30 protein-coding genes (1 of these 30 only partly in view) are annotated in these 44,015 nt (G+C 62.4%); 11 read left to right on the top strand and 19 right to left on the bottom strand.

The window, feature by feature from the left end; all coding sequences use genetic code 11:
- A partial coding sequence (locus MMG85_RS08855; RefSeq protein ID WP_241045714.1) for a carboxypeptidase-like regulatory domain-containing protein occupies window positions 1-696 on the bottom strand: 696 nt, incomplete at its 3' end.
- A gap of 463 nt (window positions 697-1,159) precedes the next feature.
- On the opposite strand from MMG85_RS08855, the gene MMG85_RS08850 reads away from it, so the two are divergent.
- The gene (locus tag MMG85_RS08850; protein WP_241045713.1) at window positions 1,160-1,942 is read left to right on the top strand and encodes a hypothetical protein; all 783 of its coding nucleotides are present in this window, start codon (window positions 1,160-1,162) and stop codon (window positions 1,940-1,942) included.
- Window positions 1,943-2,149: 207 nt separating this feature from the next.
- Here the strand turns inward: MMG85_RS08850 and MMG85_RS08845 are convergent, their stop codons facing one another.
- Entirely contained in the window at window positions 2,150-2,506 is a 357-nt protein-coding gene (locus tag MMG85_RS08845; protein ID WP_241045712.1) for a VOC family protein, read from the bottom strand.
- Window positions 2,503-3,090 (bottom strand): TetR/AcrR family transcriptional regulator, encoded by a 588-nt coding sequence (locus MMG85_RS08840; protein ID WP_241045711.1) that lies wholly within the window; start codon window positions 3,088-3,090, stop codon window positions 2,503-2,505. Before MMG85_RS08840 ends, MMG85_RS08845 begins: the two co-directional genes overlap by 4 nt.
- A gap of 105 nt (window positions 3,091-3,195) precedes the next feature.
- On the opposite strand from MMG85_RS08840, the gene MMG85_RS08835 reads away from it, so the two are divergent.
- Window positions 3,196-3,903, top strand: coding sequence for a hypothetical protein (locus MMG85_RS08835; RefSeq protein ID WP_241045710.1), 708 nt, complete (start codon window positions 3,196-3,198; stop codon window positions 3,901-3,903).
- A gap of 37 nt (window positions 3,904-3,940) precedes the next feature.
- Entirely contained in the window at window positions 3,941-4,438 is a 498-nt protein-coding gene (locus MMG85_RS08830; protein ID WP_241045709.1) for a GrpB family protein, read from the top strand.
- On the opposite strand, the gene MMG85_RS08825 is transcribed toward MMG85_RS08830, so the two are convergent.
- The 5 genes from MMG85_RS08825 to MMG85_RS08805 form a co-directional block, all read right to left on the bottom strand.
- Window positions 4,402-4,767, bottom strand: coding sequence for a hypothetical protein (locus tag MMG85_RS08825; protein ID WP_241045708.1), 366 nt, complete (start codon window positions 4,765-4,767; stop codon window positions 4,402-4,404). The genes MMG85_RS08830 and MMG85_RS08825 overlap by 37 nt on opposite strands.
- Window positions 4,764-13,469 carry a glycoside hydrolase family 94 protein gene (locus MMG85_RS08820; RefSeq protein WP_241045707.1) on the bottom strand — a complete coding sequence of 2,902 codons (8,706 nt, stop codon included), beginning with the start codon at window positions 13,467-13,469 and terminating at the stop codon, window positions 4,764-4,766. The genes MMG85_RS08825 and MMG85_RS08820 overlap by 4 nt, the downstream gene beginning before the upstream one ends.
- A gap of 99 nt (window positions 13,470-13,568) precedes the next feature.
- On the bottom strand, window positions 13,569-13,841 hold the full coding sequence (locus tag MMG85_RS08815) for a hypothetical protein (RefSeq protein WP_241045706.1): 273 nt from the start codon (window positions 13,839-13,841) through the stop codon (window positions 13,569-13,571).
- Between the two features lie 35 nt (window positions 13,842-13,876).
- Window positions 13,877-14,119: a hypothetical protein gene (locus MMG85_RS08810; protein ID WP_241045705.1), complete on the bottom strand. Its 243-nt coding sequence runs from the start codon at window positions 14,117-14,119 to the stop codon at window positions 13,877-13,879.
- Window positions 14,116-14,409, bottom strand: coding sequence for a hypothetical protein (locus MMG85_RS08805; RefSeq protein ID WP_241045704.1), 294 nt, complete (start codon window positions 14,407-14,409; stop codon window positions 14,116-14,118). The genes MMG85_RS08810 and MMG85_RS08805 overlap by 4 nt, the downstream gene beginning before the upstream one ends.
- A 245-nt stretch (window positions 14,410-14,654) precedes the next feature.
- Here MMG85_RS08805 and MMG85_RS08800 point away from each other — a divergent pair, with 245 nt between their 5' ends.
- The gene (locus MMG85_RS08800) at window positions 14,655-15,176 is read left to right on the top strand and encodes a fasciclin domain-containing protein (protein WP_241045703.1); all 522 of its coding nucleotides are present in this window, start codon (window positions 14,655-14,657) and stop codon (window positions 15,174-15,176) included.
- Between the two features lie 105 nt (window positions 15,177-15,281).
- On the opposite strand, the gene MMG85_RS08795 is transcribed toward MMG85_RS08800, so the two are convergent.
- The 3 genes from MMG85_RS08795 to MMG85_RS08785 all read right to left on the bottom strand — a co-directional run bounded on the left by MMG85_RS08795 (window position 15,282) and on the right by MMG85_RS08785 (window position 19,609).
- The gene (locus MMG85_RS08795) at window positions 15,282-16,664 is read right to left on the bottom strand and encodes an aldehyde dehydrogenase family protein (protein WP_241045702.1); all 1,383 of its coding nucleotides are present in this window, start codon (window positions 16,662-16,664) and stop codon (window positions 15,282-15,284) included.
- A 49-nt stretch (window positions 16,665-16,713) separates the two neighbouring features.
- The gene (locus MMG85_RS08790; protein WP_241045701.1) at window positions 16,714-18,369 is read right to left on the bottom strand and encodes an acetolactate synthase large subunit; all 1,656 of its coding nucleotides are present in this window, start codon (window positions 18,367-18,369) and stop codon (window positions 16,714-16,716) included.
- A gap of 292 nt (window positions 18,370-18,661) precedes the next feature.
- On the bottom strand, window positions 18,662-19,609 hold the full coding sequence (locus MMG85_RS08785; RefSeq protein WP_241045700.1) for an alpha/beta hydrolase: 948 nt from the start codon (window positions 19,607-19,609) through the stop codon (window positions 18,662-18,664).
- A gap of 151 nt (window positions 19,610-19,760) precedes the next feature.
- Between MMG85_RS08785 and MMG85_RS08780 the strand changes: the two genes are divergently transcribed.
- The 3 genes from MMG85_RS08780 (at window position 19,761) to MMG85_RS08770 (ending at window position 22,263) form a co-directional block, all read left to right on the top strand.
- Window positions 19,761-20,360: an ABATE domain-containing protein gene (locus MMG85_RS08780; protein WP_241045699.1), complete on the top strand. Its 600-nt coding sequence runs from the start codon at window positions 19,761-19,763 to the stop codon at window positions 20,358-20,360.
- A gap of 83 nt (window positions 20,361-20,443) precedes the next feature.
- The gene (locus tag MMG85_RS08775; protein WP_241045698.1) at window positions 20,444-21,313 is read left to right on the top strand and encodes an AraC family transcriptional regulator; all 870 of its coding nucleotides are present in this window, start codon (window positions 20,444-20,446) and stop codon (window positions 21,311-21,313) included.
- 209 nt (window positions 21,314-21,522) lie between these two features.
- Window positions 21,523-22,263, top strand: a complete 741-nt coding sequence (locus MMG85_RS08770) for an SDR family oxidoreductase (protein WP_241045697.1) — start codon at window positions 21,523-21,525, stop codon at window positions 22,261-22,263.
- A 34-nt stretch (window positions 22,264-22,297) separates the two neighbouring features.
- Here MMG85_RS08770 and MMG85_RS08765 read toward each other — a convergent pair whose 3' ends face one another.
- From MMG85_RS08765 to MMG85_RS08735, 7 genes are all read right to left on the bottom strand, one after another.
- The gene (locus MMG85_RS08765; protein WP_241045696.1) at window positions 22,298-22,702 is read right to left on the bottom strand and encodes an Arm DNA-binding domain-containing protein; all 405 of its coding nucleotides are present in this window, start codon (window positions 22,700-22,702) and stop codon (window positions 22,298-22,300) included.
- A gap of 194 nt (window positions 22,703-22,896) precedes the next feature.
- Window positions 22,897-25,434, bottom strand: coding sequence for a hypothetical protein (locus MMG85_RS08760; RefSeq protein ID WP_241045695.1), 2,538 nt, complete (start codon window positions 25,432-25,434; stop codon window positions 22,897-22,899).
- A complete protein-coding gene (locus tag MMG85_RS08755) occupies window positions 25,421-26,422 on the bottom strand; it encodes a hypothetical protein (RefSeq protein ID WP_241045694.1) in 1,002 nt (333 codons plus the stop codon). The genes MMG85_RS08760 and MMG85_RS08755 overlap by 14 nt, the downstream gene beginning before the upstream one ends.
- A gap of 466 nt (window positions 26,423-26,888) precedes the next feature.
- Window positions 26,889-28,100: a Druantia anti-phage system protein DruA gene (locus tag MMG85_RS08750; RefSeq protein WP_241045693.1), complete on the bottom strand. Its 1,212-nt coding sequence runs from the start codon at window positions 28,098-28,100 to the stop codon at window positions 26,889-26,891.
- Window positions 28,097-33,298, bottom strand: a complete 5,202-nt coding sequence (locus tag MMG85_RS08745; protein ID WP_241045692.1) for a DEAD/DEAH box helicase — start codon at window positions 33,296-33,298, stop codon at window positions 28,097-28,099. The genes MMG85_RS08750 and MMG85_RS08745 overlap by 4 nt, the downstream gene beginning before the upstream one ends.
- Entirely contained in the window at window positions 33,295-34,179 is an 885-nt protein-coding gene (locus MMG85_RS08740) for a hypothetical protein (protein WP_241045691.1), read from the bottom strand. Before MMG85_RS08740 ends, MMG85_RS08745 begins: the two co-directional genes overlap by 4 nt.
- Before the next feature lie 716 nt (window positions 34,180-34,895).
- Window positions 34,896-40,514 (bottom strand): DUF3320 domain-containing protein, encoded by a 5,619-nt coding sequence (locus MMG85_RS08735; RefSeq protein WP_241045690.1) that lies wholly within the window; start codon window positions 40,512-40,514, stop codon window positions 34,896-34,898.
- Between the two features lie 97 nt (window positions 40,515-40,611).
- Here MMG85_RS08735 and MMG85_RS08730 point away from each other — a divergent pair, with 97 nt between their 5' ends.
- From MMG85_RS08730 to MMG85_RS08720, 4 genes are all read left to right on the top strand, one after another.
- Window positions 40,612-41,388, top strand: coding sequence for an abortive infection family protein (locus MMG85_RS08730; protein WP_241045689.1), 777 nt, complete (start codon window positions 40,612-40,614; stop codon window positions 41,386-41,388).
- 697 nt (window positions 41,389-42,085) lie between these two features.
- The gene (locus tag MMG85_RS18460; RefSeq protein ID WP_277399804.1) at window positions 42,086-42,208 is read left to right on the top strand and encodes a hypothetical protein; all 123 of its coding nucleotides are present in this window, start codon (window positions 42,086-42,088) and stop codon (window positions 42,206-42,208) included.
- Window positions 42,209-42,294: 86 nt separating this feature from the next.
- Window positions 42,295-43,248 carry a DUF932 domain-containing protein gene (locus MMG85_RS08725; RefSeq protein WP_241045688.1) on the top strand — a complete coding sequence of 318 codons (954 nt, stop codon included), beginning with the start codon at window positions 42,295-42,297 and terminating at the stop codon, window positions 43,246-43,248.
- A gap of 41 nt (window positions 43,249-43,289) precedes the next feature.
- Window positions 43,290-43,757, top strand: coding sequence for a JAB domain-containing protein (locus MMG85_RS08720; RefSeq protein WP_241045687.1), 468 nt, complete (start codon window positions 43,290-43,292; stop codon window positions 43,755-43,757).
- Between the two features lie 48 nt (window positions 43,758-43,805).
- Here the strand turns inward: MMG85_RS08720 and MMG85_RS08715 are convergent, their stop codons facing one another.
- Window positions 43,806-44,015 carry the 3' portion of a helix-turn-helix transcriptional regulator gene (locus MMG85_RS08715; RefSeq protein WP_277399803.1) on the bottom strand. It continues 183 nt past the right edge of the window, so only the last 210 of its 393 coding nucleotides appear in the window; its start codon lies beyond the right edge, outside the window; its stop codon occupies window positions 43,806-43,808.

Below are 44,015 nucleotides of genomic sequence, written 5' to 3'. Positions count from 1 at the left end.
CCATCCGCCGGGTGAAAACTCGGCGCCCCCGATGACGTTCGGTGCGAAGATCGAGAAGCGGCCGCCACCGCCGATGTCCTCGTCTTCGCCCAGCGTTGCGTCGAAGTGCACCGCCTTGTCGAAGGGGAACTCGTCGACGAAGATCAGGTTGTCCCGGGGGCCGCGGCCGCGCACGCTGAAGGCCGCGAACTCGCTGGCGGACGCCAGGCCCGGCAGGCCATCCAGCGAGAGCAGCGGATCCGCGCCGCCGCCAACGGCATCCCGCAAGGCCTCGCGATCGAGATAGGTGCTGGAGGGCGATGCGAAGGCATCGAGTGCCCGTGCTTGCACCACCACTTCTTCCAGCGTCGGCGCTCCAAGTTCGAGTTCGATCATGGAATTCTTCCGCGTAATGACGCGCACGCTGGGTTCGTACACGGCGGCGAACCCAACCTTGTTCACGGTGACCGCATAGAGACCGGGATCGAGCTGTTCAACGACGATGCGACCTTGTGCATCCGTCTCCAGGGATCGCACTCGGGCGGTTTCCCGTTCCGTGATCGTGACCTGCACGCTGGGAAGAGGCCGTTCGGTGTACTGGTCCCTGACGACGATGGTCAGTGCGCCCGGCGCCTCCGCGGCGTGGGCGGACAGGGCGTATCCGCTCAAGTGCGCCGATAGCGCCAACCACAACGCCCGTCTGAAGTACTTTTTCATGTCGCGCTACCCCCAGGAAGTGGCCATGTTCAGTTGATGAAGCAGCGCGAAACTAGCAATGCAAATGTCGCCAAAAGGTCACCAGCGGGGCGCGAAAGTGCGGGATGTGCGCCTCGGGGTGAAAGCAGGCGCGCTGGCGTGTCGCATGGCCCTGCCCGGGCAAACCGCGTCTCCCTTCCTCACCGCCCAAGCACTGCTCCGTTTGCACGCCAGGTGGCGTCGTCCAGTGCGGACGCAAAGGCGATCCTGGGCAGGCGGCGCACCATCGACGCGCCTGCCATAGCCTGATCTTCCGGATCGGCTGCGGCAGCCGACGGCAAGCCCGTACAGCAATGTGGAGACGGCGTGAGGAGCGCTGAAAGGGCGCTTACGTCCCGCATCCCGTTGAATCCGTTTCCACCACTCTCGCGTAGATCACCTGCCTACATTGGGTAGGCGTTACCCGTTCCGAGGGGAGAGGACCATGCAGATCAAACTTCTTGGCGTTGCCTTGTTGATGGCGGCAGGGCCGGCATTCGCAGCAGGCCCCGAGCAGGGAAAATTCTCGATGTCGGTGTTGGGCGGCGTCGACTTTCCGGTCAGCGGCGACGTCCACGCCGGCGCCGTGGCGCCGGTGCCGGATCTCGGTCCGTTGAATCCCGCACTTGCGGGCGTCAGCGCGGAGTTGCGCATCCGCTCCCGCAGCCACGACCAGATCTACGGCAACGCCATGTCCTGGGGCCTGGAAGTGGGCTATGGACTGAGTGACCGGAGCGAAGTGTTCCTTCAGGCCAGGGAGACCAGCGCCGATGACGGTCGCGTGCGCGTCGGTGCCGCCTACGTGCCGGCGCTCGATACCGAGCTCGACGTCTTCGGCAGGTTCTCGGGCTATGACGCGTACACGTGGGAAGTGGGTTACCGGCACTTCTTCCGCGACGGTGGCCGGGTCAGGCCGTTCGTCGCTGCGCGACTGGGTGCCACCGAAACCGATGTCATCCGCGCCACCTTCGAGATTCCCGACGCCGCGATCACGATTCCCAATGCGCCGTTCTATGAGAAGGAATGGGCGCTGAGCGGCGGGATCGAGGCCGGCGTGCACGTCCCGTTCACCGAGCGCTTCAGCATGAAATTCGCCGCAGGGGTGAACTACATCGGCGATCTTGCCGACGACGATTCGGCGATCGCCGGACTCGGCCTGGCGTCCATCAACGACACCGGCAGCCGCGTCTCGGTTCCGCTGTCCATTACCGGCCGCTGGGACTTCTGAGCACTTGCAGCGGCGGGCACGGCAGCGTGCCCGCCGTTCGCGTCTGGCGCCGGCAGCTGGGATCAGGCTGTACGGGTTCGACGTAATGGAGGCGCCCGCCAAGCAGGTGCCTCTGTTTTGTTGGATCGATCTCTGTTATCGGCCACGAGCTGGCATTGCCTGGCCTGTGACTGTGTTTCGACGGGCGCGTTGTCCCGCAAGCGGACCTCAGCTTCCCGTCCGCTGCCCGATCCATAGCCGATTGCCATCGGGATCCTCGGTGCGGAACTCGCTCATGCCGTAGAAGGGATGGCTGATCGAAGGCACGTCCACACCGCGCCGTCGCACGTCGCGGTGGAAGGCGAAGATGTCGTCGGGGTACAGGTAGATCACCGACGTGCGTGGCGCATCCGGCGGCTGGTTGATCGATTCGTCCACCATCAGCCGGCACTCGTCCAGCACCAGCATTGCCCAACGCCATTCGTCGTTGCGCTTTTCCACCGCAAAGCCCAGTTTTGCGTAGAACTCGACGCTCGTCGGCATGTGGCGGACGGGCAGCATCGGAATCGCGCGCTGCATCTTCATTCTTTTCTCCTGGGCTGATCGTCGGCGGGAAGGCCGGTCTGCAGTGCGCGCGTGGCCGCTGCCGTGGACAGCTGCAACGCCACGGCCAGTTCCTGCGCACTGCACTTGGCCTCGCCCAGCAACCAGGCCACCACCGGCGAGAAAAGACCATCGGCAAGCCCGTGCGCGGCGAGGCGCGCGGGAATGCGCAGGCGACTGCGTTGCGCGGGAGACAGCGCGTTCTCCACGTGCACGACCAGCGTGCCGCGGACAATGCGTAGCGCAGCGCCCTGGAACAGGCTGCGTGCGAGTGCGCGGTTCTGCCAGAAGTGCTCGAGGATCGCGCACACCTTGTTGACGTCCGCCCGCTCGCCCACCAGATGGGCCAGCGTCTGGAACGGTCCTTCCAGGCTGGCGGCGAGCAGTTCGTCCTTGTTGCGGAAGTGCTCGTAGAACGTCGAGCGGCTGACGCCCGATCGCGCCAGCACATCGCCGACGCGGATCTCGTGATAGCGCTGACTGAGCACCAGCGAGAAGAACGCCGCCATCAGGTCCTGGCGCGTGCGCCGTCTACGGGGATCTTCGTTGGGCTCAAGCGGGGTCATGGGCCGGATCATCCCACGAACCCTGCCGGACATTGGGTCGCGATTGTCCGGAAACGGCGGTGATCGCACCGCTAGCCTGTGTGCTCTTCCTTGCAGGGGCATCGCATGAACACGACATCATCCCCCGCACCCCATGTCCTGCCCTGCGGCCTGCTGCTGATCGCCGCCGGCGTGCTGGCTCCGCTCATCATGATCTTCCATCCCACCGCGCAAGGCGCCGACATGGCGGCGCGGCTCATCAGCCTCACCGAGATATCGTCGCTCAGCCGGCACGTGCACCTGGCGATGATCGCCTGCATCGTCGCCCTCTGGTTGTCGCTGGCCCACCTCGCGCGCTGGTGGCCGAGGAGTGGCGCGGTAGGGGCTGCGGCGCGCCTGTACACGCTCGGCGCGGTCGCCATGCTGGGTGCAGCGCTGATCAGCGGCTTCCTCATCGGCGACTACCTGCAGCGGGTGCTGCCGCTGATCCCGCACGCCGAGGACGCACTGCCGTCGGTGCTGCTTGCCTTCTCCGCCAACCAGGTGCTGGCGGGATCCGGCACGCTCGGCATGTCGGCCGGCATCGTGCTGTGGTCTGCCGCCATGCTGCGCCAATCCGGGCCGCTGGCGATCGCATGCGGCGCGTACGGCGTGATCGCGGGCCTGCTGTGCCTGATCGGCTATGCCGCGGGATGGATCCGGCTCGACGTCACCGGCATGACCTTCGTGGTCGTCGCCCACAGTCTCTGGTACTGCCTGCTGGGCCTGTGGGTCGTGCGGGCTTCGCAGCACTCCGCGACCACGACATCCTCCGAAGACGGCCATCGCGATTGACGCCTGGCTCACCTTCGCTCCACCCCAGGAACACACCATGCTCGTTCCCTATTCTCCCACCTGGCCGCTGGTCTTCCAGGACCTCCGCCAGGAACTGCTGCCGGCTTTCGCCGGTGTGCCGATCGATATCCTGCACATCGGCAGCACCTCGGTCCCCGGCCTGGCAGCCAAGCCGGTCATCGACCTCCTGCTGGGTGCACCCACGCTCGCCACGATCGAAGCCCGCGTCGCGGACATCGTGAGGCTGGACTACACCTATCGGCCGCACTATGAAGCCGCGATCCCGCAGCGCCGCTACTTCGTCAAGGACATCGCCGGCGACCTGCGCATCCATCTGCATGGCGTCGAGCATGGTGGGCGGCTCTGGCGGGAACATCTCCGCTTCCGCGACCTGCTGCGCGCCGACGACGCACGCCGATCCGAGTACGAAGCCCTGAAGCGGCGACTCGCCATCGCGCATGCGGGCGACAAGGCGGCGTATACGGTGGAGAAGGGTGTCTACATTCGATCCCTGTTGTCCGCCATGGAGGAATGACCTTCCGACAATGCCGCGCCGAACGGAGACCGTTCGCGACACGCTGTCCGGATTCGATCCTGCACAAGCGCCATGCCCATGCCTGCTGACCGCGGAAGCGGACTGCGTTCTCCCATCCCGTGAAGCGCTTCCGCATGCACCCGAAGCATCGCCTCCAGCCTCGCCTGCACGTGCGCGAGATCATCCGCGCCCGCCTCCCGCAGGATGGCGTCCGCCAACGCATCGAACTGCGGCCAGAACTGGGCTTCGTGGCGGAGGTGCTGCAGCCAGGGCGGCAGCATGTCGGCCAGTCGATCCAGTTCCGCATCGAGCTGCGCGCGCGATTTCACGGCGCGGCACGGGGCCAGCGTGCGTCCACCCGGTGCACGCTGCCATCGTCCACCAGCGGGAAGCGCATGCCCGCCTGTTCCATGCCATCCAGTTGCAGCGTGGCCGCGCCGTCATCGCGCTGTTCCACCGCGATGACGTAGAGCGTGGAACCGAAGCGGTAGCGCAGTTCGTACTGTGTCCACTCGCGCGGCAGGCAGGGATGCAGGGCCAGCTCGTCGCCGAGGCGCTGCAGGCCGAGCAGTGATTCGGTCAGCAGGCGGTACATCCAGCCGGCCGAGCCGGTGTACCAGGTCCAGCCGCCGCGACCGACATGCGGCGCCACGCCATACACGTCGGCGGCCAGCACGTAGGGCTCCACCTTGTAGACGGCGGTCGCATCCGGATCCTGCGCGTGGTGGATCGGGTTGATCATGCGCGCCAGTTCCCACGCCCGCTCCGCATCGCCCTGGTGCGCGAAGGCCATCGCGGCCCAGACCGCGGCATGGGTGTACTGGCCGCCGTTCTCGCGCACGCCGGGCACGTAGCCGCGGATGTAGCCGGGGTCCTTCGGCGTGGTGTCGAACGGCGGGTCGAGCAGCTGGATCAGGCCCGCTTCGCGCTTCAGCAGATGGCGGTCCAGCGAGGCCATCGCCTGTCGTGCACGCGCGGGATCGGCGGCGCCCGACAGCACCGACCAGCTCTGCGAAATCGAATCGATCCTGCACTCGTCGCTGGTCGCCGATCCCAGCGGCGTGCCGTCGTCGAACCACGCGCGCCGGTACCACTGGCCATCCCAGGCGTGGGCTTCCAGGTTCGCGCGCAGGCGCTCGGCGTGCTCCACGCATTCGTCGGCGAACGCGTCATCGCCGCGCACGCGTGCGACCTCGATGAAGCGCTGCAGCGTGTCGTAGAGGAAGAAGCCCAGCCACACGCTCTCGCCACGGCCGGCTTCGCCGACGCGGTTCATGCCGTCGTTCCAGTCGCCGGTGCCGATCAGCGGCAGGCCGCGTTCGCCCAGCAGGCTGCAGCCACGCCGCAAGGCCAGCACGCAATGCTGGTAGAACGACTGCCGCAGGTGCGACATCGCGGGCATGTCGTAGTACGACTCCTCGTCGGCGTTGACCGGGCGCCCATCGACGAAGCCCACCTGTTCGTCCAGCACGCTGGCATCGCCGGTCACCTGCAGGTAGCGCGCGGCCGCCAGCGGCAGCCACAGGTAGTCGTCCGAGCAGCGCGTGCGCACGCCGCGCCCCTGCGGCGGATGCCACCAGTGCAGCACGTCGCCCTGCGGGAACTGATGCGCCGCGCACAGCAGCAGGTGCGAGCGGGTCAACGCCGGCCGGGCATGCAGGGTCGCCATGGTGTCCTGCAACTGGTCGCGGAAGCCGAACGCGCCGCCGGACTGGTAATAGCCGCTGCGCGCCACGTAGCGGCAGGCGAGGGTCTGGTACATCAGCCAGCCGTTCACCAGCGCGTCGACGGCGGGCTCGGGGGTGCTGACCTGCACGGAGGTCAGCAGTCCGCGCCAGTGGATGCGCACCGCATCCAGCGCGTCGTGCGCGCGCTGCGTGCCCTGCACGCGGCGGGCGAGGTACAGCGCGTCGTCTTCGTCCTTGCCCATGCCGAGCCGGAACACCGTCTCCGACGCCTCGCCATCGGTCAGCGACAGCGGTACCTGGATGGCCGCGCACGGATCCAGTCCCACGCCCACGCGACCGGACAGGCGTTCGCGTTGCAGCGCCGCCGGATCGGCCATGCTGCCGTTGCGGCCGAGGAACTCCGTGCGGTCGCCGGTGAAGCTGCAGCCGCTGGCATCGGTGTCGAAGAACGCGACCCGGCCGCCGAACTCGGTGTTGTACGGGTTGCGTGCGGTCAGCACGCCGCTGGCGGCATCCTGGGCGGTGACGATGTGCATCTGCGACCTGACGCGCAGGTCGCCCAGCACCCACTCCACGTAAGCGGTGGCCGTGAGGCGGCGTGCGCGCCCGGACAGGTTGCGCAGCTTCAACACCGAGTATTTGACCGCATCGTCGACGGCCACGTACACCCATAGTTCGCTGGCGATGCCGTCCTCGACGTGTTCGTACACGCTGTAGCCGAAGCCGTGTCGCGTGCGGTACGCGCCATGGCCGCGACGCGGCAACGGCAGCGGCGACCACACGTGACCACTGTCCTCGTCGCGCAGGTAGAAGGCTTCGCCGCCGCTGTCGGCGACCGGGTCGTTGTGCCAGGGCGTGAGGCGGAACTCGTGCGCGTTCTCGAACCAGGTGTAGCCGGCCATGCTTTCGCTGACTACCGTGCCCAGCCGGTCGTTGGCCATCACGTTGCACCAGGGCGCGGGCGTCGGGCCGCCCTCGCGGGTGACGATCACGTACTCGCGGCCATCGGCGGCGAACGCGCCGGTGCCGTTCTCGTGGACGAACGTGTCGGCCACCGGCTCGAACGGCCAGGTGTCGTCCTCTTCATCGATGACGACCGGCGCCGGCAGCCCGGTGGATGCCGTGGGTTCCGGACGTTCGGCATGTTCCTCGCGCGGCCCCTCCCCGAGCAGCGCCGGCATGATCCGCTCGGCGGGCTCGCGGCGGCCGATCTGCGCGGCCAACGAGCCCTGCTGGTCGCTGATGATCACCCGCGCCACCGACTGCAGCAGGATGCGGTCCTCCTGCGACATCTGCTGGCCGGGGCGCACGAAGATTCCGCCCGGCCGATCCAGCACGTTGGCCTCGGGATCGGCCGAGATCATGCCCAGGATCAGGTCCTGCAGCTGCTGCCGGTAGCCGGCCTGGCTCTCGTTCCAGATCACCAGGTCCGCACGCAGTCCCTTGAGGCGCCAGTACGCGTGCGCCTGCACCATCTGCCGCACCAGTTCGATGTTGTCGGCATCGGCGACCTGCAGCAGCACGATCGGCAGGTCGCCCGAAATCGCATGGCCCCACAGGCCCGACTGGCCGCGCTGGTTCTGCAGCAGCACGTCGGCGTCCGCGCGCAGCAGCGGGTGCGCATAGACGATCAGTCCGGCCAGCCGCTCGTAGAGTTGCGCATCCGCCTGCGAGGCGTTGATCTGCCGGCGCACGACCTGGCTGTGCGTCCAGGCGAGGTCGAACACGCGGTCGGCCAGCCGGCGGTCGCGGTACTTGTCGATCAGGCCGGCACAGGCGTCGCGGTCCAGGCCCACGCCATGCACCATGTCGATCATCGCCGTCTGCCCCGGCGCCAGTTCGATCCGGCAACGGATGGCGACGATCGGATCCAGCACCGAGCCCTCGCTGTCGGACAGCGTGTCCTGCGCCGACAGGGCCACCGGCGTGCGCGGAGTGTTGCCGCGGCCGAGGAAGCGGGCGCGGTCGGTCTCGTACGAGATCGCGGTGATGTCGGCATCGTGCACGGCCACCAGGTGGAACATCCACGGCGGCACTTCGTCGTGCGCGCGCGGCCGTCGCGTGCACAGCAGCGCCTGCTTCTCGCGCACGATCTCCGACTGCACGAACAGGTTGCTGAAGGCCGGGTGCAGTTCGTCCGCGATGGCGGGCGCCAGCACCACTTCGGCATACGTGGTGATCTCGACGGTGCGCGTGCGCCGGCTGCGGTTGCCCAGCCGCAGCCGGCGCAGTTCGATGTCGTCCTCGGCGGAGATGGCGATCTCCAGATGGCTTTCGTAGCCGCGCTTGCGGCCGCGGAACTCGGCCTTGGCATCGGAGAAGATCGCTTCGTACTGGTCCACCGGCACGCACGCCGGCTGCAGCGAGGTGGACCAGAACTCGCCGCTCTCCACGTCGCGCAGGTAGCAGAAGTTGCCCCAGTGGTCGCGCGTGCCGTCCTCGCGCCAGCGCGTGACCGCCATGTCGCGGTGACGGCTGTAGCCGCCGCCGGCGCTGGTGACCAGGCCGTGGTAGCGGCCGTTGGAGAGCAGCTGCACCGCCGGCCGCGACGTGCCCGGGTTGCGGAAGATGCGCAGCTGGGTTTCGGTTTCGGTGGGCGCGGCACGGGTGCCCAGCGTCTCGGCCTCGTGCGGGTGGAACACGCCGGTATGCGGAATGCGTTCCTGCAGCAACAGCAGGGTCGCCTGGAACTCGGCATCGGCCACGAAGCGCTGCTGCATCGGCTGCTGCCGCAGCAGGTGGACGAGCGCGAGGAAGCCCATGCCCTGGTGGTGGGCCATGAACGACCGCACCACCACGCAGTCCTGTCCGGGCGGCACCCGCGCCGGAGTGTAGTCGATGGCCTCGTACATGCCGAAATGCCCGCCGAAACCCAGCGCGGCCTGCCGCTGCAGGTTCTCGCAGGCGGCTTCCGGCGCCACCATCAAGGCCATCATGCTGGCGTAGGGCGCGATGACCAGGTCCTGGCCCAGGCCGCGCTTCAGGCCCAGTCCGGGCACGCCGAAGGCGCGGTACTGGTAGTTCATGCGGGCGTCGACGGTGTTGTAGCCCGACTCGGAAATGCCCCACGGCACGCCATGGTGTTCGCCGTGCTGGATCTGCGCTTCCACCGCATGCCGGGAGGTCTGGTCCAGCAGCGTGTCCGGATAGCTGGGCATGACCAGCGGCGGCATCAGGTACTCGAACATCGAGCCGCTCCACGACAGCAGCGTGGCATCGCCGTTGACCTCGGTGAGCAGGCGGCCCAGTGCGAACCAGCTCTCCTGCGGCAGCTGACCCTGCGCGATCGCCACGAAGCTGCACAGCCGCGCTTCCGACGCCAGCAGGTCGTACAGCCCGCTGTCCAGGCGGTGCTCGTCGACGTTGTAGCCGATCGCCAGCAGGTGGCGCGCGCGGTCGTAGAGGAATTCGTATTCCATCAGCGAGAACTGCCCGGCGATGTGCGCCAGCCGTTCGAGCTGGTGGACGCGTTCGCGCGCGCGCCGGGTGGCCAGCGGATGGGCGGAGCCGTCCTGCAGGTCGTGCAACGTGGGAATGCCTTCTCCCGTCCAGGCGCTGGCGTCGGGCAACAGGAACTGCAGCTCCGCATGCGCCGACCGGCAGCCCTCGACCAGCGCGGTCGGCCAGTGGTGCGGATGCAGAGGCACCGGTTCGGCGGCAGGCCACGCCGCCGCGATGGCGTCCGCGTGCACCACCAGGCGCGCCAGCATGCGTTCGGCGTCGATGACGGTCGCCGGCGGCTCCCGCAGCGCCTGCGCCAGCACCGCGCGGAACTCGCCCACCGCCAGCGACACCGCATCGCCGTCGGCCTTCACCTGCGTGGCGGCGTCTTCCAGCGCGGCCAGCGTATCGCCCAGTCCGCCGAAGGTGGCAGGCGCGAGCACCGGCGCGTCGGCCAGTGCCAGCAGACCTTGGCGCAGGGTCAGCAGGTGCCCGGCCAGGTTGCCGCTGTCCACGGTGGAGATGTAGGCCGGCGGCAGCGGCTGCAGGGTTTCGGTGTCGTACCAGTTGTAGAAGTGGCCACGATGGCGCGGCAGCGCTTCCAGCGTGTCGAACACCAGGCGGGTGCGTTCCATCACGCCACCGGCCTGCAGGTAACCGAAGTCGTACGCGGCCAGGTTGGCCAGCAGCGACAGGCCGATGTTGGTCGGCGACGTGCGTCGCGCCACTACCAGCGCCGGATGCTCCTGCACGTTGTCGGGCGGCAGCCAGTGATCCTCAGCGCGCACATAGGTCTCGAAGAACGCCCAGGTACGCCGCGACAGCGTGCCGAGGAAGGCGAGCTGCGGCGTGGACAGCTTCTCCGTGCGCTGGCCCGAAGGACGGCCCAGCCAGGCCATGACGGCAGGCGACACCAGCCACAGCAGCAGCAACGGCGCGGCCACCCACAGCGCGGCCGGTTGCCGCACCGCCAGCAGGGCGGCGATGGCGGTCGCGATCAGCGGTGCGGGTGCCATGCCGAGCAGTTCGGCGCGCATGCCGCCGCCGAGGCTGCGTTCCACTTCGCTGGAGGGATTCCATTGCAGCAGATGCCGGCGCGTGACCAGCAGGCGCCACAGCGTGCGCAGGATCGCGTCCACGCTGAAGAACGCCTCGTACGGCAGGCAGGCCACATTGACCACCGCGCGCTGGAGTTGCCGCAGGCTGGACCGGCCGACCTGCACCAGATGCGTTTCCAGCGGCATGTCGACCGGCCAGGCGAACACGTCGCGCAACGCCGGCAGCAGCACGGGCAGCGCCCACAGGCTCAGCAGCCAGGCGGTCCAGGCGAGCGGGGCCGGCGAGAACAGCCAGCCCAGCACCAGCAACGCAACCGTCGCCGCCGGCACCAGGCTGCGGCGCAGGTTGTCGAGCAGCTTGCCGCGCGAGAGCCAGGACAACGGATTGCGCTCGAACCCGCCATCGCGGCGCGGCACCCACGGCAGCAGCCAGGGCAGCAACTGCCAGTCGCCGCGGATCCAGCGGTAGCGGCGCTTCACGTCTGCCGCATAGCGCGCCGGATACTCCTCGAACAGGCGCACGTCGCTGACCAGGCCGGCGCGCGCGTAGCAGCCTTCCAGCAGGTCGTGGCTGAGGATGCGGTTGTCGGGAAAGCGGTCGGCCAGCGCATGCTCGAACGCATCCACATCGTAGATGCCCTTGCCGACGAACGAGCCTTCGCCGAACAGGTCCTGGTACACATCCGACACGGTGCGCGTATACGGATCGATGCCCGGTTCGCTGCCGAACATGCGCGCATAACGCGAGCTCGGCCGTCCGCTCAGGCTGGTGCCGACGCTGGGCTGCAGGATGCCGTAGCCGCGGACCACGCGGCGCCGGCGCGCATCGAACACGGCCTGGTTGAGCGGATGCGCCAGCGTCCCGGCGAACTCGCGTGCGGCGTCGCGCGGCAGGCGCGTATCGGTGTCCAGCGTGATCACGTAGCGCACCTGCGCCAGCACGCCGAGGTTGCCGGTCACCTGCAGGAAGTCGTCGCCGGTCCCGCCGCGCAACAACCGGTTCAGCGCCGCCAGCTTGCCGCGCTTGCGCTCGTACCCCATCCAGCGGCGCTCGCGCGGATTCCACAGGCGCGGGCGGTGGAACAGGAAGAACAGATCACCGCCGTCCTCGCCGGCGCGCTCCGGCGCATAGCGGCGGTTGAGCTGTTCGATCCGCTGCGCGGCGTGGGCGACCAGGGCGGCATCGCCCGGCATCGATGCCGCGTCGGCATCCAGAAAATCGGTGAGCAGGGCGAAGTGCAAGTGGCGGTCACGGTTGGCCAGGAAGCGCACTTCCAGCGCCTCGACCAGGGCGTCCACGCCTTCCGTGCTGCCCAGCATGCTGGGCACCGCCACCAGGGTGCGCGCCGTTGCCGGAATGCCCTTGGAGAAATCCATCCGCGGCAGCGGCCGCGGCGCCACCCACAAGGTCGCTACCCAGTTGACCAGGGCGATGCCCAGTTCGCTGAACGCCAGCAGCGCCAGCGCCGCCAGCAGCCAGAGGGGCACGCCTTGCGCAGGCGCAGCCGCGGTCAGCAGGCCATGGGTGAACAGGCCGATGATGGCGGCGATGGGAAGCAGATAACCCGCCAGCGGAACGCGATGCGGACGCAGGCGGACTGGACGCGCATCCGGCAGCGAGGCGACCGCCGCCTGCGTCTGGCCGACGCCGTCATCCACCAGGTAGAAGCCGACGTGCGCTTGCGGATGCGTCGGCGTCGCCGCGGCGGCGGCGGCGGCCTGTGCACGCTGCAGCGCGATCTCCGCCACGGTGTTTTCGTCGACACCGGACAGGCGCGCGATCTTTTCCACCACATGGCGGTAGTCATCGCGCGTGCTGAAGTCCATCAGCGCATAGGTGCGGTCCGGGTCGGCGCGCAGCGTGCGCTCGACCACGCTCATGTCCTCGACGAATTCCCGCCAGTCCATGTTGGCCAGGAAGCGCAGGCTGCCGATGCTGTTGCTGATCGACACCTGGTCCGCGGCCTGCTGCTGGCTTTCCAGGTGCACCAGTTCCTCGATGCGCAGGCCGCCGTCGGCGGCCCACTGTTCCAGCCAGGTGACCGGCATGGAGAACACGCCGCCGCGTCCCTGCAATCCACGCATCAGTTCGGACACGAAGGCGCCACTGAGCGGCGGGCCGGAGCGCGCCATGTCGGCGATGACCAGCACCACGTCCTTGGGATCTTCCGCCGCGGTGCGATTGAGCTGCGCGGCCCACTCGCTGGCCAGGCGGTGATCGTCGCCGTCGCGCATCACCCGCACCGCCATCCGGCGCAGGTTGTCGATCAGCGCCAGCCGCAACATGATCGGGATCGCCCACAGCTCGCCCAGTTTCAGTGGCGTGATGGACTGGTACGCGGCGAAGAAGCGGCGCAAGGTCTCCGCGTCGATGCGCCCGTCGCCGTGCGCGATGGCTTCCAGCGACAGGTCGTACACGCGCGGCAGGCCGGTGGATGCGCCCTGGCTCAACGAGGGCAGCTGGCGGCTGTAACCCTTAGGCAAGTGCCGGCGTGCGGTGACGATCTGCTCTTCCAGCAGGTACGAGTTGTCCAGCAACCACTCGCCGGCAGGCGTGATGCGCATGTCGTCCTGCACCATCCGCGTGAGCAGCGCGCAGACATCCTGTAGCAGGCCTTCGTTCTCGGCCAGGCGGTCCAGCAGGCGCTCCGGCCCCGCATGCGCGCGCACGCGGTGCGCGCGAGCCAGTGCACGCCCATGCCGTTCCATCTGTTCGACATTGAACAGCTGCGCGCGCAGCGGCGCTTCAGCGCTCAGCGGTTTCTGGATCGCGGCACGCCGCCAGCGCCACAGGCGACGACGCAGGCGCAACCAGCGGCTGAAGACCCTCCAGACCTGGGGCATCGGAAATCCTGTGAGGAGCGGCTGACCGACGTGGAACCCATCCTTGCACGCACCCCGGGAGGTGAGCGTGAAGGGGTGGGTGATGCGCGCGCGTCGCCGCTAGATGGGCATCGGCGTCAGCGTGAAGAGATAGCCACGCGCATCCAGCATCGCGCGCAGGCGCTCCTCGGCGGCGACCCGGTTGAAGGTGCGGCGCACCCACAGGCCGTAGCAGGGACGCGCGCCGTCCACGCTGCTCTGCTGCACGCGACGGCTCACGTGGACATCGCCGGATTCACAGGCGGTCGCCCAGATGACCCGCAGATCGTCCGGCCCGATCGACTGGCGGCTGCCCAGATGCAGCAGGAAGACCTGTTTCTGTTCGCGTCGCATGCGTGGGTGCCCGTCGATTCCTGCGAGGTGCCGGCCTAGTGCCTGAAGCCCGGCCAGTCCGGATGCCGCGAGGTCTCGTACCACTGCTGCGCGCGCGTCATCGCTTCGGGTTTCGACAGGTCGGCCTTGGCGAAGAAGAACCAGCGCACGTCGCTGCCGGGCCCTTGCTGTTCGTGGACCAGTCGATACGCGTTGACGCGCGTGTCCCGCTCCGGATCCAGACGCGCGTCGATGGACTCGACGCCGAACGGGGAGATGAGCAGCGAGATGCTGCTCATGGCAAGGCGCCCGCGGCAGGCAGCGGAACGAACGGGCGCACCCGGATGCGTCGCTGGATGTCGCGCTTGCCCGACCAGAAATGCCATTCCTTCCTGACATGCCGATGGAACAGCACCGCGACGCGTTGCACGAAGCCGGAACGCGCCACGACCCGCGGCGGTTCCCGCGCATCGGCCGGAATCGGCCAGCCCTCGTTCTCCGCACACTCCACGGCACGGTCTTCCAGCAGAAGGGCGATGCGGCGGAATGCGTGTGCGCCCAGAACGACGCGATGCGGCTTGCTGCTCATGGCGGCTCCCGATCTTGTGCGAGCCGGCACACTGCGGGCGCGGAAGTTAGCCAGCCTCGGAATTCCGCGTGGACCCACGGTAGCACGCCGCGGCGACGCGCCCTGTGTATTTCCGCGCGCGAAGCCTCACGCGGCAGTAACGGCAGCAGGCGCAGGGCGTGCGGAGTGCGGTGCAAGACCGCATCGGCGGCACAGCCGCGCTTCATCCACTATCCCCTCTCCGCATCGCGTGTGCCGCTGGCCTCATGCAGGTCGACGCTGCGGCCGCGACCGTTCGCCACGACCCGCACCGGGTCCCTCCCGCAGGAAACGCCATGGACATGCTGCAGAAGCCAGGTCTCTTCCAGCAGGATCTGCTGGGGACGTTGAGAAGCCGGCATTCGTTCCGGACTTTCATGCATGCGATCGACCGGGCCGGCCTGACCGCCTCGCTCAACGGTGCCGACCCGTACACGGTGTTCGCGCCCACGGACGAGGCATTCCGGCAGTTGCCGCACGGCACGCTGGATCGCCTGCTGAACCCCGGCAACCGCGACGAGCTCGCCGCGATGGTGAACTACCACGTGGTTGCCGGCCGCCAGACAGTCGCAGATGTCCGCACGTGGGACGCTGCCTCCACCGTACACGGCCAGGCGGCCGCCATCGGCACGTCGAGTGGCCGCCTGAGCATCGGCGGCGCGCAGATCACGCGTCCCGACATCATGGCCAGGAACGGCGTGATCCATGGCATCGACAAGGTCAACCTGCCCGAACCCAGGCCTCGCTGAGGTGAGGCAGCAAGGGAATGCACGCGGCAGGGCGTAATCCCTGCCGTTTTCTTTTGCATCGGCGATGGCCGGCGACGACATCGCGCCGGTGCGTACCTGCCCGCGTCAGCCCCTGCGCATCAGGATCATCTTTTCCTGCGTCATGTCGCGCATGGTGTACGGGATGCCGCCGGTGCCGTATCCGGATTCGCGGCGACCGGCGAACGGCATCCAGTCGGTGCGGAAGGCGGTGGGGTCGTTGATCATCACCGCCGATGCATCCAGGCGGTTGGCCGCGCGCAGGGCGATATCGATGTCCTGGGCGAAGATGCTGGCCTGGAAGGCGGTAGGCAGGGCGTTGGCGCGCGCGATCGCCTCGTCGAGATCGCCGTAGCGATAGACCGCGACCACCGGACCGAAGACCTCCTGCAGGGAGATCCGCGCGTCGGCCGCGGGGTCGAGCAGCACCGTCGGTTGCAGCGTGGTCTCCGACAGGCGTGCCCCGCCGGTGGCGAGCGTAGCGCCGCCGGCGACCGCGTCATCGATCCATGCCGCAACGCGGTCGGCCTCGCGTGGCAGGATCAGCGGACCGACTTCGGTGTCCTTCAGCGAGGGGTCGCCGGTACGCAGGCGTTCGACACGCGCGATCAGCCGCTGCGTGAAGTCGTCGGCGATGTCGCGGTGCACATAGATGCGCTGCGTCGACACGCAGACCTGGCCCGCATGGTAGTAGCCGCCCTTCACGATCGGCTCGATGATCCTGTCGAGGTCGACGCTGCGGTCGACGATGGCCGGCGCCGCGCCGCCATGTTCCAGCGCCGAGCGCGCCCCGTGGGCGAGCTTGGCATGCAGCGACCAGCCGACCCGGGCCGAGCCGATGAAACTGAGGAAGGCGACGCGCCGATCGGTGGCCAGCTGCTCGGCCAGCTCGTTGCCTTCCGGCAGGAAGCTCTGGCACCAGGGCTCGGGCAGGCCGGCCTCATGGACCAGCGCAACGAACTCAAGGCAGGAGAGCGGCGTCGTGGCCGCCGGCTTGACGATCACCGGGCAACCGACCGCGATGGCAGGCGCGACCTGGTGGACGATCAGGTTCAGCGGATGATTGAACGCCGAGATCGCGGCCACGATGCCGATCGGCTCCTTGGTGGTGAACGCCCAGCGGTTCTCCGCGGCGGCGGACAGGCCCATCGGGATTTCCCGGCCCGCGAAGGTGCGCAGTTCGTCGGCGGCATTGTGGACGCCGTCGATGGCGCGCGTGGTCTCGACGATGGCATCGGTCAGCGGCTTGCCGCCCTCGCGCGCGATCTGCAGGGCCAGGTGGTCGCGCCGGTCCTCCATCAGCGCGGCCAGCCTGCGCAGGATGGCCACGCGCTGATGCGGCTTGAGCCAGCCGTCGCGGTCCTTGAACACGCGTTCGGCAGCCTGCAGCTTGCGTTCCAGGGCCGCGGCATCGTCGACGCCGATCTCTGCGATGGGTGCGCGGTCGAAGGCCTGTACGACGGTCAACATCATGGGTTCCTTGCTTGGGTGCGGGAAGAACGCGCTCGACCGTGTCCGCCTACGAACATTCCACGTCGGGCGTCCGGTTACGCAACTCGTCGACCAGCACGCGGGTGTTCTCGGAATAGTCGATGGGCACATCGACCAGATGGACGCCGCCGCCGGTGAAGGCGGCTTCGAGCGTCGGCACGAGGTCCTCGACCGCGGTCACCCGCGATCCTTTCGCGCCATAGGCCTGGGCATAGCGCACGAAGTCCGGATTGCCGAAGCGCATGCCGAAATCCTCGAAGCCATCGACCGCCTGCTTCCAGCGGATCATGCCGTAGGCACCGTCATTGAGGATCACCACGACCAGGTTCAGTCCGAGCCGAACCGCCGTTTCCATCTCCTGCGAATTCATCATGAAGCCGCCATCGCCGCAGACGGCCATGACCCGGCGCTGCGGATGCAGCATCGCCGCCATCATCGCCGAGGGCAGGCCGGCGCCCATCGTGGCGAGCGCGTTGTCGAGCAGCAGCGTGTTGGCCACATGCGTGCGGTAGTTGCGGGCGAACCAGATCTTGTACATGCCATTGTCGAGGCAGACGATGCCGTCGTCCGGCATGACCTTGCGCACATCGTGGACCAGGCGCTGCGGCGTCACCGGGAAGCGATCCTCCTCGGCGCGATCGTTGAGGCGGGCGAGGATCTTCTGGCGCAGCACGATCATGCCCTCGTCGGCGGACAGTCTGCCGTCCAGCCGCTCGGCGAGCGCTTCGACGGAGCTGCCGATATCGCCGATCACCTCGATGTCCGGGTGGTAGACCTGTTCGACCGTGGCGGACTGGTAGCCGACGTGGATGACGTGCGGACCGCCGCTATGCTTCATCAGGAAGGGCGGCTTCTCGACCGTGTCATGGCCGATGGCGATGATCAGGTCGGCGCGCGCAACGGCTTCGTGGACATAGTCGCCTTCCGACAGCGCGGCGGTGCCCATGTAGAGGTTGGAACCGCCGGTGACCGCGCCCTTGCCCATCTGCGTGTTGAAGAAGGGCAGGCGGGTACGCGTGACGAAGGTGGACAGCGCCTCGGTCAGCCACGGCCGGCTGCCGGCCGCGCCGATCATCACCAGCGGTCGCTTCGCGGCGAGAATCGCTTGAGCAGCCCGGTCGAGCGCGGCAGGCGCGGCGAGCGGACGCTCGATCGGATGGACCGGAATCACCGGTGCGTGCTCGACCTCTTCGGCGGCAACGTCCTCCGGCAGTTCGAGATGCACCGGGCCCGGCCGCTCCTCCATGGCCACACGGAACGCATCACGCACGGTAGCGGGAATGGAGGCCGCGCTGACGATCTGGCGCGTCATCTTGGTCAGCGGCTTCATCGACGCGACGATGTCGACGATCTGGAAGCGCGCCTGCTTGGCGCTCATCACCGCCTTCTGGCCGGTGATCAGGATCAACGGCATGGCGCCCAGATGCGCGTACGCCGCGCCGGTGGAGAAGTTCAGCGCGCCTGGGCCCAGCGTGGCCAGACAGACACCGGGCCGACCCGTGAGCCGCCCATGCGTCGCAGCCATGAAAGCGGCGGCCTGCTCATGGCGTGTCAGCACCAGCTCGATGCGCGAGGTCCGCAGCGCTTCCAGGAAGTCGAGATTCTCCTCGCCCGGCACGCCGAAGATGCGGTCCACGCCCTCATTCTCCAGCGCGTCGACCAATAACGTGGCGCCATTGCGCATCGTGCGAATCCTCGTGGCAGTGGAAGGGACAGGGCTGCATGAATGCGTGCGTGGGCGAGTCTAGCAAGCGTTGCGTTAAACGCGCGGGGTGAGGCGCTGACGGAAGACAAGGGTCCGCGAGTCTCGCGATGCTCTTCGTTCTGGAGCGCAAGGTCTCCCTCCCAATTGACGCGCTCGGAGCGGAGTACGTACTTCGAGTCGTTACAGGTCGCTGCATGTCAGAAGTCGCTGCGCGCAGAGCGGCGAATGAGTGCCTGCGGCAATCTGGTCGGTCTTTCAGCGGTTCTTCCCGTCACCGCGATACGTTGCGGTCGAGGAACTCCATCATGCGGGCCGCGATCTCGTCGCCGTGGGTCTCGATGGCGAAGTGGCCGGCATCCAGGAATCGAACCTCTGCCCTGGGGTTGTCGCGCTTGAAGGCTTCCGCACCGGCAGGGAGGAAGAACGGATCGTTCTTGCCCCAGATCGCCAGCGTCGGCGGCTGGTACTGGCGCAAGAAGGCATGAAACTGCGGGTATTGCCGGACATTGCTGCCGTAATCCAGCAGCAGGTCCATCTGCGGCTCGACGCCGATGCGCGCGATCGCGGCGGATGCCAACTGATAGCTCTCGGGTGCGATCAGTGAGGTATCGCGGACGCCCTCGGTGTATTGCCACTTGATCATGTCGGGCGTGTTGAACCGACGCAGCGCTTCGCGGTTTTCCGCTGTGGGCTCGGCCCATGCCTTGCGCATGTCGGCCCAGCCAGCGCTCAGGCCTTCTTCGTAGGCATTGCCATTCTGGCTGACGATGGCGGTGATCTTCTTCGGGTTGGCCACCGCCAAACGCCAGCCGACCGGTGCGCCGTAGTCGAACACGTAGATCGCATAGCGATCCAGGCCCTTGTCGACCGTGAAGGCATCGATGACCGACGCCACGTTGTCGAACGTGTAGTCGAACGCGACGCCCGGCTTGACCGTGGTCTGGCCGAAGCCCGGCAGGTCGGGGGCGATCACGCGGTAGCGCTGCGCCAGAACCGGGATCAGGTCCCGGAACATATGGGAGGACGCACCAAACCCGTGGAGCAGGAGGACCGCAGGGGCGTCCGCCGGTCCGGCTTCGCGATAGAAGACGCTGACGCCCTGGATATCGGCGGTGCGGTAGTGGACCTGGGCGGCGGGCTGGGCCGCGACAGCTGGGGCCGTACTGCCCAGCGTAGCGGCAGCGAGCAGAAGGCTTTGGAGGTTCATGGCAGATCTCACAAGGGAAGGGAGGTTGAGTGGAGTAACCTTTAAAATGAAACTTTAAGGGTTTCTCGCGGCCGCAGTCTGCGCCGGTCGTGATAACCTGTCAACTATCATTTTTGAGGTTACCTCCATGGGTGCTGTCGAACCGCGTGCCGGCATCAGCGGGATGCCGGATGCCCCGCAGGTCGGGGACCACCTGGCACTGGATCTGCTGAACACCGAGGCGCTCAGCCAGGGACAGGCGATCGATCATTGGGAGAGCGGCGAGGATGTGCACCGCTGGCTGGTGCGGCAGGGCGTTGCTTCGGCAGGCGAGCACACGCCGTCAGACCTGCTGCAACGTGGCCGCGACCTGCGGAACGCGGTGCGGGAAGCAATTGCCGCGCGCAAGGCAGGCGAACCGTTCGATGTGCAGCCGCTCAACGTTCACCTGCAGGCGTATCTGACCGCGCCGCGGCTGCAGCGGGATACGGCAGGCGGATTGGCGATGACCCATGTACCCGCGAATGGGACGGCCGCATCGCTGCTCGGCCCGGTGGCCGAAGCCGCAGCGCACCTTCTCGTGGATGGCGACTTCGCCCTGGTCCGGCAGTGCGAGCACCCGGATTGCATCCTGTGGTTCTACGACCGCACCAAGTCGCACAAGCGGCGCTGGTGCAGCATGGCCCAGTGCGGTAACCGCCAGAAGGCGGCGCGCTTCAGGAATCGGAGCGCCACGCAATCGCCGAAGGTCTCGCCACGCCACAAGCTGCGCCAGGGTTCCTGACGGAATCGTGGGGGTGCGAAGGCGCCTTGGTATCAATGACAGCAGTCGTTGCATGCACCATGAAAGATCGAGCGAGCCCGTCCATGCAGAACGTCTCCCCCATTCTGGAAAACCTGGTGAGCGTCCACAGCATCGCTCGCAGCTGGAGCGGTGTGAATGCGCTCCTGACAGACTTCACCTGCTCGGGTCGCGTCATGTACGAGGTTCCTCACCAGGAGAATGCCCGGGTCGGCATGATCCTCGAGGAGGTGGGCGAGCATCGTTCAGAGCCCAGGTTGAAACGCTCCACGGCGTGCACGGTCGATTACAGGCCGAAGCAGTTGAACTTCGTCCCGGCGGGCATGGACATCTGGGGCTTCAGCAAGGACATCCGCTATGCAAGGGACATACGCGTCTCGTTCGACGCGAAACGACTCGCCGAACATTGCCATCTCAAGCACACGGATGCTGCGTCCGTACCAGATCTCCGATTCTCGGACGAGAAGCTGTCGACGTTGATGCAACTCATCGCAGACGCCGTATCTGATCAGGATGCCGGCGACCAGCTCTACGGCGATGGGCTGATCACCGCGTTCGCCGCGAGATTCTTCTCCCGCAGCAAGGTCGTGGCACGGGGACCGTCAAGACTCTCTCCCGTGCAGTTGCGAAACGCCATCCGCTATCTGGAGGCCCGTATGCCGCTCCGGGTCGAGCTCGCTACCCTGGCTTCTCATGCAGGGCTTTCGCCGTATCACTACAGCCGGGCATTCAAGGCGTCCACGGGGCTTGCGCCCTATCAATGGCAACTCCGATCCAGGATCCAGCACGCCCAACGCCTGCTCCTGACCACGAGCGCCTCACTGGAGAGCGTGGCCGAGGCGACAGGATTTGCGGACGCTGTGCATTTCGGCCGGACATTCCGAAAACTCACTGGCGCGACACCCGCAGCATGGCGCCGGGATCGACGCTCCTGACAATGCGGCATGGGACGCCCGCGCGGCGGCATGGCGCCCCCCTGAGATCCGACCGCAATTTCGAACTGTTCCCGGCAAGAACAGCCAGTGTCGAACACGTCCGCAGACGGGATACTGGTGACGGATCTTGGCATGGCCAAGCAGTCAACCTGGTTCCGAGTGTGCCTTTCGCACGGCGCGTCCCGGTGCCTCTCATCGACAGGATCGACATGATCAGCTTGATTGGAAAACGCGCACTGGTGACCGGCGGCGCGCGTGGCATCGGCGCGGCAATCGTGAGGGCTCTGGCAGAAGGTGGCGCCGACGTAGCGTTTACCTATCGCGCGTCGGCCGACAAGGCGCGGGCATTGGCCACTTCGATCCAAGGCACCGGACGGCGCGCCATCGCCATTCAGGCCGACAGCGCCGAGCCTGCCGCCATCTCGCGCTCGGTGAGCGAGGCTATCGAATTCCTGGGCGGACTCGACATTCTCGTGAACAGTGCGGCGATCGCCCACAACGGGACGATCGAAGATCTTGATATGGACGAATACCAGCGTCTCATGAATACGAATGTGCGAGGTCCCGTCCTCTTCTCCAAGGCGGTGATACCGCACCTGGCCGAGGGTGGGCGAATCATCACGATCGGCTCTGGCTTGTCCGAGCGCGTCCCGTTTCCTGGCGTGACCGCCTATGCGATGACTAAAGCGGCGCTGGTCGCGTTCACCCGCGGTCTGTCACGAGAACTCGGTCCCAAGGGCATCACCGTGAACCTGGTAAACCCTGGCTCCACCGACACGGATGCCAATCCGGCGGATGGTCCTGCGGGCGATTTCCAACGCAGCATGACGTCGCTCGGCCGTTTCGCGCGACCAGAGGAGATTGCCTATGCAGTCGCCTTCCTCGCGAGTCCCGCGGCAGGCGTGATCACCGGAGCGTCCCTCACGGCGGACGCGGGCGCGCTCGCGTAGCCCAGGCTCGCACCAGCCGCAACTTGTGTTGATGTCAGACATGGGCATGTCGACCGCGGCCCGGGAAGACCCGCTTCAGGCGACTGATGTACTTGTCGGCCCCTTTAAGTTCGCTGCGCGCCCAAGGGCCGTAGTGGTCGCGCAGGAACTCGGCGAAAGTGATCTTCGGCGCGGGGGGCTTGGCGATGCTAGGCAGCCCGGTCTGGATGTACTCCGCGATGATCTTGCGGGCAATCTCCCGAGCCTCGTCGAGCGTCAGGTGCCCAGCGGACCCCAGCGTACGACGCTTCCCGTGCTCCCAGGTGACGACCCAGGCCTTATGCCCGCTGGGCTGCACCCGGAGCAGGAGGCCGCGTACCTGCGTGTCCCTGAGCTCGTAGGCGCGTTCCTTGGGCTGGGCGGTGGCAACGAGACGCTTGGTGAGGGTGGTGACTGGCATCCGGGCTGCTTCCGTGGTTGGTGTAAGCCAACGATAGGAAGGGCCGAAGGTTCATGATTGGATGCGGACCATCCGTATTGGGGTACTAGACCCCAGGGCAGGGGCCATTAGCACGATGTGGTAACAGCGGCTAGAAGCCGCGCACCGAGGATCAATAGGGTTGCATGCGTCGACCAGCACGTCTGCGAACAGAGCTAACCATTGCGTGTAACAGCCGCGACAAAGGCATTCTCAACCTGGCGGCGAAGGTCTTCGTCCAGGTCTTTGATTGAGTTCATAGCTCGCTGTTGAAGGGGGTCCAGAAGTTCTATATCACTTGGATCAACATCCTCAAGTCTTCGAAGATCTGTGGGCCAATCCGACTCAAGATCGACTACAAGCGACACTCGTCGGAGGATGCTGGGGATGGACAGAGAAAGGTCCCCCCCACCGCACGAAAGGACGACGACGGGAGACCTTTTCGTCCCTGAGGTTGCATCATCAATAAGTGAGTCGATCAACGAAGCAGCATAGATCTCGATAGGCGAAAGGTCCGAATTGAGGATAGCAAGCCCGCCTGCACCAGCAAGCTCGGCTGCTTCGCTATGAACGAGATCACTTGATGTCAGTCCCATTGAGACTTCCATGAAAGCAGCGTTGTCTCGATCCTGGCGCGCAAGAATTCTGGCGCATTGCCTTGCCAAAGTTCCTACCAGAGCCAATGCTATCCCGCAGGACGCCGCCACAACTGCAAGCGACGACAAGATAGTGGCCTTCCGTCTATTCACTCCTAGCGCCAACATCCTCGAAATCGCATCTTCCGTTGAAATCGCGGTATGGCGAACGAACAAGCCTGGCGGCGCCTTCTCTGCAGGGGTATTACTCGAAAGGCTCGGAGCACGGTATGTGCTAGATAGCGTCTGAAACACCTCGGCATTTGCTAGCGCCACGGTGCCTTCGCGGATGGCTCTATCGAAGGCTTCTTTCACCTGCTTCGCCGCGGACTCGGCTTGTTGGCGGTTGCTGCGCTCTTTATCTCTTGCAGATCTATCAAGCTCAGAAATCCTACTCCTGAGAGCAGAGATCTCGGCTATCAGTCCGGCTCTATCGGACTGCCGCGCTTTCAGCTCCTCGGCTACAAGCTCCTCAACTCTATCGCGAACAGCGTTCTGTGAGCCAAGAAGAGAAAGCACTGCATCCAACTCATCGGAATTCATCGAGATCTGCTCAATGGATGAGGCAATCCTCTTGGCTCGATGAGATATTTCTCCTCCCGCCCTCTTGCGAAGAAGTTCTGAAATCTCGCGTCGCTGGGCTTTGGTGGACGTGAGCTTTGTCTCAGATTCAATGTCTCGAAGCAGTCTCCGGAAAGCGATCTCAAGGGGGGATAGATCTAGATTTGATGAGGGCCCAGTAGGAAGGCTCAAGCAATACTGTTCGCCTTCTATGAGGTGTGTTTCTAATGAGCTCCAGGCCTGCCATGGCTGCTCAAATGCGTCGTCTCGTGCATAAGAGATCCCCTTGGGAGAGACAATCGCAACGTGGTCAGATAGTAAGAAGACGACCTGCTGTCCCGCCTGGGCCCGGCCATGGATCGAGCAAGACTTAATGCGATCCCGGACTTCGTCAGCGTCACTGCTCGGGACTGAGAGCTTAACCACCCTGATAGGCGAATTCTGCTCGCTGCTCATGTGGAATCTTGTCTTGCCCTCCGCGCCATCTCGCTCAGACACGATCCAGCGAACAAGTGCGCCTCGTTTGAATGCAGATCGAAGCGCAGATCTGTGGCTCATCACGGAGCCGCTCTCTGGGAACATATGAAGTCTGTCTTCCCTGCTGAGATAGTAGGGATTGCCCTCCAAGATGATGAGGACAGGATCGACAAAAATTGCTCCGTTACTCAGTTCCGTTGTGTAGATTCCAACAATTTCAAACTGATCGCCCTCTGGTATGCGCGGCAGTGCTGATGGAGTTAGTGCGCGAATTCCCGTCGGAGAGGCGCCATCCGCCTGATGGTGACTGGCCTGCGCGAGTGCACGGCGAACAAGATCAGATTCAGGGCCGCTAGATGGAAGAAGCGACAACTGTTCTCGAGCAGAATCTTTGTCGCCGGCACGTAAGCGAACTAGCGCATTAACTAGCCCACGAGTGCTTTCGGAGAACGGAGCTAAGGCGTCATCGATCGCGTTCTCATCGTTCGCGACAATGGCGGCGATGAGCTCTGCTAGGTGAAAGTTCTGTATAGGACCAACGCTATCGTGCTCTTTTGACGCCGACTCAAAGTCCTGCTCATCTAGATCTGCCGAAACTTCATGGTCCTTTGCCGCAATTTCCTCAACCACCCGTGGACCAAATGGCCGTGCGAGAAGCTCAATCAGACGCTCGTCAGGGTTGTCAGAGAACAGCTGGCTGAGCGCTGAGCGGCATATGGCGAGTTCCTCTGCGGCTGGAAGCGGTTCGTTCTCGTCGAACAGCGTCTCCAGATACATAAGGACCTCTTCCATGGGGACCGGTGTCGCAATGGAAGCATTTGTCGTAAACCAGTTACGGAGGACTTCGTCCGTCTTTCTAGGGAGCCTTTCGCAAATGACCCGAACTCGCTCCTCTCGCCCGTGAGGAAGATTCTGAACCTTGGCGCCCCTCAGAAGTAATAGCTGCTTGGACTCCTGAAAGAATCTTCTTAGCTCGCCTTCGTGGGTCCCCTTCGATATCAGGACGTTGAGCTTTCTTGCATTGATGTTAAGAAACGCCATGGTTGCTCTCAGAAGACAGGGCGATTAGCACAAAGGGAAGGGCGTGCGAGGCATTGTTTTCTATGGCCCAACGGACAGCCTGTTCTTTCGAACAGACATCCGCCAGCTTGCCTGACGCTGCTGGGGATAAAGAACGGAGAATGTGCTGGCTCAATCTGTGGCGCCATGGTCGCGGCTGCTCGCTAACGACGATCGTATTTCTCGGGATATGAACCGACCCAAAGGAGCCAAGATCGAGAGCGCCGAAACTCCCCGAGAATGTATTCTCTAATCCATCCGGCACAGGTCGAACTGCCACGTTATCTATTCTTAGCTTTCTCCACAGCAGCTCCGATGGAACGACAAGGTCGGCATAGCCAGTTCTGGAGATATGCTCAGCCGCTTCAGTTGAGAACAGGTTGATGGCGTCGTGCGCTATGACCACTGCCCCACGTGGTCCAGTCAGGTCGAGTGGTAGAAAGCGGATAGTCCTAACAAATCCCGAATCTAACCAGATGGCGAGTTCACTAGGTCTCTCGCAGAAGTCCACCTGGTAAAAGGCGTCGGCAATCTTTTTCACCGTTACAGCAACATCGGTCTTTGTTGCAGCGGCATGGATGGTAGGTCCCCAGGATCGCACGATCAGCTGCGTGACCGTGTCGGCGAAGATAGGGGATCCATCAAGATCAAAGCGAATCGGCGGTGGCCAAACGATATCGACGCGTGGCTTGGAGGGTACGATAGCGCGCGCCAAGTAATACTTTAGGTCGATGATGTCGCCTGCTTGGTGCTCAGGTGAGTCGCGGAGACGTAGGCGATAGATAGTCCAGCTTCGATGCTGCTTCTGGGGCTCTGTATGAATCAACGCGGGTGGACAAGGCGAGCGCAATTGGCTCTGAGTAACAAGAACGTACTCTTCACCAAGTTGAAGTGGCGCATTCGCCTTCTCGAGCACTCCGCCGATGGCTGTTACTCGAAAGTAGTTTCCAGAGAGGCAGAACTGAGACAAAGCCGCCTCCACTCGCATTGCCAATCCAGGATCAACCGGACTAGTTTCAACTTTAGCAGGCGGGGTGCTCAGCGAAAGCTGTGCGAAAGAAGTTCGTGATAGCTCCTCTCCAGAAAACTCGGCTCTGCCCAATGATGAGCAGACTGCCAGGGTGGATCTATAGCCATCGGCAACTTTCGGAAGGCGAAGTTGTAAGCTAAGCGGAATGGGTCGCTGATCTACCCAGACAACTGCCGGACCTGCTGAGGTCGGCGGCTTAGAATGGGGCGACGCTGCCTTCGGTTTGACTGAGCCAGTGCCGGGCTGATAAAGCTCGCATGCGACACTAAAGTTCCGACTGTAATGTGCAAAGTGCGGTCGATTGTAGTTCCCGTGCCGATGATAGACGCTTGCCTCGCATACCGGGCATCTCAGTAGATGCTGATAGGCCGCAGGAGTTCCGGCCTTGACGTGATCTCTGGAAGAGTCAATTGCCCAGTCCATGCGCTTGCACACCGGCTAGATCGAGTCGAGTCGAATTTCCATGTATCGAGGCGAGGAGGTCGGTGACTAGCCAGTCTCTATAGCGAAGATCTCTTTCACTTCGAGGAATTACCCATCTCTCAAGCGCAGCCCGCGAAGCCTCGCGAACGGTAGGTAGACCGCCATACAAGACGCGTCTTCCCTCGCCTCGGAGCAAAACGTCCGCATTAGAGGCAATCTTACAAAGGAACACCTCTCTGACAAAGCCGTGCTTAGCGAGCTTAGTGTCCATCCCAAGTCGCTCAAGTGCTCGCCGAATAACGCGAATTCGCCAATTCGGACCTGAGCCGAACTCGAAGTTGGTTGCATAGTCATCTTTGACGTGCTCGAGGTACGAGCGAAGCTCGTCAAAGATACTGCCTGAGAAGTGGAAGTGACCCCATCCCGAAGTGAATCCAATTGGCTCGAAGATCTTTCGGCCATTCAACTGAAGCCGGTTGTATGTCGACGACCTCCCAAGTGCAGATGTAGTTGTCACTGCCAGAAGTCGCGCGCTCTTCTTCTTCTTTGAAATGAGGCCTCTTGACCCCCCATATCTTTCCTCGAAGGCGTTGACGACCTTCCGCGATCTGATCAGCGAGGCAACCAACTTGCCTCCGAGCAGGTGGCTGTATGGGGGTAGGGCTCCAAGTACGTAAGCATCCATCAGGTTCACCAGCGCTTCGGAGCGGCGATGGTGATCCCACCCTATGGCAGCGTCACGAGCTGCCTGATTGAAGACGGCATCCCCCAAGGCAAATATGCCAATCAGCTTGTCATTGCCCCGATCCCACACAAGAAACCTCATCCTTCTCCCATAGCCGTCGGACACAGGCACCTGCCAATAAAGGCTCGCCATGCGGAATAGGTCTGACTGCCAGGTGCGACCATCTACGAGCTCCAGTTCTGGACGGATCAAGTGAGGCTTAATGTCAGAACCTGATGCAAACCATCTAAGAAGAGAGCTCTGATGCTTGCCTAACCAAGCCTTGTTTGCAACGAGCTTCTCTTCGCGTTGGCCGCGATGGAACCGCCGATAGGCATCCTTATCCAAACTTGGGGGCTGCAAGCGACCTTCTGCATCGCGCTGAAAGCCGAGCTCCTGGAGATGATGCCGGATCAGATGCTTAAGCCTTGCTTCTCTTGATGCCAGCGGGATCACGTTTCCCTTACTCATACCAGTTCCGCGAACGCACTTGGAAGGTCCCTTGCTAGCTCATAAGGGGTGAAAGTCAGAAGTGTCTCTCCGTCTAGGCGAACCTTTGGGTCGCAGGCTCGTAAGGATGGGCATGCCGCTAAACGAAGCGCTCTGCCATTGTGAGCTACGGAAGTTCCCCGCGGCCCGTTTGTGATCTTCCATCCAGCTAACCTAACCATCTCTAGAAGAGGATGTAGAGCCGCTAATTGCGAATCCTCCGATAACTCTTCTGGTGCCAAGCCGAGTTCCACGTAGTTGGCAAGGTCGATTCCTAGGCTTCTGTCGAGATCTGCATGAAAAAAGCGGTTCGAGTAGTGGCGTAGGCACTTCTCACACGATGTGGTGCAATCGCAGTTGTATAACAGGGTTCTGGCTTCGGCAAATATCGATGCAAAAGACTCTCCGGCCTGCAGCGCGTAGCCAGCGCCGCCAGACAAAGTGTCATAGATAAAAATGTCCGCAAACGATGTCGACCCGTCATTGCCGAGGCGATAGCCCGCGCTGACTTCCTTCGTATCTATGTCAAGAATACGCCCCATTGAAAGAGTTAGCGCTTCGCACAGCGTCTGCAATGCGTCCTCTAGCGGCTTCCTGTCTCGGCGCTCAAGAATTCCGAACCTTAGTGGGCTATCAAGATTTACTCTAAGAAGAAGCACGTCCGATGTGAATGCATAGCCCAAGAAAACGCTCTTGAACTCCCCATCACAGCGCGGCGGAAGCTGTTGGCCAGCGGAGCGAATGTAGTAATCGCGAGCGTGAGTTCCCTCGTGATCTCCCTCTGACAGAACCTTCCCGCATTTGCAGCACACGCGGAAGCCGACTTCATCCGACTCTGGATCGCCCTCATTGACTACCACCAACCGTTGCTTGCGTAGGTGAGCAAGGCCGCCGCGGACTCCAAACGGCTTGGTTTCGATCCGGCGATCCTCTTCGGGTAAGGGGAGCTGTGCTTGAGTAACGCGGCTGAAAACCTGGTCCTCAAACTCATCTATACCTTTACGCCCATCGGGGAACACCATCTCTGGACGGATGACGGTCATCGTTCTTAGCGTGCCAGACCCACACTGAGGGCACTGCTTCTCACCATCATCGCTCGCTATGAACCCAGCGGTGTATGAACACTGTGTGCAGCTTCTATGTACCTTGCTCTGGTCGAACAGGACTTTTGCGCGGTCCACTTCAGTATCCGGCCCAGAAGACGCGACAGTTCCTATGCGATAGGTCTTCTTGTTTACTACTACAAGGCGTCCGGGGGCATACTCCGAGAGGGCAATGCTAAGGCCCTGTTGTGCCTTCTCTACGGTTCGAAAACCGCCCTTGCTAGTCGGCTCCTGTATTTGCAAGGCGCAGAGATCGGTAGGGAACGCGTAGGAAGGCAGTAGTCCCTTTGAGAACAGAAACTCTATGAGGCTTGTCTCTAATCCTTCTTCAGAAGAGGGGCGCCTGGCTTCGATCTCTTGGATCATCGCGTCGGCGACGGATGCAGCGACCTGCCCTTCAGGAAGCCATTCTTCAGCTCTCCGAAGCGAGTCAATTCCCTCAGGTTTTGTGCGCACCCATGATTTGAACTCTTCGAGGCCGGTCGACTTATCCGAGTTGTAGAAGGTCCAAGTGTCACCGAGAGCGGTGTAGATATCCCCGGTCGCCGAGGCGGTTGCGAGAGGGCGAAAGAAGTCTTGCAAGAGCTGGGCAAGAAGATGCCTATCCGTGATCCGCGGGTTAGATGTATCGAGGACAGGCTTTGGCGGGTCGCCGGCTAAGATCTTGTTCGGATTCTGGAAGTAGTGAGCATCGTGAGCGCTGGATTGCGCATACGTAACGACGGTAGACACCGATGAACCGCGTCGGCCGGCTCGGCCTGCACGCTGCTGGTAGTTCTGGCGCATCGGTGGGACATTGCGCATTGACACCGAAATCAGTGAGCCGATATCGATGCCGACTTCCATAGTCGTTGTGCAACTTAGCACGTCGATTGCCCGCTCTCCGGGACGAAGTATGTCGCGAAACTGTCGTTCAAAGACTTCTGTAGTCGGCGAAGGGCTACTCGCATCCTTGTGGGAAAGCTGGGCGCTGTGCTCCTGCACATCAATGTTCATCAAAGGCGAGCCCAGAGCCACAGCCCTTGCGACTGGATCTCGCCAGAAACCCTTGCGAGCTCGAAGATAGCTGGTGCTGTTCGGGTCGACTAGCGTCGCTGCGCTGTCTGTGCAGTTGGGGCAGCGTCCGAAAAGTAGTCTTGGCGATACGCTCTTGCATCGCGCACACTGCGCCCAATGGTCGTCTAGCGCGGGACGCAGGGATATGTGGGCCGGTCTGAGATAAATTGAACCATCTGGTTTCGCATCGCACAGATTGCTGGCGAGGCAGTTTGCTATGTGGTCAACATTCAGGCCTTTTGACTCAAGTAGAGCTTTCTGTGAGCGCGAGAACCCATCGGCAGCGAACGAACGCTTTATTGGATACCTAGATGCCTGATTCCTTACGCCATCAGGAATGTCTCTCCCGAAAGCAAAACGAGCCAAGAGACGTTGTATCCATACAACGGAGATGGCTTCTAGATCGACTGGCGTGACTCCATCTATTTCAGAGGCGATCTTGAGTCCAATGGGCCGGGCTACCGGGGCAACGTATCCTAGAGTTAGCGCACTCACCGAATAGAAGGGCGTTCCCAACTGTTTGAGGAGGATCGCCCAATAGCTCGGGGGTGGCGACAAGCTATCGTCCTGCAGCTGCGCTTCTAGGTCGCCGTCGTAGAAGCGATTGAAACTCCGAAGGTCATTCTCAATATGTGCTCTGTCATCGCCATCGAAAAAGCGTAGATCATGGACGAGAAGGCACTTAAGAAAGGCGACATACAAGTCTTTGTGCAGCCTCGGCTCCCGCTTGCGCTCCAGAAGGAGCTTGGCAGCTACAAATATTGTCTGACGAAAGACGTCAAGCTCGATTTCGCGAGGGATATCTCGAGCTAGTCTGGCGGCCTTCTGTCGACCATCAGAGAAGACAATCGTCTTTCTGCCGCCATTTGGTGTCTGCGGTGTTTGAGGTCTAGTAAGAGGCTGAGCAGCCACTTGCGCCCGGATTAGATGAGCGAATGGGGCTTCTCCCTTGGTTGCTAGATCCATTGCAAGAGGCGCTTCCGCGCTACTTCTTTGACCGCACGCGGGGCAGTCGCCCTTTAAGCTAAGAACTCGACGTCCCTGCTCTCTTGTCTCTGCGCTTGGACGAAGGAGCGGCAGGTACTCTCCGCTTCTTTTGCCGCTCGGAGCCGTCGGAAGCAATTGCCCGGTCAAAGTGTGCAGCCAAGTCATCGTGCCGCCACTTAAGGTGGCGGCTTCCTGTTCAGAAACGACATAGAACTGAGATTCGACTAATTGGGTTTCTGTCCAGGTCCCGTTGGATGGCTGATGCCACAAGAAGTCACCATCTGCGCCCGACAAGTATCCACGTAAAAAGCTAGCGCCGCATGATCTATGAGTGAGCAGCTCGTAGACTCTGGATCCACACTCGCATCGCAGTCTTGCATTCGCGTGAAGTCGTCCGAGCACATGGCTTCCGGATGATGCGCGTGAGCCACACTCGATGTTGGTGCATGCAAAGAGTCCGGGAAGACCGCGAAAGAACATGTGAGATCGGATAGGGCAGAAGGAGCGGCTCTTGTCGTAGTCCTTTGCGAACGACATCAGCGCCAGAAGAGCCTCCGTTGCGGCTAGCCTGCCTTCGCTATAAGGAAATGCGAGCTCAGCACATTCGGTGAGCGTCAGCGGCGAGCGCGATAGCCGCTCTGCTACTAGCAAGGCCACAGGGAGCTTCTCAAGAAATCTGAAAGCATATTGCTGAAGACCCTCTTGGCTAGGCGATGGATCTGCCACCAAGATGGATAGAGACTTAGACAGTGCGACTATATCGGCCTGCGCCCTGCTAACGTCCATGGAGGCAGAGAGAATCGCAGAGAAGTCGAACTCTGAAAGAGTCTTCTGCGTTAGTGCGTCGGCCGGTTCCCCGCCTGAACGCTTTTCCAGGTCGCCTACTACTAAGTTGAAACTCGAAGAAGGGCCCCCGGTAAGCTTCTCGGCAAAATTCGTGATCTCAGTCTCGGCAGCCTCAGATGATCCTAGACTTGCGCTGGTCAAGATGAATCGGATGCGGTGTGCCGCAACATTTAGCCGTGATCGAAGCCTGCGGAGGAGGTAGGCAACCTCGGCGCCGCCAGAGCCTCTATACATGTGAGCTTCGTCAAGAACAATTATCAGTTCATTCTGACTGTCTTCCTGGAGCCACTCTGCAGTCTGCTGAAAGATGGGCGCTTCGAGAGGCCGCAGCATCATGTACTCAAGCATGGAGTAGTTTGTAACCAGGATGTCTGGAGCAACGCACTGCATCTCATGACGCGTTAGGAGTTCAGAGTCGGTTGGACTTGTTTCAAGTCTCGACCCCAAGAAAGATGCGAGGTCCTTGGCTGGCCATTTACCTTCAACCTTAAGTTGGCTTCTGTAGTCGGCAGTCATTCCCTCGAGGTAGAGTTTTCTGATCTCGTCTTCTATGCGCTCCTTATCCTTCCGGTTCGATCGAATTCCCGGATAGGGAGAGCGGCTTGTATACATGCCGAATGTTGCTCTCCGGGAATTGGCCCCTTGTAGCTTCTCGCTTACCGTTGGATTGCCGAAGAGGCGTCTCAGTCGGCCCAGTTGATCATTGACCAGCGCATTCATCGGATACAGAAGAATCGCGCGAACTCCAGTCTTTCGCCAAGATTGAGGCCTGCTTTCAGCCTCAATGGCGAGGCTCGAAAGGATTGGCATCAAAAAGCTCTCGGTTTTTCCCGAGCCGGTGCCTGTTGCAACAATCAGGTTCTTGCCGGCAAGGAAGTGCTCAAGTGCTTTGCATTGATGCGTGTAAGCGATCTTTGGGATCCCGGTGGAGCCTTCACTGGAGGCGCGCACCAAGATTGACTTTGCGGCTTCGGGAATTTTCAGGTCAGGGTAGCGGCTACCCTGAGAGTATTGCGGTGTCGCCTCGAGCCTAGGCTCCTGGAATGTGTTTCCAGGCTGTTCAAAGATTCGGTCCCGTTCGCTGATAAGCCATTCGTCCCAGATGTGATATTGAGCGCTAAGGTATTGATGTAGTGTGTCAAGCAGCGTCTTATGGACTGAGTGAACGGAATAGGATGGTGTAGTCATTTCAGGGTGTCCGAGAAGCAGCCTAGCTTCGCGATTCGCGAGAGGAGAACTGGTGCTAGTTCCGTTGGTGCTGTGAAGGTTGTTGTAAGGCCGGAACGGACTATCTGCGTAGAGATCGCAAGGGCGAGTCGGTATTCCGCGGCGGGTAGCCTCAGATTTAGAGTGATGCTCGTTTCACGCTCGCCCGACCGAATGATGGCTTTGGGGGCCGATCCAAGGTGACTCGCAACAGAGAAGAACAGCCTGGCAGCCTCAATATTTATCGGTGCCTCGGAGATGACTGAGCCGTTTTGCACGCTCGCGGAGAAGAAGCGAGTGCTGCCATGAGCTCGTTGTCTACATATGGCGATCTGGTCGACTAATGCCGCTTTGTTGGGCTGGTCGGTCCAAAGAAATGGGATGTGTCCGTCTCTTGTGCTCGGCAGGCTCAAGAATTCCACGCCAGACAAGCCAGAAGTCTTGGCTGAATTGAGTTTGTGGCCGGATATGAGTGCAGCGACAACGCTGGCGGGGTCGTGGTCGGAAGCTCCCATCCAATTTTCTAGGACCTGGTGCGGCAAGTTCTCAGCGGTATCTCTCGACACAAAACGAGAAAGCCCGTGGCGTGTGCACCCTCCCAGCAACCCATGCATATTAGGGGCCGCTCCCACGAACATGAATTTTCCATTGATCTCTACGACGCGGTATGGTGTCAGTAGCCAATAGCCACCCATGACGGGCTCTGCTTCTCGCAGAAGTTCGAGCAGTCTCAACGCCACCCTATACAGCGTTGCCGAGCCAAGTCTATTAAAGGAATTTCGTACGCGGGAAACGTGCACTACACCAAAAGCCCCCGCTTCCTGCCTGGCCAGGCCGTAGAGGGTTCCACGGGCGAATTCCATCAGGGAAGAACGATCCCCATCTTCAGGTGACTGAAGCCAAGAAAGCGGTATCGATTGTCTGTAGCCGCTTTGAGAGTCGGTAGGCGCACTGCTCATTCGCTGTCACTATCCGTTTGTCAGCGGTCTTCGACTGCATACGCGTCAGGCTTCGAGCCTGCCGTTGCTGCGAATTTGATCCCCAGCAATGAGAATAGTGCACTCTCCGCTGACATGCGACCGGCCCGCTGGCGCACAACTTTAGTGGACGGTTCTGAGCCTGGCCGCGATGCCTTGCAGGCCGTCCGATGCAGGGCACGGCAAAAGCCGGCGTGAGATGGAAACGGACGCTCCTCATTTTGGAGAGATCGGCGGCTCCTGGAGACTATTGAGCTGAGCGAGGGTCGCCTGTTGCCAGTGAGTGCAGCGAGGCGGCCCACTAAGCCGTCCTTAAGCCGACCTCATCCCATTCCGTAAGCCTTCCCACAGACAACAAAAAACCCGCCATGGGCGGGTTTTTTGCAACGCGTTGAATTTCAAAGAAATTCTGGTGGTATGGGTGCTCCATCAAACTGTCGGCAAGATGTTGATTGTTAGCGAATTTATTGCGCTGAAAATTCTTTGCTACCGTCACCGTTACCGCCAAGAATCTGGTGCTTGAGATTGGACCTGGTGAGGGGGCAATCCAGCCCGACTCTTTGCTGAAGCGGTGTCGATCGCAGCCCTTTCAACCATCCCACTCATCCCTGAGAACCTAGGGACAGACTCCCCGCTCGTAGCTCGAGACGTCCTTTTGATACCAGTACCTCGGCCCGAGCAACTAAAGCTGACCTAAGCTGTGCGCTGGTGGTGCGGTATCCGAGCTTCCTGGAGACATGCAACGCGACCTCGTCAAGCGTGGCGCCGAGGTTCTCTTTGACCAAGCTCAGGATCGCCGCATCAATCTCCATCGGGGGCAACAGCTCCGGCCTGCGGAGAGTGTTGGACCCAGCTCCGCTACGATCCCTGGGAACAGCTTCTCTGCCTGGCCATAGCAGGAAGTCACCCTCGCGTACGACGAGGCCATCTCGTACAGCTTGCGCGATGCCGTCATCAACCGCGGCTTGAATTCTCCCGCCCGTTCGCTGCAGATCCCATAGAGAGCGGATTCTCACAGCTACTTCAGAGCAGTGAACCGGGCCCTCTACTTGAACCACGTCTCGAACGATGGTCGCCATGCGTCCGGGTGGGACCAGGTGGAGTTCGTACTGGTGCTTAGGAACTGAGAACGAGGCCTCCACATAGGCTGGCGCCGGAGGTGTCTCCAGCGCAACCAATCCGACTTCGACGTAGTCCTCGTGCTCAACGGTCTCAAAGTCGACCGGCACAGCACGAGAGCGCGGCGATTGTTCGGTAGCCAGAGGATCGGGCTCCAACTTCGCTGCCTCGATGATGGCCACAAGTTCATCGAGCTTTGCCTTCGGGCGGCGGAACCACTCAGAGCTCCAAATTCTGTGGACGTTCCAGCCTTTGTCGCGAAGCGCTTGCTCGCGCAAACGATCACGATCGCGCGCGCTCTTGGCCTCCCTGTACGAGTCGCCGTCGCATTCAATGCCGAGAATGTATCTGCCCGGTTTAGCCGGATCATAGATGGCGATATCAACGAAGATGCCAGCTTCACCTACATTGGTGTGAAAATCGTAACCACGAGAACGGAGAGCGGCGGCGACCTCCTGCTCGAACACGCCGTCCTTGTGTTCCTCAGCGCTCCTGTCGATGTGCATGCGGCCCGTGCGCGCATAGTGCATAAACAGCTTCAGCGCCGCGGTACCCTTGCCCCTGCCGCGCTCGAGGTCGATATCCTCGTCGGTGATCGAAGAGAAGACCTCGCAGCGTGACTTTGCCCGACTGATCAAGACGTTTAGGCGGCGCTCGCCACCTTCGTTGCTCACGGGGCCAAAGTTCATGCTGACGTTGCCGTGCGCATCGCGGCCGTAACCGATCGAGATCAGGATCACGTCGCGCTCATCGCCTTGGATGTTCTCCAAACTCTTTACGAAGAATGGTTCGTGCGCATGGGCCCCGAAGAAACCTTCAGTCTCAGGGTGCTGGCGCCGGAGAAGCTCAATCTCGTCAAACACCGCGCGTCGTTGCTGAGTTGAGAAGGCGGCAACACCGAGGGTCAGGTTGGGTTTGGTTAGCGCGTGCGCGATGACAGCCTGCGCTATCGCTTTTGCTTCCTTCGGATTGGTGCGCGTGTTGCCTCGGTCGTAGATCGCGTCGGTGAGATGATGAAAACGAAGACCAACACCGGCTTCGCCTGTATAGGGGCTGGGCACGATGACCAGCTTGTTGTCGTAGAACTCCTGGTTGGAAACGGCGATCAGAGACTGATGGCGACTGCGGTAATGCCATCGCAGCATGCGCTCAGGCAGGCCCCTGGCCCTGCAAAGTCCCAGAATACTCTCGACGTCAGCTGGCTGGGCACCGTCGCTATCTGAGCCATCGTTGCCATCGCCCAGTGTTTTGGAGAAGAACCGCGTAGGCGGCAATTGGCGCTCATCACCCACAACCACGATCTGCTTGGCACGTGCGATGGCCCCCAGCGCATCGATTGGCTGGACCTGGCTAGCTTCGTCGACCACGAGCAGATCAAACTCGATCTTGCCGGGCGGCAGGAACTGTGCGACCGACAGAGGGCTCATCATGAAGACGGGCTTGAGTGCTTGGATCGCTGGCGCCGCGCGCTCCATCAGGCCGCGGATCGGCAGGTGACCTCGCTTTCTCGCCATCTCGCCCATCAGCACCGCCGTAGGGCCAGTCGCGCCACCCCGCTGGGGGATATTCGCGCGATGGACCTGACTGACCTGGCGTCGTGCCAGATCGATGCGGTCGCGGTCTAATGAGGTGAAACTTTCTACGAGCGCCGTTTGTCGCTTGCCGTCGAACTGACCTAGCTCGCGATCTCGAGCGATCATCGCGGCCAACAAGGACTCCATGTAGGCCAGGTCAAAGGTGCCTCGCGTGCGGTCTGCCTCGAGGTTCCCGCTCTGAAGCTCTTTGATGATGGAGCTCAGCCCTTGTCGCTGAGCGCGCTTGGCTTGAGCCAGATAGCCAACCCATTGCGGCAGCCCTTCTGGGTCAGACTCCCAGGCGTTGAGTTGTTTGATCGCCTCAGCAACAGAGGCCTTAGCAGGATCCGCACTTAGCAGCTTTGTTCCGGAAAAGGCGAGCGTCGCGAAAAGACCCATAAGCTCGCCTTCCAAGCCCTCACCCGCGGCAAGCAGCTCAAGGCCTTGGGCGCGCTTTGCGGCGGGGTCTCGAATGGCGGCGGCCAGATCACGCAGTTCACCATTCTGATGCATCCACGACAAAGCAGTGCTTAGCGCCGCAGCATCGGACTCGATGTCCAGCCATAGGGGCCCGAATGCAGACCGACCGGTCGGTGCCATCTCAGCAAGTTGCTTGCGCGCGGCTTGGTCCTGCTCTAGTAGGCCAAGGCGCTCAGCCACCTGGGAGATTGTCAGCTCGTTGCGATCAGCCAAGTGTTGGACGTCATCGAACGACGATGCAAAAGGAACGAGCCGTTTGGTGATCACTGACAGCGGCAGCGCCACGAGTGATGTTTCCTCACCCCACAGCTTCTTCTCACCCGCCAGTAGAGCTTCGTGCACCGGCGTTAGTGACTCCTGGGCGCGCTCCAAGATAGGACGAATGCGGGTGGCAAGTTCGACCGCCAAGCGCCTGTCGGAGAGGTCTGCGAGCTGTTCACGAACACCGGTGCCAAGAGGACGCAGAGTGCGCATCCAGGCGACCACGCCACGCATATACGCGGGGTTGGAGCGATCCCGTTCCCAACTGGATCCAAACGCCTCAAGACCCTGGGCATCGCTGTCCTGGACACGCTGCAGCGCGGCCTGGCCATCAAGCAACTGATCGAGCGCGGCCAGCATCTGGTCCGAAGGCAGCTTGGGATTGGCAAGCTGCGCGCGAACAGATCGATTCGCGTTGCGCCATTGGCCGCTAAGGAACCTCAGCCAGCTCCCGCTCCGGCTCGCCAACTCTTCCCGTGCCGTTTCAAAATCCTTCGACCATGCACTGTCACGGAATACACCGGAGACTTGCTTACGGGCGCTCTGCACACGCTCGACGGACTCGACGACCCCTTCAACCGTATCAACCCCACGTTCCCAGATACGGGCCACCAAGGCGTCGCGATCAAGCTCAGGGATCGTGGCCGCGCGCTCGCCGATGGCGACGAGCCTGCTCGCGCTGGCAAACGTGGGCTCGGCGCGCTCCGATAGGAGCTGACCCAGGCGCGTCAGGTCGGGGGCGACGGACGTCAGGTCACGATACGCACTGGCTAGGCCCTGAAACTCCGATCCAACAGTGAAGGACGGCAGCAAATCGTCAAGGCTGGCCCTCGCTCCAGACCACTCCAAGTCGCGGGCTTCGTTCGCGACCAGAGACTGAGTGCTGTCTCTGAGCGCCTGGGCAAGATTCAGTGCTTGCAGAGCCTCCTCGACGGCGGCAATGTTCTCCCAGGCCACGCTTGAGAAAGCCGCGGCATCAAGAGGTGGTGCGGTAAGTAGCAGGTCGCAGCGAGCGACGGCCTGCGTGCAGGAACCTAATTGATCAGGAAAGGGCAACGCCAGTTCGTCGTGAAGGCGCATGGCGGACTCCCGCCATGACGCCAAGCGTTGCTTCAAGACTCCGATCTCTTTGCCTAAACGCTCAACGTCGTTGGGCAGAAGCACGTCGTTGTCCACGCCAGACCAAGTATGGTTGGCGGGCACACCCATGGTCTTGATGCGATCACAGATATCTGCCAGCAGCTTGCGTCGTGCATCGACTTCGTGAGGTGCCCACTTCAGCGGGTCAGACAGCGGGAGATGCTCTGTCGTGAAGCCCTCTCTGCGAAGCCTGACGAGCTCGCCGAACACGGCATAGGGCGTCATTGCGGCTGGCAGTAGAACCTGGTGCAGCCGCTGTGCGTGCGCGTTCAGATCCGCTTGGCGCTCAGCGAGCTGCTCAACAATAGCGCCACCGGGGTCCTGCGGCATCTGTGCCAGCTGCCATGTAAGACGAAGGTCCTCGAGCAGGGTCCGCTTGTTGGCTTTGTTACTGTGAAGCTCAAGACATGCATTGCCGATTCTAACCTGGTCGAGTCGGCGCTTGACCACTTCAAGAGCAGCCAGCTTCTCGGCTACGAACAGGACCCGCTTACCGGCGGCCACAGCACCGGCGATGACATTGGCGATCGTTTGGGACTTACCGGTGCCTGGCGGTCCTTGCACCACCATGCTGTGTCCATTCAGCGCGTCATGAACGACTAGAGATTGCGAACTGTCTGAGTCGACGACATGCCGCATGCGATCGGGCGTGATCTCCTTATCGATGTCGAAGTTGTCCCCTGACAGCGCCGCGCCCGGAAAACCATCCGATACGACGCCCCGAAGCATGGGAATGGACTCCATCCCCCCAAACTGCGTCCAAAGAGCAGGATCGAGGTCGCGATACATCATGAACTTGGCGAACGAAAACAGACCAAGCACTGCGTCGTTGGGGAGCACCTCCCAGTCCGGAGTGTCCTCCACCAACTTTGCGACCGAGGCCAAGTAGGCATCGATGTCGAGAGACTCAAAATCCTCGATGTCCGGAAGCTTCATGCCGAACTGCCGCTGTAGGAACAACTGGAGCGAGAGGTTGGCTTGGATTTCATCTCCCTGCCAGCGAAGATGAAACTTCTCGCCCGCGTTGCTTCGCTCAAGAGCCACAGGGACCAGAACGAGTGGCGCGTATCGGTCCACTTTGGGGGCGCCTGGTGCACGCCACTTCAGATAGCCGATGGCCAGGTAAAGAACGTTGATACCTTGCTCTTCCTGGAGCGTGCGCGCGTCGATGTAGAGATCAAGAAGACGCTTCTGCAAGCCGGTAGGCGTGAACCGTGTGGTGAGATGAGCATCCCACTGGCTAACGACGCGACCATGCTCGTCCAGTTCAAGATCCGGTTGGGACAGGAGTTCAGGGTCTTCCGGTGCTTCATAGAGGCCGGACAGCGGCTCCCCGTCGAGCGTCAACTCTATCGATAGCCCGGGCAGCTCTTCGTCCGCCTGCATCGGTTCGGCCCGACCCGCGACAAACGTAAACCGCTTACCGTCGACGACCAAGGTCTGATACATCACCTTGGCTAGCTCATTGATGACCTCGACGGTCTTAGCTCGTCCACTGCGCGGCGTATTGAGTAGGCGATTGCGCGTGGAGAGGTCTAACAACTCCAGCCGGGCCCGGTTGACCTTGTCTACCAGCGGGCCTGCTTCTCTTAGGACCGAGCCACTCTCTGGGGCGGGCGTGCCCGCCTCTTCTTCAAGTCGTTCCATCGCACCTATCCCCTGCCGCCCCCGGCGGCCGACATGGCGCTATAGTGCTCCCAAATGAGACCGCCATCCACTATTGGAAGGCCCGGGGAGGGGCGCCATGGAGGGGCTTAAATCAAGCGAGATCCACTGGGTAGTTAACAACTACATTGGTGTATCGGGTGGGTATCTTGGCGACTTTAGTTACGCCTCTCATCGCGAGTTCTACGCGAACTATTGTGACCTCGAGGTGGATGTCGATGCATTCGCTGAGGCCACGACTAGAAAGAAGTTCATCGCCATTCTGAGCGCTTCAGAGCCACGCGACCAAGCCTCCATTCTGATGGGCATCGCCCGTCGATTTCCGGCCGGGTCTGAGATGCAGCGCAGCGCGTCCGCCTATCAGACGCTACTGGCACTGGCCAAGCGTTGCCAGCAGGTCGCCGCCGTCGACGGACAAGAGCCGAAAATCACCAGCGACGTCGTTCAGCGTGCACTTGCCGAGGCAACGACGCTCCTCAAAACACACGGCCCCGTCAGTGCCACCGATCGGCTGCACACCGCGCTACATGGATATCTGAGGACAGCCTGTCGTGTTGCCAATCTCGACCTCACGGATGCCCCGGCAGATCCTCGGATCGTTTACTACTTCAAGGTGCTTCGACAGCAACATCCTGGCTTCGAGGTCCCGATGGCTCAGCAGGCGGCCATGAAGAACATTCTCAACAGCACGGCAACGTTGCTGGAGCAGCTGGACCCTATCCGGAACCGCGCCACTCTTGCTCATGCGAATGAGGAACTGATCTCTCACGACGAGGCGCTCCTGGTTATCAACTTGGTTAGGAGCTTGATGCAGTACTTCGACGCAAAGCTGCGATTGCAGAAATCACCGTCGTAGGGAGTCACAGCCTTTGGGGGCCAACAAGCTGGCTTGGCGAACCCCTTCTGCTAGGCAGGTCATGAGCTGGTACTTGGCCTGCAACAGCGTGGGCTCTTGAGGCGCGGGCAGGAGCGCCAACCGATCCAGTGCTGCCGTATCCTGCTGAAGCAAGCTGACAATGTCTTGGGTCAAACGGTACTCAGGCTTCGCCAAGGCTGGGCTCTCAATGGCCCTAAAAGTGTGCATCGCCCTGCGCGTGGTCTTCAGGTCAAGCTTCGCATTTAGTGGAGTCCAATCGGCATGCAGTCGGGGTCGGCACTGCCGGCCAGCTCGAGCCACCGATTGAGCATGGACTGTTGATGCGACAAGCGCGCGGGTTAATGCACTATTTCGGGCCATGGGTCGAAGTTAGACGCTCCACAGAGCGAGAACCCCACTAGCTGCATCGGGAGAAGGCTAAGCTCATGCCCATCTGCAAGCAGTTGCACTGACTATCGCAATTCGTCGCTCTGGCGCTGCGTTCTTGTGAACTCCGGAGGCCGGAGCGGGCTGGGAATCCCTTCCATGCCGAAATCTCGCCAAGTTGTGATGGTGAACGCCTTGAGGAAAGGGATTAAATGGAATTTCAAACCTATATCACGGCTGTGAATCCAGTGATTGCTGGCTTTGCGTCCGGCACTCCGCAACGAAGTGCTCATTCGAGACGTTCGCAATGATGAAAAACAAGGTCGAGTTGATCTACTGCATCATGGTGGTCGCCACGGCCGTTCTGGCCGGCATCGTCAAATGCACGGCTACGGCCACCTGCGGCAACTGCGGTGATTTCCTCGATCCCTGATCTACCTCCTACTACTGGTATCTCCCACAAGGCCCGGCTCGTCCGGGCCTTGTGCATTTATGCCGTCCACTTACAAGGAAACGACAATGCACCTGGTTGAAACCATGGCCTATGCGGGCCAGAAGCCTTGGCATGGCCTGGGCAACAAGCTCCTCCGTCAGCAGCCCATCGAGGTCTGGAAGCAGCAAGCCGGCATGGACTGGCAGATCGAAGAGTCCGAGGTCCGATACGTCACCGGCAGCCACAACATCGGGACCATCAATGCCTTCCCTCAGAACAAGGTCCTGTATCGGTCCGACACCAAGAAGCCCCTGGCCGTGGTCTCCAGGCGGTTCCAGGTCGTACAGCCGGGCGAGATCCTGGAGTTCTACCGGGACCTGACCGCGACCAATGGCTTCGAGCTGGAGACGGCGGGGGTTCTGCGGGAGGGCCGAAAGTTCTGGGCACTGGCCCGGACCGGGCAAAGCACCACGCTTCGTGGCCGGGACCGGGTGAATGGCTATCTGCTACTGGCCACTGCCTGCGACGGGACACTGGCCACCACCGCCCAGTTCACCTCGGTCCGGGTGGTCTGCAACAACACCCTAGCGATTGCCGTGGGCCAAGGGGAGGGCGCCATCAAGGTCCCGCACCGCAGCCAGTTCGATCCGGAGCGGATCAAGCGCCAGCTCGGGATCACCGTCTCGGTCTGGGACGGTTTCGTGGAGCGGATGAAGGCACTGTGCGAACGGCCTGTAGATCCGGATTCGGCGGAGGCCCTGCTTCGTCGCATCCTGACCTACGCCGTTCCCAATGCCGCCCCCGTGGTCAACGAGCACGCGGTAGCCAACGTGCGCGCGCTGATCGAAGGAGGGGGCCGGGGATCCCAACTGTCCTCCAGCCGGGGTACGGCGTGGGGCTTACTCAACGGCATCACCGAGTACGTCGACCATCATCGGCGAGCCCGGAGCGATGACCATCGCCGGGACGCAGCCTGGTTCGGGGAAGGTGCCAGGATCAAACAGCGCGCGTGGGAGGAGGTGACGAGGTGGGTGGCATGACGTTGGCAAGAGCAGCAACAAGCTCACTCACCGATGCCGGAATGGGCCTGTCAGAGGAAGCCAGTCGAAGGCGGGAGGATCGGGCAATTGCACGCGCGTTGCGGATTCTCGAACGACGGGCCGGCAGGCCTGGCCAATCGTTCGGGGAAGTAGCCGCGTGCGAATCGTTCTTCCGGTTGCGACTGGGCGGCGAGACAAGGGAGCACTTCGAGGTAGCGTTCCTCGATAGCCGCCACCGCCTCATCGCCGTGGAGCGCATGTTCTCCGGTTCGGTGGACGGAGCACAGGTGTATCCGCGCGTGGTGGTCCAGCGCGCGCTGGCGCTGAATGCGGCGGCGGTCATGCTGGCCCACAACCACCCCAGTGGTCACGCCGAACCCTCAGCGGCAGACCGGGCAGTCACGGCCCAGCTCAAGAGTGCCTTGGGCATGGTGGAGGTTCGACTGCTGGACCATTTCGTCGTGACTGCTGATCGAGCGGTCTCGATGGCTGCCCGGGGGTGGGTGTAGGGAGCGGCTTGGACAGAGCGCCCGGCAATGGTGCCGGGCGCTACTGGATCAGCGCTTCTCTAAGGACGCGGCGTCCACAATGTCCTTCACCAAAGCCCTTCGCTGGGTCACGGGAAGCTTGGTCAAGGCGCCTAGGACGGTCGCCAAGGACCCCTGCTGGGATTCGCTCTCGCGACCCAACGAAAGGATGGCATCTGCCATGGCTGGCGTAGTTGCAAGTAGATACGCAGGCGGCACGTCTAGAGCATGGGCCAGTTC

The sequence above is a fragment of the Pseudoxanthomonas sp. LH2527 genome (genome assembly GCF_022539275.1).
GTDB lineage: Bacteria > Pseudomonadota > Gammaproteobacteria > Xanthomonadales > Xanthomonadaceae > Pseudoxanthomonas_A.
This window is presented reverse-complemented; position numbering and strand designations above follow the sequence as displayed.

Coding starts and splice junctions, on each gene's coding strand:
- MMG85_RS08800 (WP_241045703.1), top strand. CDS start 14,655: ATGCAGGTCGACGCTGCGGCCGCGACCGTTCGCCACGACCCGCACCGG.
- MMG85_RS08780 (WP_241045699.1), top strand. CDS start 19,761: ATGCCGGATGCCCCGCAGGTCGGGGACCACCTGGCACTGGATCTGCTG.
- MMG85_RS08850 (WP_241045713.1), top strand. CDS start 1,160: ATGCAGATCAAACTTCTTGGCGTTGCCTTGTTGATGGCGGCAGGGCCG.
- MMG85_RS08790 (WP_241045701.1), bottom strand. CDS start 18,369: ATGCGCAATGGCGCCACGTTATTGGTCGACGCGCTGGAGAATGAGGGC.
- MMG85_RS08765 (WP_241045696.1), bottom strand. CDS start 22,702: ATGCCAGTCACCACCCTCACCAAGCGTCTCGTTGCCACCGCCCAGCCC.
- MMG85_RS08820 (WP_241045707.1), bottom strand. CDS start 13,469: ATGCCCCAGGTCTGGAGGGTCTTCAGCCGCTGGTTGCGCCTGCGTCGT.
- MMG85_RS08845 (WP_241045712.1), bottom strand. CDS start 2,506: ATGAAGATGCAGCGCGCGATTCCGATGCTGCCCGTCCGCCACATGCCG.
- MMG85_RS08830 (WP_241045709.1), top strand. CDS start 3,941: ATGCTCGTTCCCTATTCTCCCACCTGGCCGCTGGTCTTCCAGGACCTC.
- MMG85_RS08815 (WP_241045706.1), bottom strand. CDS start 13,841: ATGCGACGCGAACAGAAACAGGTCTTCCTGCTGCATCTGGGCAGCCGC.
- MMG85_RS08805 (WP_241045704.1), bottom strand. CDS start 14,409: ATGAGCAGCAAGCCGCATCGCGTCGTTCTGGGCGCACACGCATTCCGC.
- MMG85_RS08775 (WP_241045698.1), top strand. CDS start 20,444: ATGCAGAACGTCTCCCCCATTCTGGAAAACCTGGTGAGCGTCCACAGC.
- MMG85_RS08725 (WP_241045688.1), top strand. CDS start 42,295: ATGCACCTGGTTGAAACCATGGCCTATGCGGGCCAGAAGCCTTGGCAT.
- MMG85_RS08745 (WP_241045692.1), bottom strand. CDS start 33,298: ATGACTACACCATCCTATTCCGTTCACTCAGTCCATAAGACGCTGCTT.
- MMG85_RS08835 (WP_241045710.1), top strand. CDS start 3,196: ATGAACACGACATCATCCCCCGCACCCCATGTCCTGCCCTGCGGCCTG.
- MMG85_RS08810 (WP_241045705.1), bottom strand. CDS start 14,119: ATGAGCAGCATCTCGCTGCTCATCTCCCCGTTCGGCGTCGAGTCCATC.
- MMG85_RS08740 (WP_241045691.1), bottom strand. CDS start 34,179: ATGGAATTCGCCCGTGGAACCCTCTACGGCCTGGCCAGGCAGGAAGCG.
- MMG85_RS08720 (WP_241045687.1), top strand. CDS start 43,290: ATGGGCCTGTCAGAGGAAGCCAGTCGAAGGCGGGAGGATCGGGCAATT.
- MMG85_RS08730 (WP_241045689.1), top strand. CDS start 40,612: ATGGAGGGGCTTAAATCAAGCGAGATCCACTGGGTAGTTAACAACTAC.
- MMG85_RS08795 (WP_241045702.1), bottom strand. CDS start 16,664: ATGTTGACCGTCGTACAGGCCTTCGACCGCGCACCCATCGCAGAGATC.
- MMG85_RS08750 (WP_241045693.1), bottom strand. CDS start 28,100: ATGAGTAAGGGAAACGTGATCCCGCTGGCATCAAGAGAAGCAAGGCTT.
- MMG85_RS08770 (WP_241045697.1), top strand. CDS start 21,523: ATGATCAGCTTGATTGGAAAACGCGCACTGGTGACCGGCGGCGCGCGT.
- MMG85_RS08840 (WP_241045711.1), bottom strand. CDS start 3,090: ATGACCCCGCTTGAGCCCAACGAAGATCCCCGTAGACGGCGCACGCGC.
- MMG85_RS18460 (WP_277399804.1), top strand. CDS start 42,086: ATGAAAAACAAGGTCGAGTTGATCTACTGCATCATGGTGGTCGCCACG.
- MMG85_RS08735 (WP_241045690.1), bottom strand. CDS start 40,514: ATGGAACGACTTGAAGAAGAGGCGGGCACGCCCGCCCCAGAGAGTGGC.
- MMG85_RS08760 (WP_241045695.1), bottom strand. CDS start 25,434: ATGGCGTTTCTTAACATCAATGCAAGAAAGCTCAACGTCCTGATATCG.